At 71.3% G+C, this 57,671-nt stretch carries 42 protein-coding genes and 1 pseudogene (1 of these 43 running past the window's edge); 23 read left to right on the forward strand and 20 right to left on the reverse strand.

The features are described 5' to 3' along the window. Positions 1-283: 283 nt before the first annotated feature. A complete protein-coding gene (locus tag ACH4N1_RS30510; RefSeq protein WP_398102487.1) occupies positions 284-904 on the reverse strand; it encodes a helix-turn-helix domain-containing protein in 621 nt (206 codons plus the stop codon). A 494-nt stretch (positions 905-1,398) separates the two neighbouring features. Here ACH4N1_RS30510 and ACH4N1_RS30515 point away from each other — a divergent pair, with 494 nt between their 5' ends. Together ACH4N1_RS30515 and ACH4N1_RS30520 are read left to right on the forward strand one after the other, a co-directional pair. After that, entirely contained in the window at positions 1,399-2,373 is a 975-nt protein-coding gene (locus ACH4N1_RS30515; protein WP_398102734.1) for an alpha/beta hydrolase family protein, read from the forward strand. A 97-nt stretch (positions 2,374-2,470) separates the two neighbouring features. Next, a complete protein-coding gene (locus ACH4N1_RS30520; RefSeq protein ID WP_398102490.1) occupies positions 2,471-2,992 on the forward strand; it encodes a hypothetical protein in 522 nt (173 codons plus the stop codon). A 114-nt stretch (positions 2,993-3,106) separates the two neighbouring features. Here the strand turns inward: ACH4N1_RS30520 and ACH4N1_RS30525 are convergent, their stop codons facing one another. After that, the gene (locus tag ACH4N1_RS30525; protein WP_398102493.1) at positions 3,107-4,210 is read right to left on the reverse strand and encodes an IS481 family transposase; all 1,104 of its coding nucleotides are present in this window, start codon (positions 4,208-4,210) and stop codon (positions 3,107-3,109) included. A gap of 49 nt (positions 4,211-4,259) precedes the next feature. After that, positions 4,260-4,658, reverse strand: a complete 399-nt coding sequence (locus ACH4N1_RS30530) for a VOC family protein (RefSeq protein WP_351194656.1) — start codon at positions 4,656-4,658, stop codon at positions 4,260-4,262. 92 nt (positions 4,659-4,750) lie between these two features. Here ACH4N1_RS30530 and ACH4N1_RS30535 point away from each other — a divergent pair, with 92 nt between their 5' ends. Then, complete coding sequence (locus ACH4N1_RS30535; RefSeq protein ID WP_398102496.1) at positions 4,751-5,740, forward strand: helix-turn-helix transcriptional regulator; 990 nt, start codon at positions 4,751-4,753, stop codon at positions 5,738-5,740. A gap of 32 nt (positions 5,741-5,772) precedes the next feature. On the opposite strand, the gene ACH4N1_RS30540 is transcribed toward ACH4N1_RS30535, so the two are convergent. Continuing rightward, the gene (locus ACH4N1_RS30540; protein WP_398102499.1) at positions 5,773-7,041 is read right to left on the reverse strand and encodes an ISL3 family transposase; all 1,269 of its coding nucleotides are present in this window, start codon (positions 7,039-7,041) and stop codon (positions 5,773-5,775) included. A 60-nt stretch (positions 7,042-7,101) separates the two neighbouring features. After that, complete coding sequence (locus tag ACH4N1_RS30545) at positions 7,102-7,428, reverse strand: transposase family protein (RefSeq protein WP_398102502.1); 327 nt, start codon at positions 7,426-7,428, stop codon at positions 7,102-7,104. A gap of 381 nt (positions 7,429-7,809) precedes the next feature. Between ACH4N1_RS30545 and ACH4N1_RS30550 the strand changes: the two genes are divergently transcribed. The 7 genes from ACH4N1_RS30550 (at position 7,810) to ACH4N1_RS30580 (ending at position 26,755) form a co-directional block, all read left to right on the forward strand. Beyond that, a complete protein-coding gene (locus ACH4N1_RS30550) occupies positions 7,810-9,768 on the forward strand; it encodes a RiPP maturation radical SAM C-methyltransferase (protein WP_398102505.1) in 1,959 nt (652 codons plus the stop codon). Beyond that, positions 9,765-10,709, forward strand: a complete 945-nt coding sequence (locus tag ACH4N1_RS30555; protein ID WP_398102508.1) for a TauD/TfdA family dioxygenase — start codon at positions 9,765-9,767, stop codon at positions 10,707-10,709. The genes ACH4N1_RS30550 and ACH4N1_RS30555 overlap by 4 nt, the downstream gene beginning before the upstream one ends. 22 nt (positions 10,710-10,731) lie before the next feature. Further along, entirely contained in the window at positions 10,732-12,051 is a 1,320-nt protein-coding gene (locus ACH4N1_RS30560) for an MFS transporter (RefSeq protein WP_398102511.1), read from the forward strand. Continuing rightward, positions 12,029-12,271: an MbtH family protein gene (locus ACH4N1_RS30565; protein ID WP_398102513.1), complete on the forward strand. Its 243-nt coding sequence runs from the start codon at positions 12,029-12,031 to the stop codon at positions 12,269-12,271. The genes ACH4N1_RS30560 and ACH4N1_RS30565 overlap by 23 nt, the downstream gene beginning before the upstream one ends. Positions 12,272-12,360: 89 nt before the next feature. Next, positions 12,361-15,873: an AMP-binding protein gene (locus ACH4N1_RS30570; protein ID WP_398102516.1), complete on the forward strand. Its 3,513-nt coding sequence runs from the start codon at positions 12,361-12,363 to the stop codon at positions 15,871-15,873. After that, entirely contained in the window at positions 15,870-22,829 is a 6,960-nt protein-coding gene (locus ACH4N1_RS30575; RefSeq protein WP_398102518.1) for an amino acid adenylation domain-containing protein, read from the forward strand. The genes ACH4N1_RS30570 and ACH4N1_RS30575 overlap by 4 nt, the downstream gene beginning before the upstream one ends. Continuing rightward, positions 22,826-26,755, forward strand: coding sequence for an amino acid adenylation domain-containing protein (locus ACH4N1_RS30580; protein ID WP_398102521.1), 3,930 nt, complete (start codon positions 22,826-22,828; stop codon positions 26,753-26,755). The genes ACH4N1_RS30575 and ACH4N1_RS30580 overlap by 4 nt, the downstream gene beginning before the upstream one ends. 178 nt (positions 26,756-26,933) lie before the next feature. On the opposite strand, the gene ACH4N1_RS30585 is transcribed toward ACH4N1_RS30580, so the two are convergent. Beyond that, entirely contained in the window at positions 26,934-27,131 is a 198-nt protein-coding gene (locus ACH4N1_RS30585) for a hypothetical protein (RefSeq protein WP_398102524.1), read from the reverse strand. A gap of 205 nt (positions 27,132-27,336) precedes the next feature. Between ACH4N1_RS30585 and ACH4N1_RS30590 the strand changes: the two genes are divergently transcribed. Both ACH4N1_RS30590 and ACH4N1_RS30595 read left to right on the forward strand, forming a co-directional pair. Then, positions 27,337-29,226, forward strand: a complete 1,890-nt coding sequence (locus ACH4N1_RS30590; protein WP_398102527.1) for an ATP-binding cassette domain-containing protein — start codon at positions 27,337-27,339, stop codon at positions 29,224-29,226. A gap of 24 nt (positions 29,227-29,250) precedes the next feature. Next, on the forward strand, positions 29,251-29,655 hold the full coding sequence (locus tag ACH4N1_RS30595; RefSeq protein WP_398102530.1) for a MazG-like family protein: 405 nt from the start codon (positions 29,251-29,253) through the stop codon (positions 29,653-29,655). A gap of 158 nt (positions 29,656-29,813) precedes the next feature. Here the strand turns inward: ACH4N1_RS30595 and ACH4N1_RS30600 are convergent, their stop codons facing one another. Further along, complete coding sequence (locus tag ACH4N1_RS30600) at positions 29,814-31,211, reverse strand: hypothetical protein (RefSeq protein WP_398102533.1); 1,398 nt, start codon at positions 31,209-31,211, stop codon at positions 29,814-29,816. A gap of 421 nt (positions 31,212-31,632) precedes the next feature. On the opposite strand from ACH4N1_RS30600, the gene ACH4N1_RS30605 reads away from it, so the two are divergent. Together ACH4N1_RS30605 and ACH4N1_RS30610 are read left to right on the forward strand one after the other, a co-directional pair. Then, positions 31,633-31,878 carry a DUF5133 domain-containing protein gene (locus ACH4N1_RS30605; RefSeq protein ID WP_398102536.1) on the forward strand — a complete coding sequence of 82 codons (246 nt, stop codon included), beginning with the start codon at positions 31,633-31,635 and terminating at the stop codon, positions 31,876-31,878. Positions 31,879-32,496: 618 nt separating this feature from the next. After that, on the forward strand, positions 32,497-33,159 hold the full coding sequence (locus ACH4N1_RS30610; RefSeq protein ID WP_398102539.1) for a hypothetical protein: 663 nt from the start codon (positions 32,497-32,499) through the stop codon (positions 33,157-33,159). A gap of 694 nt (positions 33,160-33,853) precedes the next feature. Here the strand turns inward: ACH4N1_RS30610 and ACH4N1_RS30615 are convergent. Continuing rightward, on the reverse strand, positions 33,854-33,991 hold the full coding sequence (locus ACH4N1_RS30615) for a hypothetical protein (RefSeq protein WP_398102742.1): 138 nt from the start codon (positions 33,989-33,991) through the stop codon (positions 33,854-33,856). On the opposite strand from ACH4N1_RS30615, the gene ACH4N1_RS30620 reads away from it, so the two are divergent. After that, positions 33,966-35,096 (forward strand): MFS transporter, encoded by a 1,131-nt coding sequence (locus ACH4N1_RS30620; protein ID WP_398102736.1) that lies wholly within the window; start codon positions 33,966-33,968, stop codon positions 35,094-35,096. The two genes, ACH4N1_RS30615 and ACH4N1_RS30620, sit on opposite strands and share 26 nt — an antisense overlap. A gap of 348 nt (positions 35,097-35,444) precedes the next feature. Beyond that, the gene (locus ACH4N1_RS30625) at positions 35,445-36,392 is read left to right on the forward strand and encodes a hypothetical protein (RefSeq protein WP_398102542.1); all 948 of its coding nucleotides are present in this window, start codon (positions 35,445-35,447) and stop codon (positions 36,390-36,392) included. A gap of 276 nt (positions 36,393-36,668) precedes the next feature. Here the strand turns inward: ACH4N1_RS30625 and ACH4N1_RS30630 are convergent, their stop codons facing one another. Next, positions 36,669-38,159, reverse strand: coding sequence for an alpha/beta hydrolase family protein (locus ACH4N1_RS30630; RefSeq protein WP_398102545.1), 1,491 nt, complete (start codon positions 38,157-38,159; stop codon positions 36,669-36,671). A 339-nt stretch (positions 38,160-38,498) separates the two neighbouring features. Further along, positions 38,499-40,469 (reverse strand): SMI1/KNR4 family protein, encoded by a 1,971-nt coding sequence (locus ACH4N1_RS30635; protein WP_398102547.1) that lies wholly within the window; start codon positions 40,467-40,469, stop codon positions 38,499-38,501. Positions 40,470-40,689: 220 nt separating this feature from the next. Between ACH4N1_RS30635 and ACH4N1_RS30640 the strand changes: the two genes are divergently transcribed. After that, positions 40,690-41,109, forward strand: a complete 420-nt coding sequence (locus ACH4N1_RS30640; RefSeq protein WP_398102549.1) for a DUF2809 domain-containing protein — start codon at positions 40,690-40,692, stop codon at positions 41,107-41,109. A 145-nt stretch (positions 41,110-41,254) separates the two neighbouring features. On the opposite strand, the gene ACH4N1_RS30645 is transcribed toward ACH4N1_RS30640, so the two are convergent. From ACH4N1_RS30645 to ACH4N1_RS30665, 5 genes and pseudogenes are all read right to left on the reverse strand, one after another. After that, on the reverse strand, positions 41,255-41,989 hold the full coding sequence (locus ACH4N1_RS30645) for a hypothetical protein (RefSeq protein ID WP_398102551.1): 735 nt from the start codon (positions 41,987-41,989) through the stop codon (positions 41,255-41,257). Between the two features lie 351 nt (positions 41,990-42,340). Beyond that, a pseudogene (locus ACH4N1_RS30650) lies at positions 42,341-42,597 on the reverse strand (glycoside hydrolase); the annotation flags it as partial. An 890-nt stretch (positions 42,598-43,487) separates the two neighbouring features. Next, positions 43,488-44,966 (reverse strand): glutamate--cysteine ligase, encoded by a 1,479-nt coding sequence (locus tag ACH4N1_RS30655; RefSeq protein WP_398102553.1) that lies wholly within the window; start codon positions 44,964-44,966, stop codon positions 43,488-43,490. 100 nt (positions 44,967-45,066) lie between these two features. Beyond that, on the reverse strand, positions 45,067-45,321 hold the full coding sequence (locus ACH4N1_RS30660) for an EF-hand domain-containing protein (RefSeq protein ID WP_398102556.1): 255 nt from the start codon (positions 45,319-45,321) through the stop codon (positions 45,067-45,069). A gap of 252 nt (positions 45,322-45,573) precedes the next feature. Next, positions 45,574-46,389, reverse strand: a complete 816-nt coding sequence (locus ACH4N1_RS30665; protein ID WP_398102559.1) for an SAM-dependent methyltransferase — start codon at positions 46,387-46,389, stop codon at positions 45,574-45,576. Between the two features lie 269 nt (positions 46,390-46,658). Here ACH4N1_RS30665 and ACH4N1_RS30670 point away from each other — a divergent pair, with 269 nt between their 5' ends. Continuing rightward, positions 46,659-48,719, forward strand: coding sequence for a discoidin domain-containing protein (locus ACH4N1_RS30670; RefSeq protein WP_398102562.1), 2,061 nt, complete (start codon positions 46,659-46,661; stop codon positions 48,717-48,719). Positions 48,720-48,785: 66 nt separating this feature from the next. Continuing rightward, a complete protein-coding gene (locus tag ACH4N1_RS30675) occupies positions 48,786-49,382 on the forward strand; it encodes a TetR/AcrR family transcriptional regulator (RefSeq protein ID WP_398102565.1) in 597 nt (198 codons plus the stop codon). Positions 49,383-49,449: 67 nt separating this feature from the next. Here the strand turns inward: ACH4N1_RS30675 and ACH4N1_RS30680 are convergent, their stop codons facing one another. Beyond that, positions 49,450-49,623 (reverse strand): hypothetical protein, encoded by a 174-nt coding sequence (locus ACH4N1_RS30680; RefSeq protein ID WP_398102568.1) that lies wholly within the window; start codon positions 49,621-49,623, stop codon positions 49,450-49,452. Between the two features lie 154 nt (positions 49,624-49,777). Continuing rightward, positions 49,778-50,356, reverse strand: a complete 579-nt coding sequence (locus ACH4N1_RS30685) for a hypothetical protein (RefSeq protein WP_398102571.1) — start codon at positions 50,354-50,356, stop codon at positions 49,778-49,780. Positions 50,357-50,699: 343 nt separating this feature from the next. On the opposite strand from ACH4N1_RS30685, the gene gndA reads away from it, so the two are divergent. Further along, positions 50,700-52,142: an NADP-dependent phosphogluconate dehydrogenase gene (gene gndA, locus ACH4N1_RS30690; RefSeq protein WP_398102574.1), complete on the forward strand. Its 1,443-nt coding sequence runs from the start codon at positions 50,700-50,702 to the stop codon at positions 52,140-52,142. Positions 52,143-52,214: 72 nt separating this feature from the next. Here the strand turns inward: gndA and ACH4N1_RS30695 are convergent, their stop codons facing one another. Beyond that, the gene (locus ACH4N1_RS30695) at positions 52,215-53,660 is read right to left on the reverse strand and encodes a glyceraldehyde-3-phosphate dehydrogenase (protein ID WP_398102577.1); all 1,446 of its coding nucleotides are present in this window, start codon (positions 53,658-53,660) and stop codon (positions 52,215-52,217) included. Between the two features lie 518 nt (positions 53,661-54,178). On the opposite strand from ACH4N1_RS30695, the gene ACH4N1_RS30700 reads away from it, so the two are divergent. Beyond that, complete coding sequence (locus tag ACH4N1_RS30700; RefSeq protein WP_398102580.1) at positions 54,179-54,511, forward strand: tetratricopeptide repeat protein; 333 nt, start codon at positions 54,179-54,181, stop codon at positions 54,509-54,511. Positions 54,512-54,518: 7 nt separating this feature from the next. On the opposite strand, the gene ACH4N1_RS30705 is transcribed toward ACH4N1_RS30700, so the two are convergent. Then, the gene (locus tag ACH4N1_RS30705; RefSeq protein WP_398102583.1) at positions 54,519-55,958 is read right to left on the reverse strand and encodes an MFS transporter; all 1,440 of its coding nucleotides are present in this window, start codon (positions 55,956-55,958) and stop codon (positions 54,519-54,521) included. Between the two features lie 260 nt (positions 55,959-56,218). On the opposite strand from ACH4N1_RS30705, the gene ACH4N1_RS30710 reads away from it, so the two are divergent. Together ACH4N1_RS30710 and ACH4N1_RS30715 are read left to right on the forward strand one after the other, a co-directional pair. After that, positions 56,219-56,836, forward strand: coding sequence for a MerR family transcriptional regulator (locus ACH4N1_RS30710; RefSeq protein WP_398102586.1), 618 nt, complete (start codon positions 56,219-56,221; stop codon positions 56,834-56,836). Between the two features lie 191 nt (positions 56,837-57,027). Next, complete coding sequence (locus tag ACH4N1_RS30715) at positions 57,028-57,417, forward strand: SseB family protein (protein WP_366056054.1); 390 nt, start codon at positions 57,028-57,030, stop codon at positions 57,415-57,417. A 59-nt stretch (positions 57,418-57,476) separates the two neighbouring features. Here ACH4N1_RS30715 and ACH4N1_RS30720 read toward each other — a convergent pair whose 3' ends face one another. After that, positions 57,477-57,671, reverse strand: the 3' portion of a protein-coding gene (locus ACH4N1_RS30720) for a MarR family winged helix-turn-helix transcriptional regulator (protein ID WP_398102589.1). The gene runs 195 nt beyond the window's last position; 195 of the gene's 390 nt are visible here — the last part of the coding sequence; its start codon lies off the right edge, out of view; it ends in the stop codon at positions 57,477-57,479.

Below are 57,671 nucleotides of genomic sequence, written 5' to 3' on the forward strand. Positions count from 1 at the left end.
CCGGCTCGACATCCGCGCCCGCTATCTGCTCGATGGTGGTGTCGCTCATCAGGCGTCTCCTTGATCATCGGATCCGCCGATCATTGAACACTCCCACGCTGCCGCGCATCGCAGAACGGTTCACCTCCGCCTGTGCGGAGCGGACGAGTACGAGACGGAATGGCCCGGCAACGGGTTCGGTTCACCTCCGCCTGTGCGGAGCGGACGTGACCCGGCCCACCGGTCAGCGCTTTCCCATGGGAGTCGGCAAGGCGGCAGTTGAGCCAAGACATCGCAGGTCTACCTACCGCACGGTCCTGGCATAGCCACCTGCGCTCATGCCGAATTCCCGCCGGAAGTGCCGATTGAGCTGGCTCTGGTCACAGTAACCAAGCTCGGCGGCGGTCTCTGCCACGGATCGTCCCGCTGCCAGCATGGACTTGGCGCGTGCCAAGCGCAACAGGGTCCGGTAATGGTGCGGTGGAACCCCGTAAGCCTGCCGGAAACTCCTGATCAAGTGGCGTTTGCTGCAACCGGCGACTGCCGCGAGGTCGTCGAGCTTGATGTTGGAGTTCAGTTGGCTGTGGAGCATCTCCCGTACTTGACGAAGCGCTCGAGGGCGAAGTGCCGGACTCGCTGCGCCGGGAGCATCCGCATGCCTGGCGAGCAGGACGGTCAGCAAGCGGATCAGCGACGACTCGAGATCCAACTCGTCCTCGCCGTGCGCCAAACCCCTGTGCAGCGCAGCAATGTCGTTGAAGAGGCTGCGGTCTGGATAGGTCACCTCATGAAAGCGCGGCCGGCCTGTGCCGACTGACATGAGATCGGCGTCAATGAACATCAGTTGCACAATGGCCTGGCCGTCAGCGGCGGCTTTGTCCTGATCGAGGCAGCTCACGACCTCATGGGGCTCGATCACCGTCACCGCGCCAGGAACAGGGGGACCCTGGGTTCGCCCGAGGTACTGAAAAGGGGGTGCAGAGCCGCCATGCGTGATCTTGACAGTGTACCCACTGTTCACAACGGTCGGGAAGTCGCCATCGGCAACGCGCACAACCAGGCTCTCGACTCCGAACCGTGCTCTTCTGTGACGCCCATCGAGTGCGGACTCAGTCATGTCACTTTCGCCCTAGTTCGGTTTGTTCGGTTGATCTTACAGTTCCCGGCAAGACAAGTGCATCCGTCGAGCTAGGGAGGCATGACAGTCGATGGTTGAGCCAGTCGCCCTCCCTCTGCCGTCAAACCGCGGGACGAACACCTGACGAGATCTGTGCACCGCTGCGGAGATCACCGTCCACACCGATCCAGGTGCCGGGCGGCCGTTCCTGGCCCATCAGGCTCGCGGCCACGACCGCCAGTTCCATGCCTACCGCCAGTTACGACAGGCGCTATGTCAACACCGATCTCGAAAGGGCTCCGATGAGCAAGCCGTACAGCGACGCCGCCAACATCCCGGTCAACGCGTCGCAACCCGTCCTCACCTACCATCCGGTCACCCTCGACGTTCCCGGCCGGCCCGTGCCGCTGGAGGTCAAGGTGTCGATCCCCGCGACCGGCACCGACCTGCCGCTCATCCTCCTGTCCCACGGGCACGGGCCGGCGAACTTCCTGTCCTCCTACAACGGCTACGGGCCGCTGGCGAACTTCTTCGCCGCCCACGGGTTCGCGGTCATCCAGCCGACCCACCTGGACTCGACGGCCCTCGGTCTGCGCGACACCGACCTCAAGGACGCGCCCCTGTTCTGGCGTGACCGCGCCACCGACATGCACAACATCCTCGACCGCCTCGACGACATCGAGGCCGCCGTTCCTGGTCTTGCCGAACGGCGGATCGACAGGGACCGTGTCGGTGCCGTAGGACACTCCCTGGGCGGCAACACCGTCTCCCTCCTCCTCGGAGCCCAGATGCTGGACCCGGACGACGACCGGCCGAAGGACCTCTCCGACTCTCGTGTCAAGGCGGGAGTGCTCATCGGAGCTCCAGGCATCGGCAACGACGAGCACTTCGCCGAGTGGGCCAAGACGAACTACCCGGTGCTGTATTACACCGACTTCGAGCAGATGACAGGCACCAGCCTGATCATCGTGGGCGATCAGGACCTCAACCCCAACTTCTCCAATCGGCTCAGCTACCGTGCTGACGCTTACTCGGCCAGCCCCGGCGGCAACAAAACCATGGTGACCATGTACGGCGCCGGTCACATCTTCGGTGGCATATCCGGATACGACGCGGCAGAGACGGACGACGAAAATCCCGAGCGCGTGGCGACTCTGCGGGCTCTCGTGTGGGCCTACTTGCGCAGCCAGCTCTACTCGGCCGACCCGTCCTGGAAGAACGCGGTGAACGCCCTGGAGAACGGTGAAGACCCGATGGCCAAGGTCGAAACGAGGTAGTTCCGCGAGGTGGGCGGCGGTGCGACGGCCGCCGCCCACCGCACTTCATCGCACCGAGACCTTCCACCCCAGCACGGATCGCACAGGAGCAACCGCCATGTGGACCACGTTCGCTGCAACCGTCGGCGGAAGCGCCGCCGGCCTCACCGGCCTCACCTTCATCGTTGTCGCCTTCCGCTTCGACGTCGTCGCCACCTCCCAGGAATACCGCAACCGCGCCGCGCAAACCGTCTCCCTGTTCCTGACAACCACAGTCACCGCATCGCTGGTCACCCTGCCGCAACCGACCTGGGCGCTCGGGGTCGAACTGTTGGTCGCCGCAGCAGCAAGCGCAAGTCTGCTCTCGGTGCTCGACCACGCAGCCCGCCGTGGCACGTCCCAGCATGCGCGGCCCATCCTCGTCGTCGCGCTCGTCGTGTTCGCGGCAGGTATCGCCGCCGCCGGACTGTTCGCCACCGTCGGCTCCACCAACGGAATGGGCTTCTACGCCGCTAGTTCGCTGCTCGGCCTCATGTGGGGCGTCTACGGGACGTGGGTCTTCCTCACCCAGGCGGGCACAGATCAGATCAACGCGGTAGCAAACGTGCATGACCGGCCCGGCACCGTGCCGGCCGCCTGACCGGCCCCACACAGTGAGGCGGTGCGGGACTGTGACGGAGTGCGGGTCTGTACGGTGAATGGTGTAACTCCCAGGCAGGAAGAGCCAGTTAAGTGTGGTGTCTCGGGATCTTGGTTACACGAAGTCCTCGAAGGTGAGCTGCTGAGGGATGTCCGAGAGTGGTTCGGGCGGCTGGTCAAAGACGATCCGGTAGTCGCTCTTGGCGGTCCGGCTGATGGGCGGTCGGCCGCCGAGCGCGGCGTGCGGCCGCTCGTGGTTGTAGTAGTTCACGAACTCCACGAGTGCGACGCGTCGTTCACGCTCGGTCGTGTAGTCGCGGACGTACGCCCACTCGCGGGAGAGCGTCCCGTTGTACCTCTCCACCTTCCCGTTCGTGCGCGGCGTGTACGGCCTGGTCCGCTTGTGCTTCGTACCGGTCGCGGCGAGCGCGTCAGCCCAGGTCGTAGACCGGTAGCACGCACCGTTGTCGGTGAGGCAGCAGCGGATCGGTGTGATGCCGTGGGCGGCGGAGAAGGCAACGGCACGGTGCCGGAAGGCGACCGCGGTGACGGCCTTCTCATCGTCCAGGGCCTCGGTGTAGGCGAGCCGGGAGTGGTCGTCGAGCGCCGAATGCAGGTACGTGTATCCGACCTTGCCGATGCCGGGACCGGTGCGTTTGGAAGCGCGGGCGGACTCGGTGCCGACGCCGTGCATCCGCCAGCCGCCGCCGGTCGGGATACGTCCGAGTTTCTTGACGTCGACGTGGACCAGGTCGCCGAGCCGGTCGTGCTCGTAGCGGATGACCTCCCGCAGCTGCTCGCCGGTCGGTGGATCGAGGTCCCGGAGCCGGTTGAGTCCTCGCCTCACCAGGATGCGGTGGGCGGTCGCCGGCGCGAGTGTGACGCCGTGCAGCCGCTGTAGGTCGGCGGCGAGCCGGGCTGGCCCGTGCTTGGTCCGCCGCCGCAGCGCCTCCACCAGGTCGGCGATGTCCTCGGGGGTGCGGGCGGGGCTGGTAGCGGGGCGGGAGGAGTGGTCGAGCAGTCCGTTCTCGCCGTGCGCCCGCCAGCGGGCGTACCACTTGGCCAGGCAACGGCGCGAGATCCCGGCTTCCGCAGCGACGTGCGCGATCGGACGTCCGGCGTCGATCCGCAGGCACAAGCGCAGACGTCCTTCGGGGGTCAGCGGTGCGTTCCGGTGCCCCCTGCTGGTGGCGCTCCTGGACTCGGCGGCCGCGTTCACCGGGAACCCTGAGATCTCAGGGCTCCCGCGTGAGCGGCTGTGCGTGGCGTCAGCGTGCGAACTTTTCGATGGCCGCAGGGGTGACGGGGGTGAAGAAGTTGACGAGGTTGCCGTCGGGGTCACGGAACAGCAGCGACCGGTTGCCCCAGGGCATCGTGGTGGGCTCGGTGACGAAGTCGGTGACGAAGCCGGTCAGGTTCTGGTGAACGCGGTCCACGTCGTCGACGAGGAACTCGGTGATCACGCTGTGGTTGTCCGCCGGGCGGGCAGAGCCCGGGGCGAACAGCGGGACGGTGCGGGTGCCGGCGATCGCGAGGGTGGCGCCCGGGGTCTTGAGCTCGGCGAAGTCCTCGGTGGCCCACGTCGCCCGCACTCCTGTGGCTCGCTCGTAGAACTCGACGAGACGCGCTACGTCGCTGGTGATGATGCGGATCGAGACGAAGTCCATGGGGATCTCCTTGGCTGTGTGGAGTCGTGCACGTCGCAGGCTAGGAGAAATAGTGGACAGAATCGGTCCTGTATTCGCGTTAGGTTGTGCACATGCCCCGACCCACTGGCCGCGTGCTGACACTCCTGGAGCTGCTGCAGTCGGGCGGCACCCGGACGGTGGCCGAACTCGCCGACCGGCTCGGCGTCGAAGGGCGCACCGTGCGGCGGTATGTGGACCAGCTGATCGACCTCGACGTGCCCGTGGAATCGGTGCGCGGCCGCTACGGCGGGTACCGGCTCGCCCCCGGGTACCGCTTGCCTCCGCTCATGCTCAGCGACGACGAGGCGCTGGCCGTGCTGCTCGGCCTGGTCGCCGGCCGCCGGGCAGGGCTGACAACGACGCAGCACACGGCAAGCGAGACGGCATCGGCCAAGATCCGGAGGGTGCTGCCCAAGCACATCGCCCGCCGGCTCGACACACTCCTGGAATCCCTCGCCTTCACGGACCAGCCCGGAGAGTTCGACACCCCGGACGCCGGGGTCCTGCTCACCATCGCCGATGCGGTGCGCCACCGCCGACCGGTCTCGATCCGCTACACCGACCGCGACGAACGGCGCAGCGAACGCACGCTGCACGCGTACGGGATCGTCGCCCATGCGGGCCGGTGGTACGTCACGGGCAAGGACGCCCGGATCGGCGAGGATCGAACCTTCCGGCTCGATCGCATCGCAGACGCGCGGACCCTGCCCGGCTCATTCGAAGCGCCGGCGGGCCCCGATCCGGCACAGCGCGTGTTGTCAGGCTTCGCCACGGCTGACTACCGGCATGAGGTGACCTTGCGGATCCACGGGACGGTCGAGCAGATCCGCGCCCACCTTCCCGCCAGCGTCGCGAGCCTGGAGGAGCACGAGCCCACGGCAGGCCAGGACCGGGCAACCGAGCGCTGGCTACGCGTCGAGCTGCGGGCGGAGCGGCTCGACTGGGTGCCTCCGGTACTCGCCTCACTCGACCGGCCGTTCGTCATCGAGCGCCCCGATGAACTTCGCGACCTCGTCATCGAGCTCGCCGATCGCCTCGCGTCCTACGCCCGCCAAGCCTGACAGCGAGGAACCAATGTCATGAGATAGCACAGTTAAGGCTGGTGAATCTCCCGGGGAGGAACATCATGAAGCGGAATGCGCGTTCGAGTGAGCCGGCGGCCGAGGCCGTTGAGCCGGAGCTGGACCGGGCTCTCGTGGGTGGGCTGGTGGCCCAGGCGAAGGCCGACGGGATCCGGATGACCGGTGAAGGCGGCCTGCTGGCGCAGTTGACGAAGCTCGTGGTCGAGGGAGCTGTGGGGCAGGGACAGTCCGTTGCGGACGGCTTCGAAGTCGCGGTGGAGGTTGCGGGCGAAGCCCGCAAGCGGAGCCAGGCTGTCCCGTTCGACGTCGATGATCCAGTCCTCAAGGCGGTCGCCGTGGCGGCCGGTCATCATCGCGGCGAACTTTCTGCCATGAAGGGTGAGCCGGTCGAGTTCGGGATCGCGCTCACGCAGCCGATGCAGCTTGTCGGCGTTCTCGTCCCGTAGGTGTTCGGGGTGGGTCATGATCCAGGAGGTGACCTCGCGGACCGAAGGAGGCTTAGGCCCCGCCACGGGTGCGTGTCCGCGCCCTGTCCGGTAGCGTCGCAAATGACGTTGGACAGCCAACTCCCCTCCGGAGTAAACCAGTTCCTGGATCTCGCGGTAGAGCTGTGCGGCGTTCCTAACGCCTTCGTTCCACCGGAGGCGCAGGTAGCCGACATACGGGTCGACGATGTGCGCCCGCTGCAAGCTTTTTGCGACGACGTCGTCGGCGGAGCGGGCATTGACCAGCTTGCGGACGGTGGCCTGGTGCAATCCGAGTTTCCGGCCGATCGCCGCCTTCGACATCCTCTGTTCCCACAGCTCGTGGGCGGCGGCATGCTGCTCACGAAGCCGAGTCACGACCTTCAGCTCTGCCGGCGGCTGGACCACGTGCGGCTCGTCGAGAGTGTCCGCAAGTTCTTCGGGTGCTTCGGACAGGCGGGAGCGATGGGCATTCACCGTCTTCTCGACCGCCTGGCCGAGGTTGGCCCACAGGTGGTAGCGGTCGGCGACCTGCTCGGCCTGCGGCGCCCCGGCCCGCGCCCCCTCCCCGTAACCGCTGGAGCGGTCTCGGCAGATGACCTTCACCTCGGGATGACCTTTGAGCCAGGCGGCCAGGTCCTCGCCCTCGCGTCCGTCGTAGAGATGCAATGGACGGTGGGTGGCCATGTCGATGAGCACCGTGCCGTAATGGCGGCCCTTGCGGAAGGCGAAGTCGTCCACACCCAGCACCTCCACCTCTCCGATCTCCGGCTCGGGCAGGGCTCTGACCAGCCGCAACAGCGTGTCCTTGCCCACGGTGATGCCGACCGCGGCGGCCTGGCGGGTCCCGGCCCGGCCGGCCAGGGCCAGTCCGAGCTACGTCAGCAGCCCGCGCAGCAGCGGCGTGTAGCGGCTGTGCGGGACCGTCAAGCCCGCGACCTGCTCGGCGAACGTCACCGCAGTACAGGCGGAGTTCTCGCAGCGGAACCGGCGTATGCACAACTCGATCACGACGCCGAGCCCGCTCGCGGTGGCGTCACGGAGCTTGCGTACATACCGGCCGTGCACCCGCACCGAACTCTGGCCGCACCGGCAGGTAGCGTCTGGTGCCCGCGCCCGCGTTCTCAACACCACCTCGTCCGCACCTCGCTCGATCTCCTCGACCAGCAGCGCGGACAGGTGCGGAAACAGCTCCAGAAGCACATCGCGAGAACACGCGATGCATGATCGCGAATGACCGTCATCGCCAAAGCTGTCCTCACCCTGGAGAGGCAACGCTGAAAGACCTCACTGGACGCGGTGACGAAGCGTGCGTCCAACGGTCGGGCCTCCCGTCCGCTGGCGCAAGCGGTCGTTGCACTTGGCCGGATCATTCCCCCGTCCCGGCCGTGTGGTCTCGCCCGAGGGCCGGCCGCCAAGCCCGCGAAGTCCTCAGCGAACACCCGTTGGACCACGGCGAACGCACCTGTGCGGCAGCAGGAAAAGACCCCGAGTCCATTCTTACCTCACCCCGTGCCCGTCGGAATTCTCGTTGGCCTGAACATCCCTGCCGACTCAAGCCATGGCGCACTAGAATCAGAACGAATGATCACGGGGAGGCCGCAGTTGTTGCATGTCGCTTTGGTGAACATGCCATTTGCCGACTGGAATCGTCCGTCATTCGCCCTGGGACAGCTGTCGACTCTCGTTCGCCGGGATTTCGACGACCGGGCGCGAGCGCACGTGTGCTATCTCAACCAGGACATGGCCGAGTTCTTCGGGACGCGTCTGTACGAGGCCCTCTCCGTGAGTCACGATCATGTGGACACAGGGATCGGGGACTGGCTGTTCCGGCACATCGCCTTTCCGGGCGAGGCCGATACCGCCACCCAGTACTTCCAGCGTTATTATCGGGGTGCCCGGTGGGCCGACTTCCGTGAGCAGATCCTGTCGGCGCGGGACGGGCTGCGGGATTTCTGTGAGGAACTGATCGACCGCTACCGGCTTGACGAGGTCGACATCGTGGGGTTCAGCTCGATGTTCGCCCAGCACGTACCGAGTATCGCTCTGGCGCAGCTGATCAAGGAGCGCAGCCCGCGGACGCTCGTCGTGCTGGGCGGGGCGAACTGCGAGGCGCCTATGGGATCGGTGGTCGCCGAGCATGTGCCGGCCGTCGATTTTGTCTTCTCCGGTCCCGCGCTGAACACCTTCGGTGATTTCCTGCGGTGTGTCCTCGACGATGACCTGGGGCGCGCTGATGCCGTTCCGGGAATCCTTTCCGAGCGGAACTGCCGAGACCCGCGCTTCCGTAAGTCCATCGGTGCGGAACGTGATATCGACGACTTCTTCCTGCCTGACTACGACAGTTTCTTCGAGGCGCTGGAGGGCCATCCGGAGCTGCGGCGCACGGGGACCAGTAAACCCATGCTGTTCTTCGAGACGTCCCGCGGTTGTTGGTGGGGGCAGCGCTCGCACTGCACCTTCTGCGGACTGAACGGCGAAAGCATGGCCTTTCGGGCCATGACTCCGGATCTGGCCGTCCGGCAGTTCGAGTGGCTATTCGGATTCGCGCCCACCTACACCTCGCTCTTCTGCACGGACAATGTCATGCCGCGCAATTACTCGCGCGAGGTCTTCCCTCGACTCGATCCGCCGCCGGGGGCCGAGATCTTCTACGAGGTCAAGCTCCCGCTGAGCCGTCAGGACCTGCGCGCCATGACGGACGCGGGCGTCACCGTCGTCCAGCCCGGCATCGAGGCGCTGTCCTCCTCTACGCTCAAACTGATGGGCAAGGGCACGACCGCGTTCCAGAACCTGCAGTTCCTCAAGAACTGCGAGGAGTTCGGGATCAAGCCCGAGTGGAACCTGCTGATCGGCTTCCCCGGCGAGGACCCGATGGTCTACCGCAAGTACGCCGAGGAACTACGCGACTTCGTCCACCTGGTGCCGCCGCACGGCGTGTACATGGTGCGCTTCGACCGCTTCAGTCCCTACTTCAAGCGGAGCGACGAGTACGGACTTGTCCTGAAACCAGTGGACTACTACTCCCTCACGTATCCCTTCGACGAGTCAGCACTGGCCGATCTCGCGTACTTCTTCGCCGACCAGAACCTGGCGCCGTACATGCTCGACGCGGTCGAGTGGCACGACGAGTTGAGCGGGCTGGTCACCCAGTGGCGAGCAGCCTGGTCCGGGGAGGACGGAGCGGCCCGTCGCGAGCTGCGGCTGGTCGCCGATGACGACGGCCGGCTCACGGTCCGTGACTCCCGTTCCGGGACTCTCCGGACGCACCCGGTCGACGCGGTGACCAGCCGGTTGCTGCGTCGGCTGTCCTCGCCGGCCAAGCCCGAGCAACTGGCCCGGGACTGGCCGGAGGGGCCGGAGGACCTGCGGCAACGTCTGGACACGCTCACCGAACAGCGGTTCCTCTTCGCGGAGAACGGCCGGGTGATGAGCCTGGTGCTGACCGGAACGGACGGCGAGATCGAGGAACCCGCCCGGGAGGAACCCGCCGCGGTCGGCGCCCGGCGGCTGCTGCCGCTGTTGTCGGAGGCACCTCGATGACGGTCGAGACCACCCCGGTGCTCCCGCTGGTTGTGGAGGGGCACGGCGAGTCGGCCGTCGAACGGCTGCGTGCCCGGCGGGAGGATCTCCGGACCGCGTTGCGTGAACGCGGTGCGCTGCTGCTGCGCGGCTTCGACGTGGGGGGCGCCGACGGCTTCGCGAACATCGTCCGCACGCTCTCCGGCGAGCCGCTGCCGTACACCGAGCGTTCCTCCCCCCGGAGCGTGATCAAGGGGAACGTCTACACATCCACCGACTACCCGCCCGGTGAAGAGATCTTTCTGCACAACGAGAACTCGTACCAGGCGAGTTGGCCGCTGACCCTGTACTTCCACTGTGTGCGCCCGCCGTTGACCCGGGGCGCCACCCCGCTGGCCGACACCAGGCGGGTGCTGGCCGCCATCGACGACGAGGTGCGCCGGGAGTTCGCCCGGCGCGGCTGGACGGTCGTACGCAACTACGGCGACCTGGTCGGCCTGCCGTGGCAGGAGGCGTTCGCCACCGAGGATCGCGCGCAGGTCGAGCGGTACTGCCGGGAACGGGACATCGAGGCGCAGTGGCTCTCCGGCGGCGGGCTGCGCACCCGGGCGGTACGGGAGGTTGTGCACCGGCATCCGGTGACCGGCGAGCCGGTGTGGTTCAACCACGCGACTGTCTTTCACGTCACGACGCTGCCGGAGTCGGTCCGGCTCGGGCTGCTGGAGATGCTGGGCGAGGAGAACCTCCCCAGCCAGACCTACTACGGCGACGGCGGACCGATCCCGGACGCCGTCATGGACCATCTCCGGACCTGCTACCGAGCCGCGGCGACCCGCTTCGACTACCGTGCGGACGACGTCCTGGTGATCGACAACATGCTGGTCTCGCACGGCCGAGAGCCGTTCACGGGGCCCCGCCGGATCGCGGTCGCCATGGCGGAGCCGTACACCCCCGAGCGCTAGCCCCAGGACGGAAGACCCTCGTATGTTCGCGCGTTCGCTCTGGTCCAACCGGGACTTCTCCGTCTTCTGGGCGGTCCAGGCGCTGTCCGAGGTCGGCAACGCCTTCTCGCTGGTGGCGCTTCCGCTGCTGGTGCTGCACACCACCGGGTCGGCGGCACAGATGGGGCTGCTCACGGCCGTCGCGGGCGCCACCGCGCTCCTCACCGGTCTGGTGGGCGGCTCCTGGGCCGACCGCTTCGACCGGCGGCTGCTGCTGATGCTGTGCGACGCCGCCCGGCTGGTGCTGTACGGCGCGATCCCGGTCTGCTGGGCCCTGAACCCGCAGATCTGGCTGCTGTACGTGGTCATGGCACTGGCCTCGGTCTTCGAGACGTTGTTCCGGATCACCTATGTCACCGCCGTGGCGAACCTCGTCGACAAGGAGCAGATCGTCGCGGCGAACGGCCGGCTGGAGGCGACGAACGCGATCGCCTACATCGCCGGCCCGGCCCTGGCCGGTGTGGTGGCCGGGCTGTTCGGGCCTACGGCCGCTGTCGCCATCAACGCGGGCAGCTTCGGGATCTCTCTCGTGGGCTTGGCCTTCATCAGACTCAGGCCCACCGTGCGGTCGTCGGCCGACGAGGCCGAGAGCAGGGCCGCCCGGGCCCAGGATCTGCGCTCCGGTTTTCGGGTCGGCGCCGCGTTCCTGTGGCGCACGCCAGTGCTGCGGGCGCTCACCGTGCTGCTGACTGTCACCACCTTTCTCAGCCTGGGCATGACCGACGTGTTCATCTACCACCTGCGGCACGGTCTGGGGCAGGACGAACGCACGGTGGGCTACGTCCTCGCGCTGGCCGGACTCGGCACCTGCGTGGCCGCCGCCGCGACCGCCAGGCTGCGCCGCACCTGGGGTTTCGGCCCCTGCTGGCTCGGCGCGATGAGTCTGTGCTCGGTGTCAGTGCTGGTGCTGGGCGGCACCGGGCACGTGTCGGTGGCGGCTGTGACGATCTGTCTGTACTCCTTCGGCATGGCGCTGGCGGGCGTCTGCTCGATGTCCCTGCGTCAACAGGTCACGCCGGACCATCTGCTGGGCCGGGTCACCTCCGCGTTCTGGACGATCCACGGCAGCCTCGCGCCCCTCGGAGCGGCCCTGCTCACCGCCCTGGTCGGTCGGCTGGGGACGCGCGGGCCGCTGACCGCGGTGGCCGTCGTCCTCCTGGCCGTGGTCGTGGCCGCCGCCTTCACTCCCGTTCGACAGCGCCACCCGGAGCGGACCGCCGTACAGCTCCTGCAGACAGGGCCCACCGATGCACCGCCACCACGAGAGGAGAGTCACGGGGATGACGCCCAAGCCCGACGATGACGACCGGTTGTACAAGGTCGTGGTCAACCACGAGGAGCAGTACTCCATCTGGCCCGCCGACCGTGACAACCCGGCCGGGTGGTCGGACAAGGGCAGGACCGGCTCGAAGTCCGACTGCCTCGCTCATATCGAGGAGGTGTGGACCGACATGCGACCGCTGAGCCTGCGCCGTCGTCTGAGGGCGGGTGAACAGAACGCACAGGACGGACGGAACGGATAGGACGGGCCGGTGGTGGAGGGCGCCGACCGGGCGGACTGCCTCCCGGTCCGTCACCGCACCCGCCGTACCGCGAACCAGGGAAGGCCATCGTGCACGACGACCTGGAAACACGACCGACGGCCCGCTCGGCGGGGACGCCCCGGCTGCCGCTCTCACAGGGCCAGGAAAGACTTTGGTACCTGGAGCAGATCGCCGTCGCTGCGCCGGTCCACCACGTGTCCGCCGCCACCCTCGTCGAGGGCCCGATGGACGCCGATCGCCTGGCATCCGCCCTGCGGGACTGTGTCTCCCGCCACGAGTTGCTCCGCAGTACCTTCGACGACCGCGGGGACGGGCCGCGCCGTACCGTCCGTGTGACGGCCGAGGTGCCGCTGCGGCGACTGGACCTTGAGGGACTCGAGGGAGGATCCGCGCCGGGGACGGACGCCCGGGGCGGATCCGTGCCCAAGGCGGAGCTGCGCGGTGTGCTTGCCAAGGAGAGCGCCCGGCCCTTCGCCCTCGACCGCGGGCCCGGCCTGCGCGCCACCCTGGTGCGCACCGGCGAAGAGCGGCACGTACTGCTGTTCACAGCGCACCGCATCGTCGCCGACCGGGCCTCGCTCACTGTGCTGGAGCATGAACTGGCCGCCCGCTACGAGGCATTGAGCGCCGGCTCGGCGCAGCTCCCGCTCCCGCACGCGGACCGGCCGACCCTGGAGCGGGAAACCTGGGACGAGGGGCTGCCGTACTGGAAGCGGCGGCTGGCGGGTCTCCCGCCGCTCGGCCTGCCGCTCGACCGGACCCGGCCGAGGACACCGACCCACCGGGCGACGGGCCGGGGGCTGCTCCTCGACGCCCGGCACACCGAGGCCCTGCGGCGGCTCGCCCGCGAGGAAGGCGTACCGGCGTCGACGGTGCCGGCGGTCGCCTTCGCCGTGCTGCTGGCACGCTGGACGAGTCGGCACGATGTGGTGTTCGGCACCCCCGTGGACCGTCGTCCGTCGGCGTCCGCGAGGACAGCGTTCGGGCCTTACGAGGACCTGCTCCTGCTGCGGGTCGATCTGACGGGCCGTCCCTCCTTACGGGAAGCGGTGCGTCGCGTTGCACGCACCCGGGACGAGGCGGAGCGGCATGCCGACGTCCCCTTCGGGCGACTCGTTCAACTCTTTGACAAAGAGCGGGACTTGAGCCGCCATCCGCTCTGCCAGGCGGTTTTCGCCGTGACGGGGGCGCGGCGTACGGGCTTCACCGCGGCGGGGCTCACCACGTCCGCACTCGCCCTGGACGACGCGACCGTCCCATACGACCTGCAGTGCACGGTGACCGATGACGATGACGAGGGGCGGGGCGACCTCGAGGCCGAGTTGCGCCTCGCATCCGACCTGTGGCTGCCGGAGTCGGCCGACCGCATGGCGATCGCCTTCCGCGCACTGCTCACCGCCCTTGCCGAGACCCCCGACCGACGGATCGGGGAGATTCCGGTGCTGTCGCCCGAGGACCGGGCCCGGGTCGACGCCTGGAACGCCACCGACCGGCCCCTGCCCGAACCGGCCACCGTGGACGGGCTGTTCCTCGGGTGGGCGGAGCGCACCCCGCAAGCCCCCGCCCTCACCGACCGCACCGGGACCTGGACGTACGCGCGGCTGCGGGCGCGGGCCGACCGCGTCGGACGGACCCTGATCGCGGCCGGCGTCACCCCGGACTCCGCCGTCGCCCTGCACATGCGGCGCTCCGCCGACCTGGTCACGGGCATGCTCGGCGTGCTCCTGGCCGGCGGCGCCCCCCTCGTCCTCGACCCCGACCATCCCGAGGAACGACTGCGGTTCATGGCCGACGACGCCGAGATCTCGGCCGTCCTCAGCCGTGCCGAACCACCTGCCTGGCTGCACGGTCTGGGCGTACCCGTACTGCGACTCACCGACGCGGAACACGACAGCGCCGATACGACCGCCCCGCAGGGGCAGGGGCCGGCACCAGCCGATCGGGAACCCGACACGCCTGCTGCACCTGGGCCCGCACCCGCCCCGGCCGTCGCCACCGGCCCGGAGCGGCAAGGGCCCCCGGCAGCCGGCCCGGCACACGGCATGCCTGTGGCAGGTGGCGCGGAGCACGTGAGGCATTGCCGCGTCGGCCCGCTTCCGCGGTCCCGCTCCCACCCCGTCGGGCTGGCCGCCGTGGTGCACACCTCCGGGTCGACCGGGCGGCCCAAGGCCGTCGGGATACCCCATCGGGCCGTCGTGCGGCTGATCACTGCGACCGACTACGTGTCCATCGGTCCGGGCGACGTCCTGCTGCACCTCGGCGACCCGGCCTTCGACATCACCGCCTTCGAGGTGTGGGGGGCGCTGTGCAACGGTGCCCGGGTGGAGGTGCTGCCCGGCGACGAACCCCTCGGGCCCGACGAGGTGCTGGCCGCGCTGCGTGAGCTGCGGCCGACGATCGTCGCCCTCACCGGCACCCTCTTCAACCGGGTGGCCGACATCGACCCGAGGGCCTTCGGCGGACTGCGCCATCTCTTCGTCGTCGGAGAGGTGATGGATCCCCGTCGCACGCGCGCGGTGCTGCGCGGCGGCGCGCCGCCCGAGCACCTGCACAACGGGTACGGCCCGAGCGAGAACGCGACGTTCTCCACGACCCACCTGGTGGACCGGCTGTCCGGGGACAGCCCGAGCGTGCCCATCGGCTCCGCCCTCACCAACACCACACTGCACGTGCTGGACCAGGAGCTGGAACCCGTGCCGATCGGGGTGACCGGCGAGTTGTATGTAGGCGGGCTGGGGGTCGCCCGGGGTTATCTGGGCCGCCCGGGCCACACCGCGGAGCGCTTCCTGCCGGATCCGTTCGCGTCCGGGCCGGGGGCGTTGATGTACCGCACCGGCGACCTGGTGCGAAGGCTCCCGGACGGGGCGCTGGACTTCCTCGGCCGGGCCGACCAGCAGGTGAAGATCCGTGGCTATCGCATCGAGCCGGGGGAGGTCGAGGCGGCGCTGCTGGCCGGCGATGACGTGCGCGAATGCGTCGTGCGGGCGGTCGACGTCGCCGGGGACCGGCGGCTCGTCGCCTACGTCGTCCCCGGACCGGGGCGCCTGCCGTCCCCACCGGAGCTGCTGGGCGGGCTGCGGGACCGGCTGCCGTCGCACATGGTGCCCGGCCATGTCGTCCTGCTCGACGAGCTGCCGACGACGCCCAGCGGGAAGATCGACGGAAGGGCGCTGCCCGGCATCGCCGAGGGCGCGGCCGACCCGCCGTACGCCGACACCGTGCCGCCGAGGACGGCGACGGAGCGCGCCCTGTGGGAGATCTGGGCGGATGCGCTGCGCGTGCGGTCCTTCGGGGTGCACGACAGTTTCTTCCTCGTCGGGGGGCACTCGCTGCTGGCCTCGGTGGTGCGCACCTCGGTCCGCGAACGACTCGGGGTGGCCCTGCCGTTGCGCACCCTGTTCGACGTGCCGACCCTGGCCGGCCTCGCCGTCGAGGTCGAGCGGGCCGCCGACGAGGCGGCGGTTGTACCAGCGTGTGCGCGAGCGGGCGAGGACTCGGAACAACTCGACGGCCTGGTGGCCGAACTGGAGCGGCTCGCCGAGTCCCGGCGCGCCGAGGGACGAGCGGGGGGAGCCGCATGACGCGCACCACGACGACGGCCGACGCGATCGACGCGGATCTGCGGGGCAGGATCGAACGCCTCCCCGCCGGGCAGCGAGCCCTGCTGCGACAGCGCCTGTGGGAGAAGGGCGCCCCGACCGGGCTGCCCGCCCTGGACGACGACGGGGAGGCCCCCGCGTCCTTCACCCAGCGCCGGATGGCGTTCCTGGCCGGGCTGGATCCGGACAGCCCGGCCTACCACAGCCCCGTCGTGCACCGCCTCACCGGACCGCTGGACGACACCGCCCTCGAAGCAGCCCTCAACGACCTGTTGCGCCACCATGCCGTCCTGCGCACCGTCCTTCCGGTCCGGGACGGCCGCACCGTGCAGCGGGTCCTGCCGCACCGGCATCGCGCGCTGCCCGTCGTCGACCTGTCCGCGCTGCCCGGGCACGACCGGCAGGCGGAGGCCGAGCGACTCGCACGGGCGGACGCCGTGGAACGGTTCGACCTTGCCGAGGGACCGCTGATGCGGTTCCGGCTGCTCCGTCTCGCCGCCGACGACGCGGTCCTGGTACTCACCTTCCACCACGCGGTCGTCGACGGCTGGTCCCTGGGCATCCTCCTGAGCGATCTGGGCACCGCGTACGGGGCGCGCCTGGACGGGCAGACACCCGAACCGCCCGCCCACACGGTGCAGTACGCCGAGTACGCCCGCTGGCAGCACGAGTGGGCCGAAGGCGCCGAGGCCGCAGGCCAGTTGGACTACTGGGAACGCCGGCTGGCCGGTGCCCCGGACCCGATGCCACTGCCCGCCGACCGTCCCCGGCCCGAGCGCCCCCAGGGGCGCGCCGGGTCCACGGTGTTCACCGTTCCCGCGCCCGTGACCGACGAGTTGCGGAAGATCTCCGTGCGCACCGGCGGCACCCTGTTCATGGTGCTGCTCGCGGCGTTCCAGATCGTGCTCGCCCGGTACGGTGGCCACGACGACGTGGTGGTCGGCACCCCCCTTGCCAACCGGCGCTACCAAGGCTTCCACGACCTGGTCGGCTTCTTCGCCAACTCGGTCCCGCTGCGCTCGCGGGTCGCATCGGAGGCGTCCTTCGAGGACTTCCTCGCCGAAGTCCGCACGACGTGCCTGGAAGCGTACGAGAACCAGGACGTGCCCCTCGACCTGGTCGCGCGGCGACTGCACCCGGAGCGCGGCCCCGGCCGGAACCCGATCTACCAGGTCAACTTCACCCTGCACAACACACCGCCGCGTCCGGTCCGCACCCTGCCGGGCGGGATCGGTCTCATTCCGCTGGACCACCTGGACCATGACGCCGCCCGCTTCGACCTCGACCTGAACGTCTGGGAGACCGACGCCGGGCTGGAGGGCCGGCTCATCCACGCCACGGACCTGTTCGACACGGTGACCGGTGAGCGTCTCGCCCGATCGCTGGGTGTCCTGCTCGCCGCCGTGGCCGCCGCCCCGGACACGCGGATCGGTGAACTGCCGCTGCTGACGGCCGTGGAGAGCGAGCGGTTCCTGCGCGAGGGCCACGGCACACCTGCCGACCGCCCCGAGGACGCGCGCGTGGACCGGCTCTTCGCCGAACGGGCGCGCACCGCCCCCGACACGGTGGCCGTGTCGGCGCCGGGCCGCGCCGACCTGACCTTCTCGGACCTCGACCGCCGCGCCAACGGCCTCGCCCACCGGCTGCGTGGCCTCGGCGCCGGTCCAGGCCGCGTGGTCGCCGTGCTGCTGCCCCGCACACCCGAGGCGCTGGTCGCGCTGCTCGCCGTGCTGAAGAGCGGCGCCGCGTACGTGGCGCTCGACCCGGCCTATCCGAAGGCCCGGCGCGATCACATGCTGCACGACAGCGGGGCCGTGCTGCTCGTCACCGACCCACGACCGGGGGACCCGGACATCCCGGGTGTCCCGACCGTCGTGGTGGACCCGGACCGGGTGGCCGAGGAGGCCACCGGGGCTCCGCCGGAGGGTGACGGCGGGTCCGACGACCTGATGTACCTGATGTACACCTCCGGCTCGACCGGCGGGCCCAAGGGCGCCATGCTCTCCCACCGCCAGGTCGCCAACTACCTGCTGTGGGCGGTGGAGACGTACCTGCCGCCCGGGGCGGACGGCGCTGTCCCTGTGCACTCCTCGCTCTCCTTCGACCTGACCGTGACAAGCCTCTTCGCCCCGCTGCTGGCCGGCCGACGCCTGCTGCTCGCCGATGACTCCGGCACACCCGGCGAGGCCCTGCGCGCCTCGGCCGAGGCGGACACCGGCCTCGCCTTCGTCAAGCTCACCCCCTCGCACCTGAAGATGCTCGAGGGCTCCACGGCCCCCGCGCGTGCCGGGGCGTGGACCCGCACCCTGGTCGTCGGCGGCGAGGAACTGCACGAGGAGCAGCTCGCGGCCTGGCGCACGGGTGCCGGAGCGCCCCGGATCGTCAACGAGTACGGCCCCACGGAGACTGCCGTGGCCTGCGCCGCGTACGACAGCGCGGACCCGGCCGGTGGCTTCGGCCGGGTGCCGATCGGCAGGCCCGTGCACCACGTGCGGCTGTACGTGCTCGACGAGGCGACGAACCCGGTGCCACCGGGTGTGCCCGGAGAGCTTTACGTCGGCGGGGCGGGCGTCTGTCACGGCTACTGGAACCGCCCGGGCCTGACGGCGGAGCGCTTCGTCCCCGACCCCTTCGGCGGCGAGCCGGGCGGACGTCTGTACCGGACCGGTGACCGGGTGCGCCGGAGGGCCGACGGAGACCTCGAGTACCTGGGCCGCCTCGACGACCAGGTGAAGATACGCGGTCACCGGGTCGAGCCGCAGGAGGTCGCCGCCGAGCTGGCCCGGGATCCGGCGGTTCGCGAGGCCGCCGTGATCACGCACGGCCCCACCCCCGAGTCCCGGCAGCTGGTCGCCTTCGTCAGCCCCGAGACCAACACCGGCGTCCCGTCGGACGCGGCGGCCGAGACGGACTGGGTGAGCCGCTGGCAGACGCTGTACGAGGACACCTACGGCTGTGCGGAGGGCCCCGCCGACCCGTCGTTCGACCTGGCCGGCTGGAACAGCAGCTACACCGGCGACCCGATCGAGGCCGACGCGATGCGCGAGTGGCTCGACACCACGGTCGACCGCATACGAGCGCTGAGGCCGAACCGGGCCCTGGAGATCGGCTGCGGCACCGGCCTGATCCTCTCCCGGGTCGCCCCCGACTGCGACTTCTACCAGGGCATCGACCTGTCCGAGCAGGTCATCGGACGACTGCGGCGTACGATCGGCACCACCGAAGCCCCCGAGCGGATCGGGCTACGGGCCGGCCCCGCCCATCTCGCGATCCGTCCGGGCGAGACGTACGACACCGTGATCCTCAACTCCGTCGTCCAGTACTTCCCGTCCGTGGACTACCTGTTGGCAGTCCTGGAGCGGGCGATCGACGCGCTGCCCGCCGGCGGCCAGGTGTTCCTCGGCGACCTGCGCAACCTCGCCCTCCTGGATGCCTTCCACGCCTCCGTCGCCGCCCACCGGGCGAAGCCGGGCACGCCCGACGCCGTCCTGCGCGCCGAGACCACCTGGCGAGTGGAGACCGAGAACGAACTCTGCCTCGACCCCCGGTTCTTCGGCGGACTGACCGTACGGTGGCCGCGGGTCGGCTCGGTAAGGGTCCTGCCGAAGCGGGGAACGGCCGACAACGAACTGACCCGGTACCGTTACGACGTCGTCCTCACCGTCGCCGGGGAGCCCACGCCGGACGACGGTGCAGGTGTCGGGCCGGCCGGCTCACCACCGGAGCGGGACTGGCAGGCGGAGGGCCTGGACGCGGAGGGCCTGGACGCACTGCTCGGCACCGAACGCCCCGAGCGGCTCATGCTGCGCGGCATCCCCAACGCCCGGCTGGCGGGGGACCTGCGGTTGCTGGCCCGGATCTCCGGCGCGGCTCCGGACGCCGTACGGCCGGGTGCCGACCCGGAGGAACTGTGCAGCCTGGCCGGGCGCCATGGGTACGAAGCCGAACCGAGCTGGGCCGAGGGACGGCCCGACGGCTCCTACGACCTGCTGCTGCACCGCAGGGGAACGCCGCCGACGGCGCCTCCGCCGGTCGTCACCGCCACGGAGCCGCACCGGCTCGCCACCGCACCGCTGTGGCGTCCCGCGGCTCTCGCCGCACTGCCCGGGATCGAGTCCCGGCTCGCCGAACGCCTGCCCGGCCCCCTTCTCCCCGCCCGCTATGTCGTGCTGCACCAGATCCCGCTCAACGCCAACGGCAAGGTCGACCGCGCCGTGCTCACGGACCTGCTGATGACGACCGAGGACGAGGGCGACATCGGAGACCACGGAGTGCGGCCGGAGATCGAACTCACGTCCACGCAACGGCGGATGGCCGCCATCTGGAGCGAACTGCTCGGTCGCGACGGTATCCGTGCCGAGGACGACTTCTTCGACCTCGGCGGGCACTCCCTGCTGACCTTCCGGCTCGTGTTCCGGCTGCGGGAGGAGTTCGAGGTGGAGGTGCCGATCCGCGGGCCGTTCGACGCCTCGACGCTCGGCGCACTGGCCGCCCTCGTCGACGGCCTGGTCGTCGAGAAGAACCGGCCCGTGCTGCCCGCACTGGCTCCCGCCGAACGGGACGGGACCGTACCGGCTTCCTTCGCCCAGGAACGCCTGTGGTTCCTTCACCAGATGGACCCGGGCACCGCCCAGTACAACTTCCCGGTCCTCGTCCGACTGACGGGCGAACTCGACGTCGACCTGCTGCGCCGGGCGGTGGCGGAGATCGTACGGCGGCACGAGGTGCTCAGGACCGTGATCACCGCCCGCGACGGGCAGCCGTTCCAGACCGTACTGCCCGCCGAGCCGCCCGCGCTCCCGCTCACCGACCTGACCTCCTACCCGCCGGAGCGACGGGAACCGGAGGCGCGGCGGCTGGCCGGGGAACAGTACGCCGAGCCCTTCGACCTGGCCACCGGGCCGGTACTGCGGGCCGGTCTGCTCCGGCTGGGCGCGGCGGACCATGTTCTGCTGCTGACGGCCCATCATGTGACGGTGGACGGCTGGTCGGCCGCCGTCCTGCTGGACGAGCTGGCCGAGCTGTACACGGCGGGCCGCGAGCACCGAGCGCCCCGCCTGCCCGAACTGCCCGTGCAGTACGCGGACTACGCGCTCTGGCAGCGCCGGCTCGCCGAGGCCGGCCACTTCGACCGTCTGGTGGATCACTGGGCGGCACGCTTGAGGGGCATCCTCGACCTGCCGGGGCTGCCCTTGGACCGGCCGCGCCCGGCGCATCCCGAAAACAGGGGCGAGAGCCTGCGCTTCCGGATCCCGGCCCCGGCCGCGGACGCGATGCGCGCGCTGTGCCGGGAGGAGGACAGCACCCTGTTCATGGCGCTGCTCGCCGCCCTGTACGCGGTGGTGAACCGGCGGACCGGCGAGACCGATCTCGTGGTGGGCTCGGACGTCGCCGGCCGCTCCGACAGCAGGACCGAACCACTGATCGGCTTCTTCGTCAACCAGATCGTGCTACGCGCCGACCTCACCGGCGCCCCGACCTGGCGCGAACTGCTGGGTCGCACCAAGGAAGTGGCACTGGACGCCTACGCGCACCAGGACCTGCCGTTCGAGGAGGTCGTCAAGGCTCTCAGCCCGCCCCGCACCCGCAACCAGAGCCCGCTGTTCCAGATCAAGCTGGTACTCAACAGCAACCGGCGGGCCGCCGGCACCATGGCCGGCTTGCGGCTGAGTCCGTTCACGGTGGACCTCATCGACACCAGCCGCTTCGACGTCACCCTCGTCCTGGAGGAGGACGACGACGGGATCGCCGGGTTCCTCAACTACGACCCTGACCTCTTCGACGCGTCGACCATGGAGGAACTGCGCGAGCAGTACGTCGCACTGGTCGCGGACATGGCCGTCCGGCCGGACGCCTCGATCGCCGAAGCGCCCCTGCCCCTGACGGCACCCACGACCCGTTCCGCTCCGGGCCGGGCCGGGCGGCGCGGCCCCGGGGCCCTGCGCGAGATCAAGCCCACCAAGGTCGCCGTGGCCTCGGACGACATGGTCGTACGGGAGCCGCTGCGGGACGGCGTCGACCTACCGCTCGTGCTGCGCCCGGCCCGCCCCGACGTCGACCTGGTGGCCTGGGCCCGCTCGCACCGCACCCGGCTCGACACCGATCTGGAACGGCACGGCGCCCTGCTGTTCCGGGGCTTCGCCGTCACCGACCCGGATGCCCTGGAACGCTTCGCCTCCGTGTTCGTCGACGACCTCTTCGGCGAAAACGGTGAGCACCCGCGCGCCGCACTCGGCGGCAACGTCTACACGCCGGTGTTCTTCCCGCCCGAGGAGAAGCTGCTCTGGCACAACGAGAACTCCTTCAACGACGAGGGCCCGACCCGCATCTGGTTCTGCTGCGCCCGCCCGGCCGACTCCGGCGGCGAGACACCCCTGGTCGACAGCCGCGCCGTCCACCGAAGGCTGGACCCGGCGGTGCGCGAGGAGTTCACCGCCAAGGGGGTCATGTACGTCCGCAACTACGGCACCGGACTCGGCCTCGACTGGCGCGACGTCTTGCGGACCGGGGACCGGGCCGAGGCCGAGGCCCGCTGCGCCCGGCAGGGACTGCGCTACGAGTGGCACGACGACCGGTTGCGCACCACGGCCGTACGGCCGGCCGTGCTCCGTCATCCGCGCACCGGCGAGTGGTCCTGGTTCAACCAGGCACAGCACTGGCACACCGCCTGCCTCTCAGCGGAGGTACGGGAGGCGCTGCTGTCCACCACGGACCCGGAGGAACTCCCGCGCAGCTGCCGGTTCGGTGACGGCACCGAGATACCCGACGAGGCGATGCGCGACATCCTGCGGGTCTACCAGGAGCTGGAGGTCGCCTTCCCCTGGGAGCGCGGTGATGTGATGCTGCTGGACAACATCCTCACCGCCCATGCCCGTAATCCCTTCCGCGGCGAACGTGAACTCCTCGTCGCCATGGGTGACATGGTGAGGTACCAGTGACGGCGGAGGCGGAGCGGACGCGGCAGGTGGAGGGGTTCCGGCTGTCGTTCCGGCAGCGACGGCTCTGGGAACTCGCCGAACACGGCCCTTCCTGGGCACAGGCGCTCGTCACCGTCGACGGCGAGCTGGACACGGACCGGCTCACGGCCGCGCTGCACGACACGGTGGCCCGGCACGAGATCCTCCGCTCGGCCTACCGGCAGGTGCCGGGCGCCCGCACCGCGCTCCTCGTCGTCCACGACGCGGACCGTCCGGGCCCACGCTGGTCGCACGAGGAACTGGGCCACCTGGACGAGACGGCGCGCCGCCGCAGGATCGACGAGGAGGTCCGCGCCCGGCGGAAGCTGCCGCACGGCGGGCCGGACGACCCGGTGCTGCGGGCCGCCCTCTTCGCCCTCGGCCCCCGCCGGCACGCGCTGCTGCTCACCACCACCCCCCTTGCCGCAGACGGCCGCACCCTGTGGCTGCTCGTCGACGAGCTGGCCGAGCGGTACGCGGGCACACCGCCCACCGACGAGGTGCTGCAGTACAGCCAGTTCACCGAGTGGCAGCACCAGGAGTTCGGCGAGCAACCACCGCACCCGGCACCGGGCGGCCCCGCCCCACGGCTGTCCCTGCCGCTGCGTCGGCCTCCCGGCTCCGGCCGGCCGGAGCGCCGTACCGTCACCGCGTCCCTGCCGGACTCCGTCACGACGGCCGTCCACGACTACGCGCGGCGGCGGCGCGTGCGGCCGGGGGCCGTGCTGCTCGCCTGTTGGCAGACACTGCTGGCCAGGATCGGCCGACAGCGCGACATCACCGTCGACGCGCTGCTCAGCGGCCGGGAGTTCGAGGAGACGGCCACCGTCCTCGGCCACTTCGCCCAGTGGGCGGAGATCACCGCGCGGATCGACCCCGGTCTGGTCCTCGACGCCCTCGCAGCCCGCGCGGAACGCGCCCTGTCCGAGGCCGAGGAGGCCCAGCAGGACGCCCGGTCCTCCGGTGCCGCGGATCAGGCGGGGTGCGGCATCGGCTTCGTCTGCGTGGACACCCCGGCACTGCGGTGCGCCGACGGTGTCACCTTCGCCGTGGCGTGGGACGACGTCGAGACCGAGTCCCACGCCCTGCGGCTGACCTGCGCTCTGGGAACGACGGAAGGCCGCACGACCTGGCACTACGACAGCCGACAGTTCGACGACGCCTATGTCCGGGTGCTCGCCGACCAGTACGTCGTACTGCTCGCCGAACTGCTGGCCGCGCCCGCCGTCCCCGTGCGCGAGGCGCGCCTGCCTCCCGCGGCCGGCGCCGCCCAGCTGCGGTCCCGCCTCCCGAAGCCGGCGGACGGCCGGTGTCTGCACGGCCTCGTCGAGGAGCAGGCCCGACGTTCCCCGGATGCCCTCGCCGTCGTGGCCGGAACCGATCGGCTGACCTTCCGGGAACTCGACACGCGGGCAGACCGGTGGAGCGGCGTGCTGCGCGCCCGGGGCGTCGGCGTCGAAACCCCGGTGGCGGTGCGGGCGGCCCCCTCGGCGGCGCTGGTCGTGGCCCTGCTGGCCGTGCTCAAGGCCGGAGGGACGTATGTGCCGCTCGATCCACTCCTTCCGCCCCTGCGGACCCGGGAACTGCTGGAGCGGGCCGGATGCCGCACGCTGCTCACCGACCGTCCGGACGAGGCGGTGGCGGCCGAGGGAGTCGCGTGCGTCGACCTGCGCGACCTGCCACCCGCGGGTACGAACGCGGAGGCCGAACCCGGACGGCCGTGCGAGGCGGGCCCGGACCACCTCGCGTACATCATGTTCACCTCCGGCTCCTCCGGGACACCCAAGGGAGTGATGCTGCCCCACCGGGCTGTGTGCGATTACCTGTTGTGGAGCGCCCGAACGTACCTTGCTCCGGGTGCCGTTCGCGACGGCGGCGAGGACGGCAGCCAGGGCGACGGCGCGTACGGACGGGGCGGCGAGGGCGGAGCGATGGCGCACTCCTCGATCGGCTTCGACCTCACCGTGACGAGTCTGTTTCTGCCGCTGGTCACCGGTCGTCCCGTCCTCCTCGACCCCGCCTGGCGGGACGCCCTCGCCCTTTCCGCGGACTTGGCCGCCCGGACCGGCCTGGACCTGCTCAAGCTGACCCCGTCGCACCTCAAGGTGGTCAACCAGTCGGTGGAACCAAGAGACTTCACCGGTACCACTGGCTCCCTCGTCCTCGGCGGTGAGGCCCTCGACAGGAGTACGGTCGACACCTGGACGGCACACGCCCCGGGGACGAGGATCTTCAACGAGTACGGGCCGACCGAGACCGCCGTCGGAGTGTGCGTGCACGAGGTGGGCGCCCACGACGGCCCCGGCCCCGTCCCCATCGGCCGGCCCATGGACCACGCCGAGGTCCTCGTCCTGGCCGAGGACCTCACCCCCGTGCCGGTGGGTGTGCCGGGTGAGATCTACATAGGCGGCACGAGCCTCGCCCGCGGATATCTGGGCGCCCCGGCCGCCACCGCCGAACGGTTCGTACCGCATCCCTTCTCACCGGAACCCGGACGCCGTCTCTACCGCTCGGGCGACCTCGCCTGCGTCGGCCCGGACGGCCTGATCCGGTACCTGGGGCGAGTGGACGACCAGATCAAGGTCAACGGGGTACGGACGGAGCCCGAGGAGATCCGGGCCGTGCTGCTGCGGCACCCCGGGGTGCGGGACGCCGCAGTCGTCCTGGTCGCGGACGAGGAACGCGGCGACCACCTGGCCGCCTGCGTCGTCGCCGACGACGTCCACACCACGACGACGCAGGCCCTGCGCACTCACCTGGCCGAGCGGCTGCCGGCCCCACTGGTGCCGACCGCGTATGCCAGGACCGAGGCGATACCTCTCACATCGAACGGCAAGGTGGACCAGGCCGCGGTGCGATCCCTCGTCCAGGCCGGCCCCACCGGGTCCCCGGTCTCGTCGGCGGACGGGGCCGGCACACCGCCGGCCGACCCGGTGGAGGCCGCCGTGGCCCGGATCTTCGAGGAACTGCTCGGTGTCGCCCCCGTCTGCGCGGACGACGACTTCTTCACGCTCGGCGGCCACTCCCTGCTGGCCGTACGGCTGATCGCACGGCTCAATGGGGAACTCCACGCCGAGCTCCCGGTCCGCGTGCTCTTCTCAGAACCGGAGGCGGGGCCGGACCACGAGGTGGGGCGGCCCGGAAGGGCGGCCACGCCTAAGTACCTGGCCCGGCTGCTCAAGGCACGCGATACCGTCCCGCACACCCTTCCGGACGACATCGTGGCACTGCGATCCCGGGGTGAGGGCACCCCGCTGTTCTGCGTCCACCCGGCAGGCGGCGAGGCCACCGGCTTCCGCCATCTCGCCGCCTGCCCCGAGCTGCGCGGCCCGTTGTACGCCCTCCAGGCATCGGCGGACGGTGCCGACCACGAGGACCAGAGCGTCGAGGCGCTGGCCGCCCGCTATCTGGCGGCCGTACGCGCGGTGGCGCCGACCGGCCCGTATCTGCTACTGGGCTGGTCCATGGGCGGGCTGGTGGCCTTCGAAATGGCCCGGCTGTTCGAACTGCAGGGTGAGCGCACGGAGATGGTCTTCCTCGTCGAGAGCTACCTCTCCGCACAACTCCCGGAGTTCGACGAGGACGACGAGCGGGAGAAGCCCGGTCCCGTGGCGGAGGAGGACATGAGCGCCGCCGAGTCGCTCCGGCTGGACCTGCGGCGGCGCGCCAACCGCGCCCATCTGCGGGCCGCCCGGGCCTACCGCCCGCCGCGGTACGCCGGCCCGGTCGCACTCGTCCAGGCCGACGAACAGGATGCGGACTTCCGGCGTACCGCGATCCGCTCCTGGTCCTGTGTCTGTGCCCCCGCCCGGCTGACCCACCACGTCCTGGAAGGAGACCACCTCACCCTGTTCGAGCCGCCGTACGTCACCGAACTCGCCCGCCTGATCGACCGGACGACGCAGTAGTCCACCGGACGCAGGAGCGTCGTTCTCATCGGCGCCGACGCTGTGACCGTCGGCTTTCGGTCCACCGACTCGTGACGTGCGGCGCGCTGCTGCAGAGATAGCCCATGTACCGGTCGAGAACGGACCCGCCGTGGCGGGGCGGGGCGGAGCCGGGAGAAGGCGGAGGCTTCCAGGGCGCTCAGGGCCGGCTGTTCTCGATGTGCCATGTCCCACCGAGACCCATCAGCGAGCGGCAGGCCCACTCGGCCATCGTCATGCCCAGCCGGTAGCCGAAGGCCCCGAAAGCGCTGGCTTCGGTGCCCTGTCGGACGCCGGGCGGTTCCGGCCATACCTGGCATCCCACCGCCTTCGGGCGGTCGGCCGCTCGAAACCTCATGCGTCACAAGAGTTTCGAACGTCGGCGATTCGGCCATGGTGGGCCGCCGCCCAGGAGCGATGCAGCGGGCCCAGGGCCGTACGGACCGTGCGGCGCAAGGGATCCACGCCGTCCGAAATCGAGCGCGTTCGAATCCCGGTCGGCGTCGTTGAGCCGTGCACTGCCGAGCCGTCCAGGTACGGCACCGAGCCCACGGAGGGACCAGGTGACTGTGACTGCCGCCTCAACGAAAACCCCCGACACACCTCCCCCGCCACCGCCGGCCACCATCAGCTTCGAGAGCAAGTTCGGCAAGAACCCACTGGAAGGAGCCGGCTTCGGGGCGATGTGCCGACGCTTGCCCTCCGTACTGGCCCACACCGCGCGCAAGGCGTGGGCCGTCGACAGGGCAGGCTCCGTTCTCCTCCTGGTGTGCCAGGTAATCATCGGCGTCGCCGCCGCTGTCGTCCTGGCCTCCACCGCCCGCGCCATGACACATGTCCTCGGCAGCGGCACCGTCTCCGAACGGCTGCACGCAGCGGTCCCCGCCTTGATCATGGTGACCCTGGCCGCGGGCGCCGGCCGGGTCTGCAGCCTCCTGTCCTCGTACGCGGACGGACGCATCACGCCCCTGCTGACCACCGAAGCCGACGTCGCGCTCGTCTCCGCCGTCCTGCGTGTGGAGTCGTCCGCCCACGGGAGGGACGGTTTCGCCGACCAGCAGGAGGCGGCCGAGATCGGCGTCACCCGCACCCGCCTGATGGTGCAGGACGCGCAGCGGTTCATGTCCGCCCTGATCCGCATGATCGCCGCCGGCGGGGTCGTCACCGCGCTGCACCCGCTGATGCTGCCGGTGCTTCTCCTGGCCGTGCTGCCCGCCGGCGTCGGAGCCGTGCTGTCGGCCCGCGTCGACTACCGCACGCACTTTCTCAACCTCGGCGACCGCAACGTACGGGCCATGATGCGCAGCTGGGCCACCCACTCCCGCTTCGGCGACGAGATCCGCGCCAACGGCATGACCGGCTACCAGATCTACTGGTACCAAGCCCTGTCCGACCGCATCGACTGGCGCACCCTGGCAGCGGCGCCGCAGATGCTGCGCATCCAGTTGTCCACCAGCGCCCTGGGCGGCTTCTTCCTGATGTGCACCTGGGCGACCCTCGCCGGCCTCGCCGTCACCGGCCGTATCGCGCTGCCCGTCGCGGCTACCGCGGTGGTCGCCGTCCAGACCGCGCTCGCCGCGCTCTCCCAAGTCGTCATCAACGGCGCTGCCCTGTTCCACACCTCGCTCTACCTCGCCGACATGCAGGCATTCCTCGACCTCGCACGCGAACGCGCCCCGAAGCGGGGTGAGCTGACGATCCCGGAGCGGGTCGACGAGATCCGTGTCGAGGAAGCCGTCTACCACTACCCCGGCAAGGAGGACCCGGCCGTCGCGGGTGTCTCCTTGACTCTGCGCCGCGGCGAGATCCTGGCCGTCGTCGGCGCGAACGGTTCCGGCAAGTCCACCCTGACCAGGCTCATCACCGGGATCGTGCTCGCCGACAAAGGGCGCGTCCTGTGGGACGGCATCGATCTCGCCGACGCAGACCCCGACTCCGTGTGGAGCCGCACCTCGCTGGTCCCCCAGAACTTCGCGTGCTGGCCGTTGCGGGCCCGCGAGAACATCACTCTGGGCCAGCCGCGCACCCAGGACGACGAGCCGGTTTGGGACGCCATCGACGCCGTCGGCATGCGCGAGGAGATCGAGAAACTGCCCCGCCGGCTCGACACCCTGCTGGCCCGGGAGCTGTTCGGCGGCGCCGAACTGTCGGGCGGCCAGTGGCAGCGGCTCGTGTGCGGCCGCGCGCTGTACCGGCAGACGCCGCTCATGATCCTGGACGAGCCCACCTCACAGATGGACGCCCGCGGCGAGCACGCGATCTTCACGCAGATCAAGCGTCTCGCACCCCGGTGCGTGACGATCGTCGTCACGCACCAGTTGGAGAACACCCGGCTCGCCGACCGCATCCTCGTCATGGACAAAGGCCGCGTCGTCGAGCAGGGCACGTACGAGGACCTGGTCGGTGCGGGCGGCCAGTTCGCCGACCTCGTCGCCCTGGCCAAGGACCGCTGACCCACCCACGGAATCGAGACCCACATGACTGACACCTGGCAGATGATCGCCGACCTCGCCGGCCGCCTCGACGACCACTCCACGCTCCCCCGCGAACAGCGCGTCCTCTACCAACTCCTCAAGATCCAGGAGGAGGCCGGCGAAGTCGCCGAGGCCGCCATCGGCGCGGCCGGGCAGAACCCCCGTAAAGGACATTCCCACACCTGGCAGGACGTCGAATCCGAGGTCTGTGACGTCATCGTCACCGGCATGGTCGCCCTGATGCGCATGAACCCCGACGCGGAGGCGATCTTCACCAAGCACATGCGGCGCATCGCGGACCGCGATCTGGGCAGCGCCCGTGGGACGACCACCGACCGTCCCTCGCAGACGCAGTTCCCGCAATCGAAGGGGACGGCGTCCGGGGGGCCCGGCACATCCTGGCGATGACCTGTGTGACCTGGCACAACCGCACCATCGGTGCACCCGTCACCAGGTCACATATCGCCTACGGCCACTGAGCCGCATCGGAACTGCTCGTCCGGCGGTTCCAGCGGCCTCGGAACAGGTCAAGTGGTCCAAGGGTGCCCCATGGGGGCATCCTTCCCTCAAGAGCTCTCCTGATCGTCCTGCGCCGGCAGCAGCCGCAGGGCCATCACGGTGCCGTCGTCGCCGAAGGAAACGGGACCCCACAGTGGGGCCGTGGTGCTGGTCGGGTAGGTGTCGCGTAGCCCGTACGTCCGGTTCCGGTACGCCTCCACCTGTCCCTTGACCAGCAGGTCGTACAGTTCCTCGGCCATCCCTGAGAACGCCTCGACGCGGATCCGGTTGAGCCGGAACACTTGATCGGTTCCGACGTAGACCGTCGGGCCTATCGTGTGCCGCGCGTCTCTGACGCTGGACGAACCGGCGAACGTCTGCTGCTTGTAGTGCTTGTGGCCCTGCTTGTCGGTCAGGTACCGGGCGATTTCGGTGCCGGCTCCGGCGAAGGCCAGCTGGCCTGCGGCTCCGGTGCGCGCGAGCAGCCGGCCGTACCAGCCGAGCTCCTTGCGGGGGATGAGGAACCCGTCCTGGACTCGTTCTCCGTGGCCGTCGGCAGGTACCTTCACCGCGCCGGCGTACACGAGGTTCCGTTCCGACAGCACTGCGTCCGCACTCCCTCGCCCTGTGGCCGGCCTCGCGGACAGCAGTCCCTTGCCCGGTGCCTGCAGAGCGTTGACGGTGATGCCGTCCGGCGCGAGCAGTTCGGTGGACACCAAGAGGCACGGCGTGGTGTCCCACTCGGCGAGGTGGAAGTGCTCGGCGCGCTCGCTGCCCCTGGCCAGCTGCTTGAACGCTGAGCGGTCGGCCTTGGCGGTGCGCCTGGTGGCCTTCTGATGGTTGCCGTTGACCGTCACCACGAAGACGCGCGACGGCTCGCCCGGGCGCCAGGCTTCGATGAAGAAGTCGGGTCGTGGCCGGGCGCCCAGAGACGGTCGCGGGCCTGAGCGCGCGAAGCCCGCCAGGAGTACGGCCTCCGCGTCCAGTGTGGAGACCATGTGGTCCGGGAAGCGGTTCCGGACGGTGCGTTCGGCGATGGCGAGTCCGAAGGCTCGGCCCAATTCTCGTGCCTGCATGGCCCTGTAGGAGAGTTCCGGGCTCTGGCCCTCGTCGGTGAGGGCCATGTGGCCGCTGGGACCGGTGGCCATGGCCTGGCAGTACTTCAGTCCTTGCCAGTGTTCGGCCAGTCCTCTGCCGCGTCCCTGACGGGCCAGCGCGGTGGCTCGCGCGAAGACGCCCAGCAGGTCCCAGGGGGTGGAGACGAGATCCTGTCGGTCGGCGCCTCGTAACGGTCCGAGTTCAGGCTTACGGGGACTCGGTTCTTTCTCGTCCTGCTTCCGTGCGCGCTGCCGATCGATGGCCGCGGCCGCCTTGTCCGTGTCCGTGACCAGAGCGGCGGTCGAGTTGACACGGACGGGGACCTTTGTGCTGAGCCGGTCGAGTACCTCTTCCGCAGATGCTGACATGGCTCGGCACCGTACGAGCGCGGGTAAGGGCGCACGCAAGTGCGCATGAGCGCTCGCGCTGCCTCGGCAAGGCGGGCGCGATCACCGGTCCGTCCGGCAGACCAGGAGGACGAAGTCACCGTGCCGTGAGGCGCACCTCGCCTGCTTCGGCGATGCGCACGGCGCTGTCCCTCATCGGGTGGTCGGCTCATCCCTGCCACCTGTCCCACGCGATCCGAAGCCCCGGACCGCTTCCGTGGACCGTTCGACGATCTGCAGAAGCTTCGGTGAGTACGGGCATGGACCTCTCGATGCCGGGCAGTCGCAGGGCTGCCGGACGTTGCCCGGAGGTGAGCCTGGTGTGGGGTGCCATGGACACAGCCAGTTCCTCGTGGTGCGGCCGGCGGCTGTGTGGACGGGCTTTGAGGGGAGAGGTATCACCATGATCCTTCCGGCGGAGAAGGACCTGCGCGCTGTGCTGGCCCGGTTCGCCCAGGCGCGCATCGAACACGACGTGCGCCCCACCGGCCGCACCAGCCGGGCTCTGGAGGACTCCACGTACACGCTGTGCGTGATGACCGGAGCCCGCACCGCCGAGCAGGCCCTGCTCGCGGCGGATGCACTGCTCGAGCAGTACGGGGCGAGCTGTGTGAGTGTCTCCCGGGAGGACGAGACACTGGCCGCGTAGGGCTGAGTGCATCAGTGCCGACCCCGCCGCACTCCACCGTCAGGCGCCGCACACCCCCATGAGGCGAACGCCGGTCGGCGGCCCGGTGGGGCCGTCGACCGCGCGAAGGCGGCTGTCGATCGCTCCCCCCTTACGCAGTACGAGTGAATGAACCGACGCTTCCGTTCCCGGGGCCGGTGCCAGGTCCTTACGGTTGCCGAAAGGATCCGAGGGCTGCGGAGGAGGCCCTGCGGGCGGGAGACCGGTGGAAAGGCGCGCCTGATGTCGGGGTTGGGGAAGGCGCCGAGCGTGCTCGGGCCCCGGGCGGGCCGCTGCCGTCAGACCTGGGGCGCGGTCGGCGTGGCGTGTCTCGTGGGAGCGGTGCTGACGCTCGGCGGCTCGTGGGCCGCCGGTGGCGGGACGGCGTGGACGGCGGTTTTCGGGCCGTCCGCCGGATGCTGGGGGTTGGCGGCCTCCCTGATGCTCCGCGCGAGGGGAACGAGCGGACGGGTGCGGACGCGTCTGCTGCTGTTGGGGGGTTCCGCGGTGGCCGCAGCCGTGTACCGGGGAGCGGTCACCGTGTTGTCGGCTCGGCCTCCGGCTTCGGGACGGGACGCGCGATCGTTGCTGGATCCGGTGGTGATCACCGGAGTGACGCTGATGGTCGGCCTGGGGATGGCCGGTCTGGTGGTCGCGGCCGACGCCGGTACAGGACGGCACGTGTTGCTGCGACGCGTGCTCGACGGCGTGGTCACCGCCGGGGCCGTGTTCACGACGGGGTGGGTACTGCTGCGGGGGGCCGGTGACGGCTGGCGGCCGGGGACGGGGATGGTCGGTGTCCTGTGGACCGCCGAAGTCGTGTTCCTCAGTTTTCTGTTCGCCCTGCGCCGTCTCGTACGGAGCGACCAGAGGGCCACCTTGTGGGTCGGGATCGCCGGGTTGTCCCTCATGCTGGTCGGCGACACCCTGCGACTGTGGGCGGCCGGCCCGCACTGTCCGGAGCTGATGTCCTGTCAGCTGGTCGACGCCTGCGCCACCGCGGGACTGCTGGTGGTCGCCGTCGGCCCTTGGGTGCCCGGCGGGGCGAGCGCCCTGAGCACCGCTCGGCCCGCACTGCGGTGGGGGATGGAGGGCGCGGCGGCGTTCGTTCCCCTGACGGTCTGCACGGCCACGGCGCTGGGATACGTGCTGGCTCCGCTTGCCCGAGACCCGGTACCGCTGCTGGTCGGCGGAACGGCGCTGCTGAGCCTCTGGGCTCGCCAGAGGTTCCTGCCGAGCGCGAACACCAGAAACGACGGCTGAGCCCTCGTACCCCGCGGCCGGGCCCCGCGGTCACCTGTGGCTCCGCTTCCACGCCGACGCTCGCAGGGTCTGATCCGGCCGGCGTGCCACGGTCTCCTCGCCCGGCGGCGGGAGCGTCCGCCCGCGGGCAGGCGGCCGGCGACGGTGTCGCGCGGACAAGTGCGGCCCTGGTCGACGGCGGCAACAGCGCGGCCACCCGCTCCCACCGGTCGTCAGGAACAAGGTCGGTACGCGTCCCGGGCACCCTGCCGACCAAGATCGCCGAGCACGAGATCAGCAGCCCGACTCATTCCGAAACGATCAGCGAGAGGCAGGAAGCTGAACGACTCGATCTCGGAGACAGACCAGAGGCCGAAGTCATCAGGTGTGTCTGTCTCCAGCGCGGGCTGCATCACGATCACTCGGCGAGGTGTTGTGCATCCCGCGCCCTTGTCGGCTCCCGACCACACCGGGCGCCCTCGACTCCGGTCGTCCGGAGAAGGCAGGATTCCAATCAACGGCGTCGAGTCCGGCGAACGATCGGGCCGCACCCCATCGCCGAGGCACCCCCACCCGAACCCCGTGACCTGCGATGAACGCGCTTCCGCCCACGAGCGGATTCGCGACGTCACCCTCACGCGCGGCGGTGATGTCGCAGATCTGCCAGCCTTCGCTCCGATCCGCCTGTTGAACTGATCACGCAACAGCACACTCATCACAGGACGGAATCCATGGCTTCATCCACCACCGCCACGACGTACGAATCCGGCGGGGCAGCTTCGCCGCACCGGTCCCCGGTGATCGGATGGCTGGCCGTCGTTGCGGTGATGCTGGGCATCTTCTCGATCGTCACCACGGAAATCTTGCCGATCGGACTTCTCACCAAGATCGGTGCCAGCTTCACCATCTCCGACGGCATGGCCGGACTGATGATGACCATGCCCGGCTTCCTCGCGGCGATCGCCGCACCGGTCGTCACCGTGGCGACCGCGCGGATCGACCGCCGCTTGATGCTGTGCGTTTTCATGGTCCTGCTCGCCGGAGCGAACTTCCTCGCGGCAGCGGCGCCCGATTACTGGCTCGTCCTGGTCTCCCGCGTCATCGTCGGCATCGTGATCGGCGGCTTCTGGTCCATCGGCGCCTCACTGGCCGAACGCCTGGTACCCGCCGAATCCGTCGGGCGCGCGACAGCGGTGATCTTCTCCGCCGTGCCGCTGGGCTCCGTACTCGGCGTCCCCGCCGGCACGTTCATCGGCGACCTGGCCGGATGGCGCACCGCGTTCATCGCCATGGGCGGCCTCACCGTCGCCGTGCTGATCATGCTGCTGCTCGTCATGCCACCGCTGCCGCCCCGCCAGACGACCCGCCTGACCGTACTGCGCGGCATGCTCAACAGTGTCGCCACCCGCTTCGCGCTGCTCCTGACCGTGCTGGTCGTCCTGGCGCACTTCGGAACCTACACCTACGTCACCCCGTTCCTCGAACAGGTCACTGACGTCAGCTCCGGGCTCATCACCGTCTTCCTGCTCGTCTACGGCGCGGCAGGCATCCTCGGCAACTTCCTTGGCGGCTCCCTGGCGGCCCGCCACCCGCGGGCCACCTTCGGTACCGCCGCCGGCATGATCGCAGCCGCCACGCTGCTCCTGCCCGTGCTGGGCCAGTGGAAAGCCGGAGCCGTCGTCCTCCTCGTCGTCTGGGGCGTGGGATACGGGGCGGTCCCCGTCTCCTCCCAGACCTGGTTCACCAAGGCGGCCCCCGCCACCCCCGAGGCCGCCTCCGTCATGTTCACCGCCTCCTTCCAGGCCACGATCTCCCTCGGAGCCCTGGTCGGAGGGCTCGTCGTCGACGGCAGCTCACCCTCGACGGTCATGATCCTGGGCGGCATGACGGCCGCACTCATGATCCTGGTCGTGTGGGCTCACTACGCCCGACGCCTGACATGGCCGGACAACACCTGAGCCGCACGACCTCTTTGAACCCCCTGGCAAGCCCCGGACCCCACCGAACGGTGCACGGTCCGGGGCGGCCGATCGCAGATCCCCGGTCCCCGACACACCGCGGAGAGGACACCTTCAGCGGAGAGATCTCCAGGCCGGACGCAGCCTCCCGGCCGGCTCCGCCGTCAGGGGAAGCGGGCGGGGATACGCGCAGCTTGCGGTGTCAGGCCGCTTGGTTCCTTCAACTCGCCTGATACGCATGCGACTTGAGAGTTTCGGGGTGCTGCTTCGGGGACAGTCGACTGTGAGTCGTACGACGCCTGTTCGGGACCCGGAAAGGGGCCCGGCCGACAGAGGGGGACCCGACCCATGCCCATCCGTACAAGACGGTGGCGCGGCCTGCTCGGCGCGCTGGTGAGCCTGAGCGCGGCGATCGGTCTGACGGCCGGCCTGGCCGCGCCTGCCGAGGCGGCCGGCACGACGCCGGTCGCCGTGACGAAGTACAGCCACACCAGCGAGAGCGGGGACTGGGTCGGGCAGGGCGGCAGCGTGGCCTACACCCCGAAGACGGCGACGATCACCGTCGAAGGGGCCGCTGAGACGCTGACCGTCCGGATCGAGAACGACGCCGTCTGGTGGACCGTCCAGCTCGAGGCACCCGCGGGGGAGAAGCTCCACCCCGGCGTCTACCGCGACGCCGAACGTGCCGGCTTCACCACCGGCCGAGCCCCCGGCCTCGACGTCAATGGCCAGTCGCGCGGCTGCAACAGGGTCTACGGCCAGTTCGCGGTCAACCAGATCGAGGCGGACGCGTCCGGTGCGATCACCACGCTGGACGCCACGTACACACAGCGCTGCGAGTCCGCCGACGCGCCCGTGCTGAAGGGGGCGGTCAAGTACCACGCGTACCCGCTGTCCTTCTCCTACGCCAGCGAGCCCGGTGACTACGTCGGCCAGGGCCGCACCGGTACCCACACCGGTGCCACCAGCCTCTTCTCCCTCCGCTCCTGGGGAATCGGAGGCCTGTCCTACGAGGCTTCCGGCAAGAGGGAGAAGTGGTCGGCCCTCCTGGTCCCGCCCGTGGGCGAGTCCTTCGAGGCGGGCCGCACCTATACGGCCGAGCGCGGCAACGGTCCCGGTACGGCCGGACTCGATGTCTCCGGCTTCGGCGGCTGCAACGCCGCCAACGGTGAGCTGACCATCACCAAGCTGGCCCGCGGCACCGACGGCGAGGTCACGGCACTGGCGGCCACGTTCGTCCAGCACTGTGAGGGTGCCGAGCCGGCGCTACGAGGGACGATCCACTACTACGCCTGACGGGCTCGGGCACGGCCGCCGTCGAGAGGCAGGCCGTGCCCTTGCCGTAGTCCTTGAAGCAGGCCGGGCGGGTGCCCGGTACGCGGCACGCAGCGAGCCGCGCGGCCGCGGGCGGTGATCGACCCGCTGCAGCAGGGCCCCGTCCTTCCCCGGGCACCGCGGCCGACGACCACCCGGAGCGGCGCTGGGTGTCGTCGTTCACCGCGCCGGACTTCGGGGCGGCACTGCGGCCGGGGAGGGGAACGGCCGTCCCGTCGGCTGCCGCGGCACAGCTGATCAGCGGCCGTTGCCCGGGCGGTGGACACTGAGGTCGCCGTAGGCCGACAGGTCGCCGGCCAGGTCGCCGGGTTCGTGCCGCAGAACGGCGTCCAGGAAGGCGAGAGTGAGGGCGGCGACGACACGCGGGCTCTCGGTGCGGCCCAGGGACCCGACGACGGAGGGCAGGGGCGGCAGGTACAGGGGGCCGTCCATGAAGGTGAGGTGTGCGGCACCGGGGATGGTGAGCCGGTAGCTCGTCGCGGTGTTGAGGGTGAGGGCCTCGGTGAGGCGGGGCAGGTAACGCGGGTCGGTTTCCGGGGTGATGGCCTGGGTGAGCGCGAGCGTCGGCCGGTGGAGGGAGGGGGAGGCGGGGCCGTGGGGGTAGCCGTCCAGATCGATGACGGCGTCGAACCGGTGGTCCCGCCGGGCGGCCTGCAGGGCGGCGGCACCGCCCATGGAGTGGCCGGTCACCGCGACCCGGCCGGTGTCCAGGCGTCCGGTCAGCGGGCCGGAGATCTCCCCCCGGTCCAGACGGTCCAGTTGAGTGAGGACGAAGCCGAGGTCGGCGGCCCGGACGGCCGTCCAGCCGGCCGCCAGCTCGTCGTCCTTGTCCCGGTCGCCGGTGGAGGCGAGCTCGGTGTCGATCGTCCGGCCGTCGGCGAGGACGACGGCGGCGGAGTCGTACGGGTGGTCGACAGCGGCGACCACGTAGCCGTGGCTGGCCAGTTCCTCCGCCCAGGCGGTGTTCTGGGTGCGCACTCCGCCCGACCCGGGAGAGAACAGCACCACCGGGAACCGTCCGCCCCCATCGGCCACCGGGGCGTCGAAGACCGAACGGGTGCGGGCACGCGGGACGCCGTCGACCAGGAAACCGGGCAGGCCGGCCTCTCGGGCGAGGGCATCGGACACGGTGCGCGCCTCGTGCTCCGTGCGTCCGAGGTACCGGGCCCGTCGCGCACCCGCGGGGCTCTGCCGCGCGGGGTACCAGAGCTGGACCACGACCGTGCGCCGGTCGTGCGGATCGGCGGTGAAGCTCTCGGGACGGCGTGGGTCGGTCCACTGCACCACGCGGGTGCCGACCGCGAAGTCGCCCGACGGCTCGGGGAACACGGGCACGGGGAAGGCCCAGGCGGCCACCGGGCCCGTGGCGACCAGGCCGACGCAGGCAGCCGATCCCGGCAACGCCAGCCACCACCGGGCCCGCCACGCCGGCCGGCCGCTACGGCGTCGCAGCAACGGAGAGACGGCGAACGGCAGCGCGAGAACAGCGCCTGCCAGTACCGGCAGCATCTGCCAGCGGATCCCCGCCACGCCCAGCACGATCGCGGACGGCACGAAAACGGCCCCCGCCGCGATCGTGACGCGCGGGCGGGCGGCGGGGGGAAACCAGCGCGCCCCCACCATCGCGACGGCACCCAGCAGGGCAAGGAATTCCAGGGGGGACAGGTACAGCCCCGTGATGATCTCGGTCACCTGGCCATCCTCGGCGCAGGGCACGCGCTGCCACATCGGTCCCCGGGAGCCATCGTGTGCCACCTGAGTCGCATCCCGGTACGCCGCCCGTGCGACCTGAGTCGCATCCCCGTATGCCGCCTGTGCGACCGGGGTCGCAATCGAGCACACCAGTTCGGTGTCGGCGCGGTGTCGGCGATGACTCCACGAGCCCCCCGGACGGCTCGGTTCTTGTGCGTGCCCCGTCCGGTCGCCGTGCCGCACCACCCTTGCCCGCGGAGGACCGCCACCCTGCCGACGCGGGGTGGCGATCCTCCGGCCGTGACGGCAGGGCGGTGGCCGTCCGCTCCGAGTCGTCGGGGCCCGGGGAGTTCGTCCTCGGTGGTCGGGCCGGCCCTACCTGCTTCCCTGCCCGTCGTCTGCCGTTCGGCCGTCGTCCGCGGGGCGGTCGGCTTCCCTGTGCAGGCGGATCACCGCGTACGTCTCGCCGTCCCCGGGCGGCCGCGTCCAGGAGCGGGTGGTGAACGTGTGCAGCCGCCCGTCGACGATCGCGTGACGCGGCAGGCGGACGCCGAACTCCCCGGCCACCGCCTCCAGCAGCGGCCGTTCCGCCTCGGCGCCGTCCTTCCCCTTACCGAAGAACCGGCTCGGGTCCAGTGCCTGCGGTATCCGCCCACGTGACCGGACCTCTCCGTCCGCGTACGTGAAGGCGTACTGCTCGGCGCCGCCTCGCGCCACCGAAAGGTGGAAGAACGGTTTCCCGTGCCATGTCCTCAGGCCGCTCCACACCACCACCGCACGGGTGTCCGAGCCGGCGGACGCGGACGCGGCCGGGGAGACGAACCGCCCTGGGGCGAACGGGGCGGGATCGCCGTCGAAGGCGAAGCTCCAACCGGCGCCGGCCCGGCCGACCGCCACGAGAGCCCTGTCGTCGTAGGACGAGAACTCCCTCTGGTCCTGCGACAACCTGCGGCGCGTCTCCCAGAGGGTCAGGGGTTCGTTCAGCACGGTGCCGCCCCCGCCCCCGTTTCCGTCCGCAAGACGTTCGGGCAACTCCTCCGGGGCCGCTCCCTCCACCAGGACGAACCGGTAGGACGTGCGGTTGTTTCCCGGATCCGGCTCCGCGAGCCACGCCAGGTCACCCGGGTCGAGCCCGGCCGTCGGCGTCGGTGCCTCGCCCGTGTGCCCGCCCCGTGGTGTGGACAGCAGCTCGCGGCCCCGCTCCGGGGTCAGCAGCGGCCCGAGCACGGGATCGGCCACCCATCCCAGGGGCGCCAGGTGGTCCGGCCCCAGCGGCTCCCACAGCGGCAGGGCGTCGATCAGCGTCCGCCACGCCTCGTCGGCGTCTCCCCACCGGGCCAGCTCCCGCGCCCGCTCGACCGCCTTGCCGAACGGTCCGGCCGCCGTGTACCGGTACGTGCCGGCGCGCACCTGCTCCAGCGTCGCGTAGGCCAGCGACACCAGGTCCTCGTCGGCGCCCCGCAGGCCGAACGTCAGCGTGGAGTCGTCCCGGTACGAGTGCGCCGCGTGCTCGGCGACCAGGGGTGGCAGCAGCTCGGGTGCGTACCCCGGGTCCGTCACCAGGCCGTCGAAGGACACCATGTAGGTCTGCCCCAGCAGGCGTCGTATCTGGTCGCCCAGTCCGGCGGCCCGCGGTCTGCCGTACCCCTTGGCCTCGTCCAGTTCCTTTTCGGCCCGTTCCCAGTCACCGCGCAGCGCCGCCGACCGGGCCTGCGCCACCCGGGCGTCAAGCTTGTGCGTCGTGTCGTTGGCGAACTCCGGCCCCCCGTCGCTCCGGTGCGCCCGCAGCCTGTGGAACTCCCGGTACATGTCGCGCATGAACGCGAGGAAGTCGGCGTGCCGCTCGGGTGGCGCGGCCCGCCAGCTCGCCCACGTGTACACGGCCCACTCACCGTTCTCGTCGACGTCCTCGGGGTCCATCAGGACGTGGGTGATGTCGGACTCCACGTCGAGCTGCAGCCCGCGCCGCCAGATGTCCGCCTCCCGCCGCTCCTCGGGCCCGGCGTCCTCGTCCAGGTACTCCTCGAACGCGTCCGCGAGTCCCGACTCGTTGTCGTGCCAGCGCGCGTCCTCGGTCCCCGCCAGCAGCCACACGAACCCGCCCGCGTGCCGCCACCCGTCGCTGACCTTCAGGAACTCCCGGTACGACGGGGGCATCCGGCGGCCGAGGCGCTCCTCCGCGGCCGCGATCCGCTCCTCGGACGCGGGTGGGAACCCCAGCCACCGCGCTCGTCGCGCGTCCTCGTCGCCCTCGCTCCGCGTCTCGCCGTCCGGCAGGGAATCCGCCCACTCCCCGCTCCAGTTGAGCAGGAAGGACCGCCAGTCGAATGCCGTGGTGTCCGTCATGTGCCCGATGCTGCCACCCACCACTGACAGCGCCCCGCCGCCGGCACGCCCTGCCCCGCTCCCTGAACGGGGGCGCCGGCCCGGGACGACGTCAGGCCCGGGAGACGCACGTCCAGGGTGCGCGTCCGGGGCGCACGTCCGGGGTGTTCGACGCACGACCCGACCCGTCCGCCCGGTGGGCGCTGTCGGGCGGGTGCCGGACATCCAGCAGGATGGTCGTATGGACGCTTCCAGAACCGGTGCGGGCACCGGCAGCGAGACGAACCGCACGCGTCTTGCGGCGGCCGTGTCCGCGGCGGTGGTCGTCGGCGCGGGACTGGGGCTCAGGTCCGTGGCGGCGGGAGACGTGGCCAAGTACGGCGGGGACGCCCTGTACACGCTCCTGCTGGTCGCCCTCGTCGTCCTCGTGGCGCCGCGGGTGACGGCACGGAAAGCCGGCGTCGTCGCGCTGGCCGTCAGCTGGGGGGTCGAGTTCCTCCAGCTCAGCGAGCTTCCGGCGGAGCTCTCCCGGCACAGCACCGCCGCCCGCCTGGTCCTCGGTTCGACCTTCAACGCGCCGGACCTGTTCTGGTACGCGGTCGGTGCGCTGGCCGGATGGCTCCTTCTGGCCGCCGTACCGCGGCCCGCATGCCGGACCTGAGCGGCCGGCGCCGTCCGGGCCGAGAGGCGGCACGGTCGCGCCGGCCCCCGGAACGGCGGGGCCGGCGCGCCGGGGCCGTCACGTCACCCCCGCCCGGATCTCTCGGACCGTGCGGCCGCTCCGCGATGCCCCGGAGGGGTCGGCGTCAGCCCTGGCCGGCCGCGCCGCTCCCGCTCTTCAGCGAGGACAGGACCTGTGCCGTCAGCTTCTTCGCACTCGCGGCCCCGTTGTCGGCACCGTCGGTGGACAGCACGCTGACGACGGCCGTGCCCGCGCGGGCGGCGATCAGCGTGGTGCCGCTCTCCCACGCGTCGTCGGTGAGGGTGATGGTGTACGCCTCGTCCCCGAGCCCGGGTGTGGCGGCACCGGTCACCGTCACCGTGCTGTGGGTGTCGGAGTCCTGGTAGGTGGGGCAGGCGGCGACGACGTCCGCCAGGCCCTTCAGCACGTCCGAGGCGGTGGTGCCGCGGTAGACGTCGATCTCCTGGTCGAGTTCGGCGGACGTGTTCTGGTTGATGTAGGAGTTCTGGGCGAACGAGACGCCCTCCACGCCGGTGAGGCTGATCCAGCTCGTGGCCCCCAGGTCGGCGCAGCGCGGCTCGGCGGCGTCGTGGGTGGCCGGTGGCTGGTAGGTGTCCCCGGTGTCGCGGGCGAGGCTCGGGTCGGCGGCGAAGCCGGAGGGGAAGTACGAGGCGGGGGCCAGTGCCTCCTTCAGCTGGGCTCCCGTCAGGAGACCGGCGTTGGGGTCCTTGGCCTGCGACGGGGACGCGGCCGCGGGGGACGCGCCGGTGGAGTCCGCGGACTCGGCGGAGCACGCGACCAGGGCCAGGGGAAGTGCCGCGACGGCGAGCATCTTGGCGGCGGGGGACGGGAGACGCATGGAAGTCCTCGAAACTGAAGTGCATGTGCGCCGGGTCCGGGTGGGGGCCGGGGGCGGGCGCGCCACGGAAGCGCGTGCGGTCCCCGGGGCCGGGTCGGCGGGGACGGAAGATCACCGAGCCCGGAGTGACCTTAGAAGGGTGTAGGCCACAGATTGATCACCGGTTGCTCAAAGTGGAGTCAAAGCCTCCGATTTCCCCCGAGGTTTTGCCGGGTCTTGGGGAGGTCTTGAGGGCGCGGGCCGTCGGGTGGTCGACTTCGTGGTGCTCACCCCGTCCTCCCCGAGCTGAGCCGTTCGTCCTCCGCGAGCGTCGCCGTCGGCCCTCTCCGAGGCGAGCCGCTCATGCTCCGCTCAGGCCGGCAACGGCACGCACAGCAGCGCAGCCGGACCCGGTGTGCTGCCCGGGCGGGTCGTGAACGCGATCCCCGCGGCGTACTCGCCCCCGCGCACCACCCCTTGAGGCGTCCGACGGCGAAGTCGCCCCCGGTGCCGTCGGCCGGGCGGTCGTCGTTCCGGTCGAACCAGACGGTACGGCCCGCGCGGCCCAGGGTGACGCGGGCGGGCGCGCACAGTGCCGCCGACACCCGGTTGTCCCGGCGGCTGTCACCTCATGGCGGAACACCGGTCGGGTCGCCCCTGATGTCGGCCACGTCGCAGCCGCAGCCGCAGTTCCGGCCTGACCGGGCGGGGTGGGCGGCCGACACCTGCCGGTGATGGAGTTTGCCCCTACTTCCCCAGGAAATAAGCCAGTTGGGCATCGGGCCGGGAGCCGCTGGAAGGCGCCGGCGGGCCGAGTCGACGCTCCGCGGACGACCGGACCCGGAAGGGCCGCGCTCCGGATCGCCCTGGGAGGGGAGGAGCGTCGTGCCGCAGTCCGACGACGAGTGCCCGGCCGTCCTCGAGGGACGGTTTCCGCCCGCCGACCCCCGACCCGCGCGGCCTCGCCCGCGCCGCCGCACCGGGGCCCGGTGGACGCTGGCGTCCGGGGTCACCGCCCTGGTCGCCGGTGTCGCCCTGGCCGAGGGCCTGCTCATCGCCACGGGCCTGGTCCTGGCCGGTATCGGCGTCCAGCTGTTCGACGCGCCGGACGGGCCGGACGCGCCGACCGGGCCGGATGCGCCGACCGGGCCGGATGCGCCGACCGGGCCGGATGCGCCGACCGGGCCGGATGCGCCGACCGGGCCGGATGCGCCGACCGGGCCGGACGCACCGACCGGGCCGGACGCACCGGCCGGGCGCCCCGGTCGGCCTTCCGGCTGAGAGTGCTCCCGCGCACGAGGGCCGTGCGTCGTCGTGCGAGGACGGGGAGCGCGACTGCGGCGTCGCCCCGCCGTCAGGACACCGAAGGAGCCGGGGACGCCGGGGACGCCGGGGATGCCGGGGCATCCGGGTACGCCGGGAGCGTCCCCCGCCGTCCGCCCCGGCACCGTCGGCAGCACCCTCCCGCCGCGCGGAACGGTGCCGCTTCGTCGGGCACCGCACCGTCCTCGCGCTCCCGTCAGTCCACCGGCCAGGTGTGCGCCGGGGCGTTGAGATGCATGTAGTCGATGTACTGCCGCGTCATGCGCCGCAACGCCTCGTCGCGGCCGGCACCGGGGGAGGCGGCCAGGTGATGGAACATCTCCTTCTGCCAGACCGCGCCGTTACGGGCCGTGACGCACCGCTGCTCGATGACGCCGAGCAGGGGCTCCCGCCAGGCCGCGTCCATCCCGGTCAGCTCCAGGCCCCGGTGCGCCAGCGGCAGCAGCCGGCGCAGGACCAGCTCGGGCACCGGCACCTCGCCCATCCCCGGCCAGTACAGGGCCGCCTCGATGCCGTGCCGGGCCGCCGTGTGCAGGTTCTCCTCGGCGGCCGCGAAGGACATCCGGGACCACACCGGCCGTTCCTCCTCCACCAGGGCGCGGGTCAGACCGTAGTAGAAGGCGCCGTTGGCCAGGGTGTCGGCGACGGTCGGGCCGGCGGGCAGTACCCGGTTCTCCACCCTGACGTGCGGGGTGTCGTCGGCGACCGCGTAGACCGGGCGGTTCCAGCGGTAGATGGTGCCGTTGTGCAGGGTCAGCTCGCCCAGCTCGGGGACGTCACCGCGCTCCAGCGTCTCCGTCGGGTCCTGCTCGTCGCACAGCGGCAGGAGCGCGGGGAAGTAGCGCAGGTTCTCCTCGAACAGGTCGAAGACGCTGGTGATCCACCGCTCCCCGAACCACACCCGGGGCCGTACCCCCTGTGCCTTGATCTCCTGCGGACGGGTGTCGGTGGCCTGCTCGAACAGGGGGATCCGGGTCTCGTGCCACAGCTCCCTGCCGAACAGGAACGGCGCGTTGGCGGCCAGCCCGATCTGCACACCGGCGATGGCCTGCGCGGCGTTCCAGTACGCGGGGAACTCCTCCGGGGGGACCTGGAGGTGGAACTGGGTGCTGGTGCACGCGGCCTCCGGGGTGATCGTGTCCGCGTACGTGCGCAGCCGGTCGACGCCGTCCACCTCGATGCGCAGGTCCTCGCCCCGCGCCGCGAACACCTGGTCGTTGAGCAGCCGGTAGCGGGGGTTCTCCGACAGCGCGGACTCGCCGATGTGCTCCTGGCGCAGCGTCGGCAGGATACCGATCATGATCAGCTGCGCGCCGACCGACCTGGCCCGCTCGTCGGCGTGGTTCAGCGCGGCGCGGATCTCGGACTCCCACGCGTCGGGGCCGCCCTCCGTCAGACGGCGGGGCGGCACGTTGATCTCCAGGTTGAACCGGCCCAGCTCGGTGTCCCAGGCCGGGTCCGCGATCGCCTCCAGCACGTCGCTGTTGCGCATCGCCGGCTCGGCCGCGTCGTCGACCAGGTTCAGCTCGATCTCCAGCCCGACCCGGGGCCGCTCGGACGCGAACCGGGCCTCGCGCAGCATCTGGGCGAACGCGTCGAGGCACTCCTGCATCTTGATCCGGTACCGGCGCCGGTCCTCGCGCGTGAAGACCATCGCCGGGACGTCCCGTCCCATGGGGCCTCCCGGGGTCCGGGTCTGTCCTCGGACAGCTCTCCCGTCCAGCGTCGCACCACCGGGCGCCCCCGACCACGTGAGCCGGGTGCCGGCTCCGCTGTCAGCCCCAGCCGAAGCGGCGGTCCACGACCGCCGCGAACTCCTCCAGGCTGAGCACCGCGTCCCCGTTCTGGTCGGCCGCGTCGAACAGGGCGGAGGAGGCTTCGGCGTCCCCCAGCGCCCAGGCAGGCAGATCCCCGGAGGCGGCCAGGGTGGGTCCTTTCCTGTGCAGCGCGGTGATCACCTCCTCGCGGGTCAGCGCCCCGTCGGCGTCGAGGTCGAGTGCCTCGAACAGCTTGCGTGCCTTGTCGCTCATGATGCTTCCCCGTTCACGATGTCTGCCGGTCCTTGGTTTCCGGTCGCTGGTTTCCGGTCCCTGGTTCCTGGTCCGGGGTTTCCGGTCCCCGGCCCTCGGCCGCCGGCGGGCGGGAGGCCCTCCGCCCGCTCCCGGACGGCCCCGGCCCGCTCTCGGAAGCGGCCCCGGCCCCGCTCCCGGACGGCAGCGCTCGCGCTCCCGTCCGGGAATCCCGCCGCCGGCACCGTGCCCCGCCGTCGGCACCGCGGCCGGTCACGGCTTGCGGGCGAGGCCTCCGTGCTCGGCGATGATCTCCGGGGCGGTCGCGGAGGGGTCCGGACGCCAGAGGGGCACGGAGACCACGCCGGGCTCGATCAGCTCCAGCCCGTCGAAGAACGAGGTGATCTCCTCGACGGTCCGCAGGTTGTACGGGACGGCGCCGCTGGCGTTGTAGGCGTCCTGGGCCGCCTCGAAGACCGGGTCGACACCTCGGGAACCGTCGTTGATCGAGAGGTAACTGCCCGACGGCAGGGCCCCCATGAGCCGGGTCACCAGCTCGCGCCCCTGGTCGTGGTCGGCCACGTGGCCGAGAATGTTGCTCAGGATGAGGGCGGTGGGCCGGCTGAGGTCCAGCGTCTCGGCCGCCGCCGCCAGGATGCGGTCCGGGTCGAGGACGTCGGCGTCGATGTAGGCGGTCGCGCCCTCGGGGGTGGAGTAGAGCAGGGCGCGGGCGTGCGCCAGGACCATCGGGTCGTTGTCGACGTAGACGATCCGGGCCTCGGGGGCGATCCGCTGGGCGACCTCGTGGGTGTTCTCGGCGGTCGGCAGGCCGGTGCCGATGTCCAGGAACTGCCGGATCCCCGCCTCGGACACCAGGTACGTGATGTTGCGGCGCAGGAAGGCCCGACTGCTGCGGGCGATGCTGACGATGCCGGGGAAGACGGCGGTGTAGGCGTCGCCGGCCTCCTCGTCCACGGGATAGTTGTCCTTCCCGCCGAGCCAGTAGTTCCAGATCCGGGCCGAGTGCGGCACCGAGGTGTCGATCTTCTGGTGCACCGACGATCCGGGCGTCGTCGCTGAGTCGCTCATGGGTGGCGTCCGTCTTTCAGCCGAGGCGTGCAGGTTCCACCGCACAACGTACGTCCCAACGCCCACGGTGTGCACACCAGTTCACCTCTTCGAACGACCCGGCTCACCAGGTCGGTCGTCCCGGACCCTTGACTCGTGACCCGCCGGTGGCGATCCTCGTCGCATCTCTTGCGCGGTCATGACAACTTTGTGGGGGTCGTGGGCGTCCCCGGACCCCCGGCGTCCCCGGCTCGTCACCGCGCGCTCCCGCCGACCGAGGGACGTGGGCAGTGACCAGTACCGGCCGCCCGTACCGCAGACACCGGCGGATCACCGTCGTGTCGTTGCTCCTGCTCGTGCTCTCCATGACCCTCGGCCCGACGCCGAGTTCGGCGGCCGGGGCCGACTGGTGGAACCCGACCGCCCGGCCCGCCCCCGACTCCGGGATCGACGTCACCGGGGAACCGTTCACCGGGACGAACGCGCAGGGGGAGGTGCGCGGCTTCGTCGACGCGCACGACCACCTGTTCGCCAACGAGGCCTTCGGCGGACGCCTCATCTGCGGCAAGGTCTTCTCCGAGGCGGGCGTCGCCGACGCGCTCAAGGACTGTCCCGAGCACTACCCCGACGGCTCCCTCGCGATCTTCGACTACATCACCCGGGGCGGCGACGGCAAGCACGACCCGGTGGGCTGGCCCACCTTCAAGGACTGGCCGGCGCACGACTCGCTGACCCACCAGCAGAACTACTACGCCTGGGTGGAGCGCGCCTGGCGCGGCGGCCAGCGGGTGCTCGTCAACGACCTCGTCACCAACGGCGTCATCTGCTCGGTGTACTTCTTCAAGGACCGCGGCTGCGACGAGATGACGTCGATCCGCCTCCAGGCGAAGCTGACGTACGACCTCCAGGCCTACGTCGACAGGATGCACGGCGGCGCAGGCAAGGGCTGGTTCCGGATCGTCACCGACAGCGCGCAGGCCCGCCAGGTGATCGCGCAGGGCAAACTCGCGGTGGTCCTCGGCGTCGAGACCTCGGAGCCGTTCGGCTGCAAGCAGGTCCTCGACGTCGCGCAGTGCGACGAGGAGGACATCGACAAGGGCCTGGACGAGCTGTACGCGCTCGGCGTGCGCAGCATGTTCCTGTGCCACAAGTTCGACAACGCGCTGTGCGGCGTCCGCTTCGACGAGGGCGGCCTCGGAACGGCCATCAACGTCGGGCAGTTCCTGTCCACGGGCACCTTCTGGAAGACGGAGAAGTGCACCGGCCCGCAGCACGACAACCCCGTCGGCACCGCGGCCTCCGGGGCGGAGAAGGACCTGCCGGCGGGCGTCGAGGTCCCGGCCTACGACGAGAACGCCCAGTGCAACGTCCGCGGCCTCAGCGCCCTCGGCGAGTACGCCGTGCGCGGCATGATGAAACGCAAAATGATGCTCGAGATCGACCACATGAGCGTCAAGGCCACCGGCCGCGTCCTCGACATCTTCGAGTCCGCCTCCTACCCCGGCGTGCTCTCCTCGCACAGCTGGATGGACCTCGGCTGGACCGAGCGGGTCTACGGCCTCGGCGGCTTCGTCGCCCAGTACATGCACGGCTCCGAAGCGTTCAGCGCGGAGGCGAAGCGCACGGACGCCCTGCGCGACAAGTACGGCGTCGGCTACGGCTACGGCACCGACATGAACGGCGTCGGCGGCTGGCCGGCCCCCCGCGGCGCGGACACCTCCCACCCGGTGACGTACCCCTTCCGCAGCGTCGACGGCGGGTCCGTCATCGACCGGCAGACCACCGGCGACCGCACCTGGGACCTCAACACCGACGGAGCCGCCCACTACGGCATGGTCCCCGACTGGATCGAGGACATCCGGCTGGTCGGCGGCCAGGACGTGGTCGACGACCTGTTCCGCGGCGCCGAATCCTACCTCGACACCTGGGGCGGCACCGAGACGCACCGGGCGGATGCGAACCTCGCCGAGGGCGCCGCCGCGAAGGCCAGTTCCGAGGAGTGGAACCCCTTCACCAGCTACGCGGCGGGCCGCGCCGTCGACGGCGACCCCGGCACCCGCTGGGCCGGTGACTGGAGCGACGACCAGTGGCTGCAGATCGACCTCGGCGCCACGCACCTGATCGGACGCGTCACCCTCGACTGGGAACGCGCGTACGGGAAGTCGTACCGGATCCAGCTCTCCACCGACGGCCGGAACTGGCGGACGGCCTGGTCCACGGTCTCCGGCGACGGCGGCCTGGACACCGCCCGGTTCACCGGAACCCCCGCCCGCCACGTCCGGGTGCAGGGCCTGGCACGCGGCACGCAGTGGGGGTACTCGCTGCGCGAGGTCGGCGTGCACAGCGGCTGACCGACCCCCACCCCGGCCCGCCCGCCTGCCCGCGGGCGGGCCGCCACGGACGCGAAGGACACGCACATGGCGCGGATGCCGTCGGCCGAACGGCGCCGGCAGCTCACCGAGGCGGCGATCCGGGCGATGGCCCGCGACGGCGTCGCCGGGACGACGACCCGGTCCATCGCCGCCGAGGCGGGCGTGTCCCTGAGCGTCTTCCACTACTGCTTCGACTCCAAGCAGGCCCTCGTCGAGTCCGTCATCACGGTGATCACCGACCACTACGTCGGGGTCGTCCGGGAGGCGATCCGGCCGCGGGCCACGCTGGAGGAGACCGTCCGGGCCGGCTTCCAGGCGTACTGGGACCACGTCCGAGCCCACCCCGACGAGCACATGCTGACCTACGAACTGACCCAGTACGCCCTGCGCCGGCCGGGGTTCGAGCATCTCGCACGACGCCAGTACGAGCTGTACGCCGACACCTACGCCGAACTCATCGAGCAGCTGCGCGCGAGCACGGACCTCGGACTGCGCGTGCCCGTACCCGTCCTGGCCCGCTACCTGGCCGCCATGACCGACGGACTGACCCTCAACTACCTGGTCCTCGGCGACGAAACCGTCTGGACCGCCATCCTCGACACCGTCACCGCCCACATCGCCGGCCTGGTGCGGTCCCCGTGACGGACCGTCACCCGGCCGAGGGGCGGGCACGGCGACGCGGCGCCCGCGGGCGCCGCCGGTTTCGGTGTCACGGCCTCCCGGTCCCGCCCGTCCCGACCGGCGCGGCGTCCGTCACCGCCGGACGGCGCGGCCACGCCGCGACGGTCACCGCCTGGCGGGCCTGCGCCTCGCGCGGGGCGGACGCGAACGCGCCGCCGCAGGGCGGGTGGGCCCGCGTCAGCCACTGGGCGGTCGCCGCCATGACAGGGAAGAGATCCGCGCGCACCGATGGCCGCCCGAGCCGCGCACGGGGGAGGGGACCCGCGAAGCCGCGGCCCGCGCCCCACGCGTGAGGACATGGCCGGGCGCCCGGGACCGACGTGGCTTCGGCCGCACGCCGGCCGTGGCCGTCGTGCTCAGTGGCGCAGCAGGTAGCGGGTGAGCAGGGAACGGGCCCGGTCCGGACTGACACCCAGCGCCGTGCCGACGGACGCCCAGGACAGCTCGTCGTCGCGCACCGCCTGGGCCGCCTCCTGCCCGATGTCGGGCAGCAGCCGTTCCAGCGTGGTCACGGCCTTGAGCGCGGCCACCGGGGCCCGCTCGGTCAGAGCGATCAGCTGCTCCTCCAACTGGTGGATCAGGTACGTGAGCTGGTCCGGAAGCGGCACGGTCCGGCGCTCGACGGCGCGGATGTGCACCCTCCAGTCACTGCGCGCGGCGGAGACGTCCAGGTCGTGGAGCCGGCCGTCGGCCATCCACACCCCGTCGATCGGACGGGTCTCGCCACGCCAGCCGCACGCGCAGGCCGCGCGGAAGCCGGCCGCTCTGGGGCGGCGGAGCCTTCCGTCGTACGCCCACCACTCACTGGTCTCCAGCACGCTGTCGGCACTGCTGCCGAAGTCCAGGTACACCGGCTTGGGCTCGCTGCCGTCGGCCAGGACCGCGCCCGCGATGCCCTCGTGGGACTCCCCGAACTCCTCCGTCGTCCAACCCACCGCGTCCTCCCCCTTGTCCGTCGCCTGCCCCGGGCGGGACGCCACCGCACGGCGAGGGCCGCCCCGGAGACGAACATGCCCCGGGCAGGCCACCGGTGAACCGTCCGCCCCAGGCGTTCACCGGCCGGTCGGCGACCCGCGGGACGCGCCCCGCGAGGCAGGACGTCGACGAGGGCGGCCGCCGGCCGGCGCGTCCCCCGGTTCCGCGATCGCCGGCGCCGCCGTCGAGACGATCCGGCCTCCCGATCGAGACGATCCGGCCTCCCGGCCGTATCTGGGGGCACGAGGGGCCGTGCGCCCCCGGCATCGCCGTCGAGCCAGTCGATCCAAGGGAATCCGCCTCATGAACGCAACCGCCGCCATCGGTGTCACCGGTCTCGGTGTGATGGGCCGCAACCTCGCGCGGAACTTCGCCCGCAACGGGTACACCGTCGCCGTCCACAACCGCACCGCCGGCCGCACCCGTGCGCTCGTCGAGGAGTTCGGCCACGAGGGCGCGTTCGTCGCGGCGGAGACGGCGCGGGAGTTCGTCGCCGCGCTCGAACGCCCCCGCCGACTGATGATCATGGTGCAGGCGGGCGCCGTCACGGACGCCGTCATCGACGAGTTCGCCCCGCTCCTGGAGCCCGGCGACATGATCATCGACGGGGGCAACGCCCACTTCGCCGACACCCGCCGCCGCGAGGAGGCCCTGCGCGCGCGTGGCCTGCACTTCGTCGGCACCGGCGTCTCCGGCGGCGAGGAGGGCGCCCTCGACGGGCCGTCGATCATGGTGGGCGGCTCGCCCGAGTCGTACGACGTGCTCGGGCCGATGTTCGAGGCGATCAGCGCGCGGGTCGGCGGCGAGCCCTGCGCCGCGCACGTCGGCACCGACGGCGCCGGGCACTTCGTCAAGATGGTCCACAACGGCATCGAGTACGCCGACATGCAGCTCATCGCGGAGGCCTACGACCTGCTGCGCCAGGTCGCCGGATACACCCCGGCCGAGATCTCCGACATCTTCCGCGCCTGGAACCAGGGGCGGCTCGGTTCCTACCTCGTCGAGATCACCGCGGAGGTCCTGGCCCACACCGACGAGGCCACCGGAGCGCCGTTCGTGGACATCGTGACCGACGCGGCCGGGCAGAAGGGCACCGGCCGCTGGACCGTGCAGACCGCCCTCGACCTCGGCTCGCCGGTCACCGCCATCGCCCAGGCCACCTTCGCCCGTGCCGCCTCCGGCCAGGCCGACCTGCGCGCCGCGTACTCCGGGCTGCCCGGCGGCACCACCCCGGTGATCAGCCGCACGGAGGCCGCGCGCTTCACCTCGCAGGTGGAGCACGCCCTGTACGCCTCCAAGGTCATCGCCTACGACCAGGGCTGGAAGATGATCCAGGACGCGGCGGGCGAGTACGGCTGGAAGATCGACCTGGGCGCGGTCGCCCGGATCTGGCGCGGCGGCTGCATCATCCGCGCCTCGTTCCTGGACCGCATCCGCACCGCGTACGCCGCCGACCCCGAACTGGTCAGCCTGCTCGGGGAGATGGAGTTCGCGATGGAGATCACCGACGCCCAGGTGCCCTGGCGCGAGACGGTGGCCTCCGCGGCCCGCCGGGGCATTCCGGTCCCCGCGTTCTCCGCGGCCCTCGCGCACTACGACACCCTGCGCGCCGGCCGGCTCCCCGCGGCCCTGCTCCAGGGCCAGCGCGACTACTTCGGCGCGCACACCTACGGCCGTACCGACCGCCCCGGCGCCTTCCACACGCAGTGGGCCGAGCCCGGCCGCCCGGAGACGGTCTCGGGCTGAGACGCACGACGGTCCGGCCCGGCGGAACCGGGCCGGACGCGTCGGCCCGGCGGAACCGGGCGGACCCGTCGGTCAGGCCCGCGGCGCCGGGAACGTCGGGTACTCGACGCCCGACACGTGCTGGACGACGCGGACGACCTGGCAGGAGTAGCCGAACTCGTTGTCGTACCAGAGGTAGAGGATCGCGTTGTCGCCCTCCACCTTCAGGGCGCCGGCGTCGACGATCGAGGCGTGGCGCGAGCCGATGAAGTCGCTGGAGACCGCGTCGGGGGCGCTGATGAAGTCGATCTGGCGCTTCAGCGGCGAGGTCAGCGAGACGTCCCGCAGGTAGTCGAGGACCTCGTCGCGGCCGGCCTCGCGGGCCAGCTGGAGGTTGAGGATCGCGATCGACACGTCCGGCACCGGCACCCGGATCGAGCTGCCGGTGATCCGCGCGTCGAGGTCGGGCAGCGCCTTGGCGACGGCGGAGGCGGCGCCCGTCTCGGTGATGACCATGTTGAGCGGCGCGGAGCGGCCCCGGCGGTCGGACTTGTGGTAGTTGTCCAGCAGGTTCTGGTCGTTGGTGAACGAGTGGACGGTCTCCACGTGGCCGCGCAGCACGCCGTACTCGTCCGCCATCGCCTTCAGCGGCGGGACGATCGCGTTGGTGGTGCAGGACGCGCAGGACAGGATCCGCTCGTCCGGCTTGATCGTGTCGTGGTTGACGCCGTGCACGATGTTGGGGACGTCGCCCTTGCCGGGCGCGGTCAGCACGACCTTGTCGATACCGGGACGCAGGTGCTTCGACAGCCCCTCGCGGTCGCGCCACTTGCCGGTGTTGTCGATGAGGATGGCGTCGGTGATGCCGTACGCCGTGTAGTCGACCTCGCTCGGGTCGTCGGCGTAGATCACCTTGATCTCGTTGCCGTTGGCGACGATGGTGCTGTTGTCCTCGTCGACGGTGATCGTGCCCTGGAACTGTCCGTGCACGGAGTCGCGACGCAGCAGTGACGCCCGCTTGACGAGGTCCTGCTCGCCGCCCCCGCGCACCACGACGGCGCGCAGCCGCAGGCCGTTGCCGGACCCGGACTTCTCGATGAGCAGGCGGGCGACGAGGCGGCCGATGCGGCCGAAGCCGTACAGCACGACGTCGCGCGGCTCGCGGCGCTCGATCTTGTGGGCGCCGGTGGCGCCGGCGACGGCCTCGGCGGTGAACTCCGGCACCGACAGGCCGTGGTCGTCCGCCCGGTAGTGCTCGGCGAGCAGGCCGATGTCGATCTGGGAGGGGCCGAGGTCGAGCGCGGTGAGGGCCTGCAGGAACGGCAGGGTCTCGGTGACCGAGAGTTCCTCACCGGCGATCTGCCGGGCGAAGCGGTGGGTCTTGAGGATGCTCACCACCGACTTGTTCACCAGGGAGCGGCTGTGCAGCAGGACGGTGACGTCCCGCTCCCGGTGGAGTTTCCCGATCATCGGGATCATCGACTCCGCGATCTCCTCGCGGTTCTTCCAGTTGGTGAACGAGTCGTCGTTGACAGTCACAGGATTCTCTTTCGAGCTAGGTGGCGCTCATATGCTAACCACCCCCTCTTTCGATCATTCAAGCGGCCCCCCGCTCAGGTGTGCGCGGCCCTCCGAAGGTGCCCCGAGGCCTGCTTCTTGGGGTCCGGGCCCCGCCTTCCGGCGTCCGGAATCCGGCCCTCCGGTGCCCTGAGCTCCGCCCTCCGGTGCCCTGAGCTCCGCCCTCCGGTGCCCTGAGCCCCGTCTTCCGGCGCCCGGCCCGACGAGGGCCGCCGCGCGTCACCGAAATGCGCCGCCCCTCTTGGTGCGGAAGGGGAGATACCCGCTCAGGCTGCCCGTAGGCTTGGCCCCGAGTCACGGCGGTGAGGCCAGGCGCAGCCCGTGGCTGATCACGGAGGGAGTGCTGTGTCCAATCCTCGGCTGGGGGAGCAGCTCTTGGCCGACGGACCGGCCCGGTCCCGCTGCGGGCCGCGGCGCGCAGACGCACCGAAGCCGCCCGGGACCTGGCCGTACGGTCGACGCGCGAACTGGAGGCGGCGGTGGGGCGCGGCCATGTGTGGGCGGTGGGCTGCGCGATGAACGGGGCGTCGGCACTGGCCGCCGCGGGCGATCCCCGGGCCGCGGTGGAACCGGGCCGGGACGCGCTGGAGCGGGCGGTGGCCGCCGTCGGCGCCGGGCACGTACTGGCCGTCAACCTGGAGGCCGGGCTCGCCCAGGACCTGCGCCTGCTGGGGGAGACGGAGGAGGCGGACGCGCGGGAACGCGCGGCGCTGGCGGCCCTCGCCGTCACCCACGGCGCGGACCACTCCCAGACCCGGTACATGCGTTCCGGCGCCCGCCCCTACTGGGACTTCGAGGGGCAGCCGATCTGACGCGCCCTCACGCCTCCTCGGCCGGGGTTCCGGCCCGCGGCCGGCGCGGGATGCCGAGGGCGCACAGCGCGCCGAGCAGCACCACGGCGACCCCGGTCCACACCGCGGGGCGCAGCCCGGCCACGAACTCCTGCGGCCCCCGCGTGCCGCCGTGCGCCACGAACACGGTGCTCAGTACGGCGATGCCGAGCGCGCCGCCGATCTCGCGGACCGTGGTGTTGGCACCGGACGCCTTGCCCGCGTGCTCCGCCCGGACCGACCCGAGGACGACCGCCGCCGTCGGCGCGAACACGAAGCCCATGCCCGCGCCGGCCACGATCATCGGGGCGACCAGGGCCGAGTAGGCGGTGCCGGTGCCGACGAGGAGGTTGAGCCAGCCCAGGCCGACGCCCTGGAGGAACAGTCCGAGCGCCATCAGCCGGCCGCCGCCGACCCGGTCGGTGAGCAGTCCGGCGACCGGGGCGACGAACATCGGCATCAGCGTCCAGGGCAGGGTGCGCACCCCGGCCTCCAGCGGGGTGCGCGGCGGCACGATCTGGAGGTACTGGGAGAGCAGGAACAGCGAGCCGAAGACACCGAAGTACATCGCGGCCGAGACGACGTTGGTGAGGGTGAAGGCCCGCACCCGGTAGAAGGACAGGGGCAGCATCGGCTGCGGGACGCGGGCCTCCCAGGCGACGAAGGCCGCCAGGAGCACGAGGCCCGCCGCGAACGCGCCCAGCACCGTGACCGAGGTCCAGCCGTCCGGCTCCCCGTGCACGATTCCCCACACCACGGCGCACAGTCCGGCCGCCGCGAGGAGCATGCCGACCAGGTCGAGGCGGGCGCCTGGCAGGGCGCTCTCCCGCAGCGCGAACAGCACCAGCGGCACCGCGACCAGGCACACCGGCACGTTGATCCAGAAGATCCACCGCCAGTCCAGGCCCTCGACCACCGCGCCGCCCACCACCGGTCCCATCGCCACGGCGAGCCCGCTCACGCCGGACCACACGCCCAGGGCCACGCCGCGCATCCGCTTCGGCACCGCTGCGGACAGCAGGGTCAGCGACAGCGGCATCACGGCCGCCGCGCCGAAGCCCTGGACCGCGCGGAAGGCGATCAGCCGGCCGCTGGTGCCGGCCAGGCCGCAGCCGACGGAGGCCAGGGTGAACAGGGCGATGCCCGCGACGAAGATCCGTCGCCGTCCGAACCGGTCGCCGAGCGCGGCACCCGTCATGAGCAGGCAGGCGAAGCCGAGGACGTAGGCGTTGACGAACCACTGGAGTTCCTGGGTGTCCGCCCGGAGGTCGACGGCCAGGGTACGCAGGGCCGTGGAGACGACGAGGTTGTCGAGCGCGACCATGAACATGGGCACGCTGCAGGCGACGACCGCGAGCCACAGCGGCACGCGCCGTCGGGCTCCGTCGGGGGCGGCGTTCCCGTCGAGGACGGGCGGGGACACGGTCATGGCGGGCTCTCTCCTCGGGAAGGGCCGGGGCGGGGTCTCAGACACCGGTGTGTTCCCGCTCGGCGAGGCGGGAGGCCATGACGACGGCCTCGGCGCCGGGGGCGGGTTCGTCGACCGTGGTCCAGGGCAGGGTGGACATGGCTGTGCCCTTCCGTGAGACAGGCAGGACAGGGGGAGGAATCCACGGCGGAGCAATTGGATACCTTCACTATCCATGTTAGACAGTGGAGGTATCCAATTTCCAGAGCGGAGCCGTCCCGATGCGCATGTCCGAGCTGAGCCGCCGCAGCGGCGTCTCCGTCACGACGATCAAGTACTACCTCCGCGAGGGCCTCCTCCCGCCCGGCCGGCAGACCTCCGCGACCCAGGCCGAGTACGACGACCAGCACCTGCGCCGCCTGCGCCTGATCCGGGCGCTGACCGGCGTACGGGGGCTGTCCGTCACCACCACCCGCGAGGTGCTGGACGCGCTGACGGGGCGCACCGGCGACACCCACGTCCTGCTCGGCCTCACCCTGGGCTCCGTGGCGCTGTCCGGCGATTCCCCCGCACAGGACCCGGCGGCCGGTGAGGTCGAGGCGCTCGTCGAGGAGCTGGGCTGGCGCGTGCACGAGGCGGCGCCCGCCCGTGCCACCCTCGCCGAGACCCTGACCTCGCTGCACTCGCTCGGTGTGTCCGTGGACCGGAGCACCCTGCTGGCCTACGCCCGGCTCGCCGAACGGATCGCCGTCCTCGACCTCGACCAGCTCGACGGCCTCACCGACCCGCTGGAGGCCGCCGAACGGGCCCTGCTGCTGACCGTCCTGCTGGAACCCGCCCTGATGGCGCTGCGCCGGATGGCCCAGGAGAACGAGTCGGCCCGGCGCCACACGCCGTAGAGACGGCGCCGCGCACCGTGGGGGAGGCGTACTGCGACGCGGAGATGGCGTCCCGCGACGCGGAGGGGGCGTCCCGCGGGGTGAGGCGGACGGCGGGCAGGGGGAGGCGGATGGCCGAAGACCCGATTGCCCGCCGGTGGACGGGGTACGCGTGGCCGGACCCGCCCACCACCGCTACCCGGGGAGTTGCCATGGAGACACCCGCCCACGACACCGCCGCCGCGCAGGCGCTGGACGCGCTGGCCAAGGACACCGGAGACACGACCGCACTGGACACCCTCGCGCACTGCGAGGTCCTGGTGCCGGTGCCCGAGGACGCCACCGACGAGGACGTGACCAATCCCAGCATGCTGGCCCTGCCCGTCCTGGAACAGCCGGGCACGACGCCCGTCGTCCCGGTCTTCACCTCCGAACCCGAGATGGTCGACCTGCTCCCGGGGGTGGACCGCTACCGCCTGGTGCCCCTCGGCGCACTGGCCCACCAGTGGCCGGAGGGTGAGCTGTCCCTCTCCATCGACGCCGCGGGCGACCACCCGCTGACCCTCACCTCGGAAGGGGTGCGCACCCTGCTGGCCCGCTGAGCCCGGTCGTCACCCGCCCGCCGGGCCCGGAGGGGTCGCACCCGCCCGCCGTGCCGGGCTCAGCCGGCCAGCATGCGGGTCAGCACCGCGCGCTGGAGCGGCAGCACCTCGTCGTGCAGGGCCCGGCCCTTCGGGGTGAGGGCGACCCACACCCCGCGCCGGTCGTCCGTGCAGACGGAACGCTCCACCAGACCGTCCTTCTCCAGCCGCCCTATGAGGCGCGAGAGCGCGCTCTGGCTCAGATGGACGCGTCC

Source organism: Streptomyces sp. NPDC017202, from assembly GCF_044331705.1.
In the GTDB taxonomy this organism is placed as follows: Bacteria; Actinomycetota; Actinomycetes; order Streptomycetales; family Streptomycetaceae; genus Streptomyces.

Coding starts and splice junctions, on each gene's coding strand:
- ACH4N1_RS30600 (WP_398102533.1), bottom strand. CDS start 31,211: ATGTCAGCATCTGCGGAAGAGGTACTCGACCGGCTCAGCACAAAGGTC.
- ACH4N1_RS30630 (WP_398102545.1), bottom strand. CDS start 38,159: ATGTGGCAGCGCGTGCCCTGCGCCGAGGATGGCCAGGTGACCGAGATC.
- ACH4N1_RS30625 (WP_398102542.1), top strand. CDS start 35,445: ATGCCCATCCGTACAAGACGGTGGCGCGGCCTGCTCGGCGCGCTGGTG.
- ACH4N1_RS30585 (WP_398102524.1), bottom strand. CDS start 27,131: ATGAGGTTTCGAGCGGCCGACCGCCCGAAGGCGGTGGGATGCCAGGTA.
- gndA (WP_398102574.1), top strand. CDS start 50,700: ATGAACGCAACCGCCGCCATCGGTGTCACCGGTCTCGGTGTGATGGGC.
- ACH4N1_RS30645 (WP_398102551.1), bottom strand. CDS start 41,989: ATGCGTCTCCCGTCCCCCGCCGCCAAGATGCTCGCCGTCGCGGCACTT.
- ACH4N1_RS30535 (WP_398102496.1), top strand. CDS start 4,751: ATGCCCCGACCCACTGGCCGCGTGCTGACACTCCTGGAGCTGCTGCAG.
- ACH4N1_RS30515 (WP_398102734.1), top strand. CDS start 1,399: ATGAGCAAGCCGTACAGCGACGCCGCCAACATCCCGGTCAACGCGTCG.
- ACH4N1_RS30705 (WP_398102583.1), bottom strand. CDS start 55,958: ATGACCGTGTCCCCGCCCGTCCTCGACGGGAACGCCGCCCCCGACGGA.
- ACH4N1_RS30660 (WP_398102556.1), bottom strand. CDS start 45,321: ATGAGCGACAAGGCACGCAAGCTGTTCGAGGCACTCGACCTCGACGCC.
- ACH4N1_RS30520 (WP_398102490.1), top strand. CDS start 2,471: ATGTGGACCACGTTCGCTGCAACCGTCGGCGGAAGCGCCGCCGGCCTC.
- ACH4N1_RS30575 (WP_398102518.1), top strand. CDS start 15,870: ATGACGCGCACCACGACGACGGCCGACGCGATCGACGCGGATCTGCGG.
- ACH4N1_RS30605 (WP_398102536.1), top strand. CDS start 31,633: ATGATCCTTCCGGCGGAGAAGGACCTGCGCGCTGTGCTGGCCCGGTTC.
- ACH4N1_RS30640 (WP_398102549.1), top strand. CDS start 40,690: ATGGACGCTTCCAGAACCGGTGCGGGCACCGGCAGCGAGACGAACCGC.
- ACH4N1_RS30710 (WP_398102586.1), top strand. CDS start 56,219: ATGCGCATGTCCGAGCTGAGCCGCCGCAGCGGCGTCTCCGTCACGACG.
- ACH4N1_RS30565 (WP_398102513.1), top strand. CDS start 12,029: ATGACGCCCAAGCCCGACGATGACGACCGGTTGTACAAGGTCGTGGTC.
- ACH4N1_RS30665 (WP_398102559.1), bottom strand. CDS start 46,389: ATGAGCGACTCAGCGACGACGCCCGGATCGTCGGTGCACCAGAAGATC.
- ACH4N1_RS30530 (WP_351194656.1), bottom strand. CDS start 4,658: ATGGACTTCGTCTCGATCCGCATCATCACCAGCGACGTAGCGCGTCTC.
- ACH4N1_RS30550 (WP_398102505.1), top strand. CDS start 7,810: ATGATCACGGGGAGGCCGCAGTTGTTGCATGTCGCTTTGGTGAACATG.
- ACH4N1_RS30620 (WP_398102736.1), top strand. CDS start 33,966: ATGCTGGGCATCTTCTCGATCGTCACCACGGAAATCTTGCCGATCGGA.
- ACH4N1_RS30675 (WP_398102565.1), top strand. CDS start 48,786: ATGGCGCGGATGCCGTCGGCCGAACGGCGCCGGCAGCTCACCGAGGCG.
- ACH4N1_RS30555 (WP_398102508.1), top strand. CDS start 9,765: ATGACGGTCGAGACCACCCCGGTGCTCCCGCTGGTTGTGGAGGGGCAC.
- ACH4N1_RS30680 (WP_398102568.1), bottom strand. CDS start 49,623: ATGGCGGCGACCGCCCAGTGGCTGACGCGGGCCCACCCGCCCTGCGGC.
- ACH4N1_RS30715 (WP_366056054.1), top strand. CDS start 57,028: ATGGAGACACCCGCCCACGACACCGCCGCCGCGCAGGCGCTGGACGCG.
- ACH4N1_RS30635 (WP_398102547.1), bottom strand. CDS start 40,469: ATGACGGACACCACGGCATTCGACTGGCGGTCCTTCCTGCTCAACTGG.
- ACH4N1_RS30560 (WP_398102511.1), top strand. CDS start 10,732: ATGTTCGCGCGTTCGCTCTGGTCCAACCGGGACTTCTCCGTCTTCTGG.
- ACH4N1_RS30595 (WP_398102530.1), top strand. CDS start 29,251: ATGACTGACACCTGGCAGATGATCGCCGACCTCGCCGGCCGCCTCGAC.
- ACH4N1_RS30655 (WP_398102553.1), bottom strand. CDS start 44,966: ATGGGACGGGACGTCCCGGCGATGGTCTTCACGCGCGAGGACCGGCGC.